Below are 57,671 nucleotides of genomic sequence, written 5' to 3' on the forward strand. Positions count from 1 at the left end.
GGCTAGACGACAAAAAACTTCTCTCGATGGCTTCTTTGAAACCATGACGATTGCAGAAGCAAAAGTATTGAATGTGGTCTTGAAGGCTGATGTACAGGGGTCGGTTGAAGCGATTGCTGATGCTTTGGTGAAATTATCAACTGACGAAGTGAAAGTTGAAATTATTGCCAGTGGTGTAGGTGGTATTACTGAATCTGATGTCCATTTAGCTATCGCCTCTAATGCAATTTTAATTGGGTTCAATGTCCGGGCTGACAGCGGTGCTAAGAAATTGGCTGAACAGGAAGCTGTTGCCTTGCACTACTACAGCGTCATCTATGACATCGTTGATCAAGTCAAAGGTGCTCTAACGGGTATGTTGGCTCCCCAATTTAAAGAAGAGATTATCGGTATTGCAGAAGTCCGCGACGTATTCCGTTCACCCAAACTGGGAGCCATCGCTGGTTGTATGGTGGTTGAGGGCATGATCAAGCGTAATAATCCAATTCGTGTACTCAGAAATAACGTCGTTATTTATGAGGGCACGCTGGAATCATTAAGACGATTTAAAGATGATGTTGTTGAAGTTCGCCAAGGATTTGAGTGCGGTATCGGTGTGAAGAATTACAATGATGTTAAGGCCGGTGACTTAATTGAAGTGTTTGAGACAATTGAAATAAAGCGTGATTTATGAGTAAGGATTTTAAGCGAACCGACCGTGTTGCAGAGATGATGCAGAGGAAGCTTTCGCAAATCATTCAACAAGAAATCAAAGATCCGCGATTGCCAGCTTTTATTACTATCTCAGCAGTAAAGGTTTCTGCCGATTTGGGGCACGCAAAGGTCTACTTTACCGTGTTCAACGATGATGTAGAGCAAACGGCAGGAATTCTTAATGCGGCTGCAAGCTATTTGCGTTCTGCTTTAGCGAGGTCAGTAAAATTGCGTACCGTTCCCCAGCTTCATTTTGTATATGATGAATCAATAGAATATGGCAGGCGATTAACTCGGTTGATTGATGAAGCTAATCCCTCAGACACTGATGATGAACAAGATTGAGAATAAGCAGTCTGTAAACGGTATTTTGCTGCTTAATAAACCACAGGGATTGTCGTCTAATGCTGTGTTGCAGCAGGTTAAAAGATTATTTCAAGCAAAAAAAGCAGGACATACAGGAAGTCTCGATCCATTGGCAACAGGTATGTTGCCGATCTGCTTTGGTGAAGCGACCAAATTCTGCCAATATCTTCTCAATGCGGATAAATGCTATGAAGCGACTGGCTTACTGGGTATCAAAACGAATACTGCCGATGCTTGGGGTGAGATCACACAGGAAATCTCTAATTTTACACTGACCGATGCTCAACTACTGACTGTCCTTGAGCAATTCAAAGGCAAGATTCAACAAGTCCCTTCCATGTTTTCGGCTTTAAAACATAACGGAACTCCCCTCTATAAATATGCACGTGAGGGCGTTGATGTTGCGCGTGCCGCACGAGAAATTATTATTCATCAATTGGATTTAACCAGATTTAACAATAAGGAATTTGATATTAAAGTATCGTGCAGTAAAGGCACGTATATCCGTAATCTGATTGAAGACATTGGTGATAGACTGGGGGTTGGAGCGCATGTGACCAGACTTCATCGTGTGCATACAGCAGGGTTTGCTGATGAGCCAATGTACAATATAGATGATTTGCAGAATAAAACAGCCACAGAACGATTAGCTTGTCTTTTGCCCATGGAGCGGGCGGTATCCTATTTACCGGTTTTAGTTTTAAATAGAGAAGAAGTCGTTGCTCTACGACAGGGAAAAGTCCTTGTTGATAAAAGCGGTTCCAATTTGTATAACAGCTGTGTTCGTCTTCATGATGATGAGGACCGGTTTGTCGGATTGGGAGAAATTCAGTTGTCAGGTACTTTAACAGTAAAACGTTTATTGACTAGCGAGACTGTTGCAGGACTCGAGTAATAAGCTGCCAGCACGTTTTGAAAGCAGTCCCATATGGCCAATAACGAGAATAGGTTGGGTCATGCTTTATCGTTTTTTTATGCAGGGAAAAATCAATAAATATTGCACAAATTCTCAGCTAATACTTGTGTCAAAGAGCTGGCCTTGATAGAATGCTCCCCTTTGAATGAACACTTAGCTTATCCTCAGGAGTGAATAATGTCGCTAACTAGCGCACAAAAAGCAGAAATTGTTAACGAATATAAGCGAGCTGATAAAGATACTGGTTCGCCTGAAGTTCAAGTTTCTCTAATGAGTAGTCGGATTAAATACTTAACCGATCATTTTAAAGACAATAAAAAAGATTTCCACTCACGACGTGGTTTGCAAGAATTAGTAAACAAGCGCCGTAAGTTGCTTAAGTATCTGAAGAGAAAAGATCAGGCTCGTTATCAAACATTGATTCAAAATCTCGGCTTACGGGATTCCTATTGAGCGTTTGGAACCATGCTAATGGGACTAGTCTGCTCGATTCTCAGGTCAAATAAAAGGCGCAGTTTTCTGCGCCTTTTTTTCATTATAACAATTTAAAGAGGTGAGTTACGTGGCTAAAATCACTAAAGAAATACGATTCGGTGAGCACACGCTAGTACTTGAAACTGGTGAAATAGCTAGGCAAGCTGATGGCGCTGTTTTTGCAAGTATGGGCGGAACGCAGGTTCTCGTTACTGTAGTTGCCAAGAAAGATGGGGCTGAAGGGAATGACTTTTTCCCTATGACGGTTAATTATCAGGAAAAATCTTATGCAGCAGGAAAGATTCCTGGTGGATTTAATAAACGTGAAGGACGTCCCAGTGAAAGTGAAACCTTGACTTCCCGTTTAATGGACAGACCTCTTCGTCCCCTATTTCCGGAGAGTTTCCACAATGAAGTACAGATTATTGCAACTGTCATGTCGTTGAATCCCGAAGTACCAGCTGACATCGTTTCAATGATTGCCGCTTCTGCTGCACTTGCGATTTCAGGTGTTCCTTTCCAGGGGCCTATTGGTGCCGCACGTGTGGGTTATAAAGAGGGTGTCTATCTGTTAAATCCGGGGTATAAAGCAATTGCAGAATCAGAGCTTGATTTGGTTGTTGCAGGTACACATGACGCTATTTTGATGGTTGAGTCAGAAGCACGAGAGCTGAGCGAAGAAGTTATGCTTGGTGCGGTATTATTTGGCCATGAAATGATGAAGTCTGTTATTCGGGCAATTGTGGAATTCGCCAAAGAAGCTGGTAAACCCGCTTGGGATTGGGTTGCGTCTCCAACCGATGCAGCCTTGCAATCGAAAGTTGCCGAATTGGCTACTTCCGCAGTTACCCAGGCGTATTTGTTGAAGGATAAGCAACAACGTTATCAGCGTCTTGCTGAAATAAGGCAAGAAATCGTTGAAAAAATCAGCAGCGAACAAGAGGAAGTCAATAAAGACGCTGTGGTCGATATGCTATGGAATTTGGAAAAAGCGATTGTACGTAACCGCATTTTGGATGGAGAGCCACGTATTGATGGGCGCGATCAGAAAACTGTACGTCCCATTGCGATTCGTACAAAATGCCTGGAGAGAGCACATGGGTCAGCGTTGTTTACTCGTGGAGAAACTCAGGCGATCGTTGCGGCAACATTGGGCAATGAGCGGGATGCCCAAATTTTGGATAGCTTGAGTGGTGAATCCAAAGACAGATTTATGCTGCATTACAATTTCCCTCCTTATTCAGTTGGCGAGACCGGTATGGTTGGTAGTCCGAAACGGCGAGAAATAGGTCATGGCCGTTTAGCTAAACGCAGCTTGATAGCGGTGCTCCCAACAGCGACTGAGTTCCCCTATGTATTGCGTGTTGTTTCTGAAATTACCGAGTCCAATGGATCAAGTTCGATGGCAACAGTTTGCGGTACCAGCTTGGCTTTAATGGATGCCGGTGTACCTCTGAAAGCACCTGTTGCTGGTGTTGCCATGGGGTTGATTAAAGAAGGTGAGCGTTTTGCGGTTTTAACCGATATTCTGGGTGACGAAGATCATTTAGGCGATATGGACTTTAAAGTTGCAGGTACTGAAAAAGGGATTACTGCGCTGCAAATGGATATAAAAATTACCGGGATTACCAAAGAGATTATGGAACAGGCTCTGGATCAAGCTTTAGCTGGACGGATTCATATTCTTGGCGTAATGAACAATTCCTTATCTGAGCACCGTGAAGAATTATCCCAACATGCTCCTAGAATTGCCACCATGAAAGTTGCTGAAGATAAAATTCGCACTATTATTGGGAAAGGTGGTGCTACAATTAAAGGCTTGATTGAAAGTACTGGTGTCGCTATTGATATTGATGATAGTGGGACTGTACAACTATTTTCTCCTGACGCTGAGGCTTTGGAAGAAGCACAACGCCAAATCAAGGCGCTGATTGCTGAAGTTGAAGTAGGGCAAACTTATAAAGGAAAAGTCAGCAAGATTGTGGATTTTGGTGCCTTTATCAATTTGTTGCCTGGTAAAGATGGTCTCTTACATATTTCTCAGATTTGTGCCGATCGCTCTCAGAAGGTTGAATCTGTGTTAGGTGAAGGTCAGGAAATAGAAGTCTTTGTGGCAGGTGTTGATAAGCAGGGACGAGTCAAGCTGGAGTGGAAAGATAAACCGCAAGCAGCTGCGACTGGTAATGAAAAAGCAGCACCCGTTGAAGCGATGGACGACGAATCTTTAGACAGCGAAGTTCAGCCTTCCTCCACAGAAGAAGAGTAAAATCATACAGCAGCGCGTTTATTCAAGCGCGCTGCTATTTTTATATTTTTTTAAAAATTTATTCAGTACAAACGAGCGCTTAGGATAAACTGCTGACTCGGCTAATTAGACGCAAAAATTCACTTCGGCTGGCGGGATTATCACGCATTTCACCTAACATAACTGAAGTTGTCATAATGGAGTTTTGCTTCTCTACACCGCGCATCATCATACATAAATGTTTTGCTTCCATCACTACTGCTACACCACGTGCACCAGTAATTGATGCAATACAATAAGCAATTTCACTAGTCAGGCGTTCTTGAATTTGTAAACGGCGAGCAAAATAATCAACGATACGTGCGATCTTAGATAAACCCAATACTTTACCATTAGGCAAATAGCCTACATGACATTTTCCTAAAAAGGGCAATAGGTGGTGTTCACACATGGAGTACATTTCAATTTCTTTTACAATGACCATCTCGCTCATATCTGATTCAAATAAGGCATTATTGATAATGTCCTCAAGATTTTCATTGTACCCTTTAGTAAGGTAGCGTAGGGCATTTGCAGCACGTTCGGGGGTGTCGCGCAGGCCTTCGCGGTTCACGTCCTCACCCAGTCTTTTAATAATTTCTTTATATAATTCCTGCATTGTAATGAGTCCTAGCCTGGGGGCCATGTCATCTGACGACCGCCCAGTAGATGTAAATGAATGTGGTAAACTTCCTGCCCGCCACCGGAATTAACATTGAAAACTAATCGGTATCCATCATCACTTAGTTTTTCAGTTTTAGCCATTTTCTTTCCAGTAAGTATCATGCGACCTAATAATTGCTCGTCCTTACTATCGGCTTCATTAATTGTTGCAATGTGTTGCTTCGGAATTACCAGCATATGTGTTGGCGCTTGTGGCCTAATATCATGAATGACGATAACTTCCGGATCTTCAAATACCATCTTCGATGGTATTTCTCCACTTGCAATTTTGCAAAATAAACAGCTCATGATCATCCTGATGGTAATGGCTTAATCGGGGATTATACTCTGAGTTAGGCTAGATAAAAAAGTATTCCTCTGTTTATCCGGAGAATTCTATCGGATGTGGCGAGAAAATAGTTGTAGCGTATATTTTATGATTAGAAAAAGATTAAAGTCTATGTAAATTGACAGAAATGTACCTCCTAATTAGAATTCGAAAAAAGGTTAAATTGAAGGTTAATATTGAATTATGATGGCAATGGGTTATACCGATAGCCCTAGTGCTATTTCGTACGAATATTTAGACCGCATTCCAGATAAAAAATTAGCTAGAAATAGAGTGAACCTTTCTGCGTTAGTATGTATAGTTTTTATAGAAATGCTATTTATGATTCTTATAAATAAAAGCCTGATTTAGCTCCGGATATTAAAGCAAGGAAAAAGGAATTTATTGAAAAAGAGGACTCTATATTAAGAGAGGGTTTATATAAAGAACCTCTATATCATTACTCTGTTGCGGCTTCATTAGGTGCGATGCAGGAGTGGAATGATCCCTCTGAAAAAATGCATGCTTATGTTGCTTATGAAGAAAGAGACGGTAAAAACATCGAATAGGTTTTGTTCATTTTAATGCGAAAACTGTTAATGGCAAACCGGTTGTCTATATTGCCCTGGCTGGCGTTGAAATGCGAGGGAAGGGAATGGGTAGGCATCTTATGAATTGCGTATTAACCCATGACCCTGCAGGAACCGAATTTTATATACTAACGCGTGTATTCAATTCAGATGCCAGAAGCTTGTATGAAGGAAGATTAGGCTTTACTCCTATTAAAGAAGATGAGGTTAAACGCTTAGGCTATGATGCTGGTACTGTGGTTTTAAGCATACGTTTTCTCCTTCCATAATAAAATATCTCCGACATGATTCTCGGGTTCATTCGCCAAATATATAAATGATTTTTCTGTTTTGGCAAAAAAAGGCAGGCTTCCTTTTTTTAGTGAGTTTGGGTAACGGTATGAGTGATGGTTAAAATTTGATTTTCTATTTTAAACTTCGTAGATTGTATCTTTTGAGTAGAAAACTAATCATGGAAAAAACAGCGTTAGTAACAGGGGCTACCCATGGAATTGGACTGGCGCTTAGTAAGAATTTATTAAGCAATGGGTGGCTTGTGTTTGGGACAGGGCGTGATCTTGCGAGTTTGGAAACTACACAGGCTCTTTTTCCCAATTTCATCCCTATTCAGGCCGATTTTACCAAAAATGATGATATACAAAATGTAGCATCAACGATTAAGAAGACTGGTTTGCCCCTGTCTCTTTCTGTGCAAAATGCGGGAATGAAAAGTCCTCCCCGGCCTTTAGAACAATATACTTGTGGGAGTATTGATGAAGAGCTCATGGTTAATTTGCTGGCGCCAATGAAATTAACGGCGCTGCTTAGTACCCAAATGCCGGCAGAATCCCGCATCTTGTACCTTACATCAAGGGCTGCCACCTTGAAGCTTAAGGAGGGCTCCACTTATTGTGCAAGCAAGGCTGCTTTGGATGAAGTAGCAGCAATCGTGAGGAAAGAGTTAGAGGAAAGAAATATCGGGGTTTCTACGGTAATTCCGGGAGAGGTTGATACCCATATTCAAAAAATCTTAAGAGAAACAACCTCTTTTCACTTGCATCAAAAATTTGAAGAAATTTATCAAAAAGGCCAACTCATTAATCCAACCGTTTGTGCTACTTTCCTGAAATGGCTTTTATGTGATCTATCTTTTGCTGAGTTTAAACAAAGTAAAATGCCGGTCTCAATCTATGACAAGTGGCATCATCAATTTTGGTTGACAGAGGCTAATCAATTACCTGCATTCCCATTTTGAATGAGGTGGATTGTACGAAATCAATACTTCCGATTTTGCCTTAATTTAACCGTAAGTCAGGGAAGTGTGGGAAAAGGGTGAGAAAGAGAATAGTCCGCTAATTTTGTAAGGGAAGGTATGCAAAAATATTATGGATACATCGTGTGGTTCGTTGTCACCCTATTTGTTGTTTATTCGTTTTGTTTAAACACGGCATCTGCAGTTTTTGCTGAATCGATTAAAGCCTCTCTGTATACCAGCAATTTAGGTGTGTCAATTGCCAGTGGCGCATTTATTTTAGGTTTTGCATGCATGCAAATCCCCGCAGGTTATTTACTTGATAAATGGAATGCGCGCCTGGTGGTAAGTAGCGGGGTGTGTTTGTTGGCTATAGGCAATATTATTATTTCATTGGCAGGGACACTCACTGTTTATGCCCTGGCCAATTTCTTACAAGGAATAGGCGCTTCCTTTGCCTTTGTAGCTGCGGCGGTGTTGATCGCTCGATGGTTTGCGGCAGAAAAATTTCCTATTTTGTTTGGTTTTACGCAAACATTGTCTTGTATTTGCGCAGCTATTATTCATTATTATTTCACGTTGGCCTTAATTAGCTATAGCTGGAATGACTTGTATTATGGTTTAGCAGGATTTGGCTTTATTTTATTACTCCTCACTTTACTCCTGCTTAAATCCCCTTCGGGTTATAAGCAGGAAGCAACGCTTTCCCTCAAGCAATCGTTAGCAGTTGTTCTTAACAACCGACAAATTTTACTCAGCGCTATTGCAGCTGCAACTTCGTTTGGGGTGCTTTTAGCCTATGCGGGTCTTTGGTACTTGCGGGTGCAGAGCTATTATGCTGTAGACAATCTTCAAGCAGTTATTATTGGCGGTATGATCTTTTGGGGTACTGGAATCGGGACTCCGCTATGGGGTTATCTCTCTAATAAAATAAAATCCAGAGTTATGATCATCCACGTTACTCTCTGTGTAGGGACGATGCTATTATTACTGGGCCTTTATCTGCCGCATTTCAATATTAATACACTCGTCATCAGTAAAATTATCTCGTTTTTTATAGGGTTTTTTCTATCTGGCTCAATGCTGTTTTTTACAATCGTTAGTGAGATTTCAACAGCGTTAACGCGAGGGGTTGCTGTTAGTGTATTGAATACAGCCGTTTTCTTATTTAATACCTTGTTGCTCTTTATTCCTTTTTTATTTTTAACAGTCTTCTCTACGGATTTTTTTACCTATCTATGGGTACTGCCATTTTTCCTCTTGCTAGCTATTTTGTTGGTTTATTTTGTTAAAGACAGTATTGCTTCACGTTAAGCTTCCTGGCTCTCTAGCCCTTTCCTGTTTTCGTTCAGGAGGAAAAAGAGAGAGCCGGATGAGTCTTCTTTTTAAAAATCGATAATTTCTTTAACTGATAACATGCATTAATTCTAATGCGTATTATTCTTGCATCTGCAAATTGGCGAAGGATAATAGGGATAGGTGATTAAGAAAACCCCAAGTAAAGATGCCAATACCAGTTAGGCGTTGGATTATTCTATTAACCGAGTGATTAACCGAAAAATTTCTTGTTGCTCACTGGATGTGAATGCTCGGGCATTTTTTTCCAGCGTTAATAATTTTTCATAAATAAAGGACAATACAGGAGTATCCAGTCCATGTGTTTTTGCATAATCGATAACATTAGCCACAATATATTGAGACTCAAGCCGCCGGCCTTCTTGAAAGTCAACGTACATGCTGGGATAAAAGCCGTGCAATTTTGCAGTCGCTGCCAGCAATTTCTCAATGTTATTCGCAATTTCGGCATCATCCCGTTTAGCGACTAGACAAACTTCATACATGAGTGCACGTACAATTTTTTGATAATCGCTTTGTGTAGCGAGGGCATCAACAGAGGTATTAAATAGTACCGCTAAACTGCTAAATGGAGTATTCCATAATAATTTTGTCCAACGAAGAATGCGATGGTTTTCAGCGAGTTGAATTTTCGGATACATTGCATGGTGGACTGAAGACTTAAGTAATTGCTTAATCTCCTCTCCACATGATTGCCCAGTGAGAAAAGGGGCTAACTTTAGCTCACCAAGGTATTTTATCTTGATATATCCTGGCTTAATGCGAGTAGCGCCTGTTGTCGTTACGCCGCACAGAATAGAACAGCTTTTTTGGATGAAAGAGACGAGATATTCTTCGTTACCAATCCCATTTTGCAAAACAAGAATTTTGCTTTCAGGTTTAAGAACATAAGGCAGGATTTCTTTTAAGACTTCATTTGCAGTGGTTTTGAGTGCAATAAGAATGATGTCAGATTTAGGGAGTTGTTTATAATCTTTCTCAATTTGTTTCGGTGTAATTTCTATGACAGTGCCATCTGGCAGTTCAAGTTCATAATATTTTTGTTGCTGTAAAATTGAGAAGTCAGAACGCTCAAGATGACAGACATGAAGTTCCGCAAGAGTAAACAGGGCTCCATAAAATTTGCCTATTGCCCCAGAACCAATAACGGTAACGGTTATCATCGCGTCATCTCTCATCGTTTTACTAATGCTAGGGCAACTCCAAAACTCACTAAAAATAGGCCTAAAATCTTGGCAATGTACTTTTCGCTCTTTTCCAGTAATTTTATTACTTTAGGATGGGACAAAATCATCGTTAAGGTAAAAAACCACAACGTGATGATAACAAACATTTCAACAATAAAAATCAAAACCCACACAGTCGGCGTTTCCGCTTTAATGATAGTAGTAAACAACGCAAGGAAAAATAAAGTGGCTTTGGGATTTAGCAGATTACATAAGAAACCTTGGCGAAAAGCGGTGACTTTGGGCAGTGATGTTTTTTTAATTTGCATTCCTTGTTTGTCTACAAAATGAATTGCAGGTTTGGATAGTAGGGAGGTGACTCCAAGATACATTAAATAAGCTGCACCAAGGTATTTAATAAGGCTGAATAGTAAGATGGAATTTGAGATAACAAAAGCAAGCCCTAAAGAACAATAGCTGATGTGAATTAAATTGGACAAGGCTACACCAAGGGCGGTGAAGAATCCGGATTCACGAGAATGTAATACTGTATTTTTAGTAACAAGGGCAAAATCCGGTCCGGGTGACATCACGGCCAGCAACATCAGTAACCCGATAGTGAAAAATTGTGTAAACAAGGGAGCTCCTGAGCGATTTTTATTGCACCTAATGTTTTTAAAAAGATACGTTATCACTATTTTAAAAACAATCCTAAATACGGGTGAAGGGAAATTACTTTGTCATGATGCTAAAATATAGATCAATATGATTTTACTGAATTATCGCTCCTTATACCCCATTTCCCATAACAAAAACCACAAATACGTGACGATATTCGTTGTCCAGAAGAAGTATTGAGGACAGGAGTAGGTTTTGTGCTTATGCTTTTCTAGCCAGTAAAAGAGGACAAGTAGGTAAAGACTTAAAACAAGGCCCTCTTCGACATCAATTCAGTCTGTTTAATAAAGCGGGGTTTTCTGCCACTGATGACTTTAACCTCAATAAAGATCTGCCCACTCAAAAAGATAAAATTTATGAACAGGTTTTCGCTTTACTTAGTCAGGAAAATCCTCTTGTCGCGATCGATAAACAACCTAATAAGGACAGTTATAATGGTTTTATTTATACGATAAGAATTAAAATGAATTCGGAGGAGAAGAAGCATTTACATAGTAAAAATGTAGGCGCAGAAGTGCCTTTTATCGAAGATGAGAATGTACTTACTATCATTTTAAATGATTATGGTACCAATGATGACCGAAGTGCAATTTGAGTTGATTGAACCTACAATAAACGAGACTGTTCAGGTAGGACCTTGCTGAGATTGGTATACTGCTTATTGTCTCTCCCCTCCGCCATTCATCGCCTAAAGTTGTTGAATCCAATTTCCAATTTCATGGCTTAACATCGCTCAATTTTGCAAGTCTTTTAAAGTGGAAGTATGGTAGTATCTTTAAAAACAGGATGTGTGGAGTTGCAGTTAAACGAACCGTTAGTGCCTGTAATTCCTGATGGTCAAAGTGAGTTGAACGAGTGCGCACTAAACTTTTCACGATATTAAAATCAGTATTAAAATTACTCTGCATCGTCATAGTAACGTTGCTAGCCATAAGGAGCTATGATTCGCTACGTGGCCCTCCTCTGGAAATTTGGCATACCTATGTTCCTAAAGACTTAAAGGCGGAAGAACTTGAACAATTGGATTGGTCACAATATATCAAGGCTGAGAATACGCTATTTGAAGCTGTCCGTAGAGAAGTTACTCTCAAATTAAACAAGGAAGAGCGTGTTCCAGTAAATCGATATTTTGATGGTAGTCCAGTTTACCCTGGAAAACTTCCTCATGATTGGAATCATTCTTATCTACTTGAACCGCAGGGGGTGCCGGTTGGGGCTGTTGTATTTTTACATGGACTAACGGACTCCCCTTATAGTCTTCGCCATATTGCTCGGCGTTATCGTGAGCATGGTTATGTGGCTATTGCGATTAGATTACCGGCGCACGGCACCGTTCCTGCTGCTTTGACCGATGTTAAATGGGAGGATTGGTTAGCGGCAACACGATTAGCAATCAGGGAGGCGCGGAAACGTGTGGGTCCGTCTCGGCCTTTACATCTTGTCGGGTTTTCTAATGGGGGAGCACTGGCATTAAAGTACACTCTCGATGCACTTGAAGATGAAAAACTCACACGCCCAGATAAAATTATATTGATTTCACCGATGATTGGTATTACCCGTTTCGCGCGTTTTGCCGGACTTGCTGGTTTGCCTGCTCTATTACCTGCCTTTGCAAAAGCAGCATGGCTTAGCATCCTTCCTGAATTCAATCCGTTTAAATATAATTCTTTTCCTGTCAATGGTGCGCGGCAATCTTACTGTCTAACAACAGAGTTACAGCAACAAATTTTGCGCTTGATTCGCCGTGGTCAACTCAGTCAACTTCCTCCCATACTTACTTTCCAATCAGTCATGGATTTTACGGTTAGCACTCGTGCTATAGTTTCTGCTTTTTATGCCCAACTTCCCGCTAATGGCAGTGAATTGGTATTGTTTGATCTCAATAGAGCTGCAAAATTCGGTATTTTATTGCGCCCTGCTGCAGATGCGGCGTTGACGCGCCTTTTAAATCCACTACCGAGGAAATTTCGGACAACAATTATCACTAATGTTAACGTAGATAGCGAAGCGGTGGTCGAATCTATCACGGAAGCGGGGGCTGTTAATGAACAACGCCGTCCTTTAGGGTTATCTTATCCCAAAGAGGTTTATTCTTTGTCGCATGTTGCTATACCTTTCCCAATCACGGATGGGCTTTATGGCTTACAACCTGATCCAACTGAAAACTATGGAATTCAGTTGGGGGCAACAGCTACTCGCGGGGAGCGCAATGTACTTATTGTTAGCCTGGATTCGATTCTGCGTCTTTCATCGAATCCATTCTTCCCTTATATGATTAAGAGAATAGAAGAAAATATTCCATCAATTCCTTCTAACAATAAGCAAAGTTAGCTACCGAAGTTACTATACCCTATACTAATTTTGAGCGGTGTTGCCATAAAGGGTCTGAGTTTCGCAAGGAGGCCTACCATGAAACAAACACTGGTTCTAATTCCTGGCGTAGGTGGTGATAGCGATTTATGGCAATATCAAATTAATCATTTACAAGAGTTAACCGATATTAAAGTCATTGTTGTTGATCGCGAACAACTTGCCACAGGATAGGGTGGACTACGTTCTTGAGTAAAGTCCGCAGCAATTTTAGAGGCGCAAAAACACGTCTCATTCATGGAAATCAGGATCCTCTGTTTTCTTTTGAGGAGCATAGAAATGTTGTTGACTGAGGTTTTGTAAAAGGGAGAAATCAATGAAGATAGTAGCTTGTTTACTCCTCCTTATTTTTAGCCCCTTAGTCAGCGCTGAAAACTGTCTGATGGAAGGAAAAGAAATCAAGTTGGAAGGTAAGCTCGGGGTGCAAACTTTTCCTGGTCTTCCTAATTATGAAAGTATCCAAAAAGGTGATGAGCCTGAAACCTACTGGATTTTGACGACTGAAAAATCTTACTGTGGAATAGGCCGAAGCCTCGACAACGATAAGTTATATCGCCTTGATCGGCGTACCACTAAATTTCAATTGGTACTCACGGCGGAGCAATATAAAGAGAAAAAAGATCTATTAACCAAGAAAGTGATTGTCAAAGGGAAAATGTTTATTGCTCATACTGGACATCATCATACTGAGATGTTGATTGAGCTGACGAGTATAGAGGCCGCTCCCCAATAAGTTGCTTCTTAATACACCCTCGCATTTGCTATGGCGCATTTAAATCGCATAGAATATGCAAAAACCATTTCGAATAAAAAATATACATGCATTCATTTTATTACTCAAATAAGCGATTTAATTCACTGAGTTTTATGCGTCTTTCTGATGAGAAGCTACAGTCTTTTATCCGTTTAAATCATTTCAATCCTAATGCCGATTGGGCACCGGACAATCCAGTTTTACATTTCCTGCTCGCTAATGAACGATTTATTGATGTAGCACGGTTGTTTAGCTTAATGCCTAAACGTATTGACCCTAATCTTTGTGATGGTTCCCGATACGGTAAAAAATCCCTCCTCATCCTGTTGACGCTATTGCCATCCAGCGGGTTATTAATACATAAATTTATTGATGTCTATAAAGAGGATCTACGCGTTAATTATCAGGATGACAAAGGCAGAACCGCACTTCACTATGCTGTCATCCTTGGCCGTGCAGACGTGGCTAGCCGTCTTATAGAACTTGGTGCCTCTACCCAAATTCGCGATAAGGATGGTTTGTCTCCCATCGATTATTTGTATTGTACAGAAAAAACGATTTGTTCTACTTTAAAAATGGTTGATATAGAGCCTGCACGAGATACAAAGGCTTTAAGAAACTCGCTCACTGATCACTATGGTCGCCCTTTAATGATACAAGGCGCTTATTCTACTCAGTGTAAAAGTACAGTCGAGCGCCTTAAGGGAGGCAAACAAGTTTTAATTCAATATATAAAAGGTAATCCACCAGCTTGGTCGACTTTTATTGGTGATGACTCTTCGGCAACTTATGCTGATCTGCTCTCTTTTGCCAAAGAAATCGCTAAAAGAAAACACTTACCCTTGTCAGATATTTTTATCAATCAAAAGCTAGATAGTAATGAACAGCAAGAGTTTAGAGAAATGTTAGTGGCTTTTAGTCACGAATTTTCTGGGCAATCCGTTCTTGAGCAATGTATTAGCGGTCAGGAAAAAACAGAGCAGGCAATAAAAAATGCAATGGAAGCGGAGTATTCTCCAATCATGGAGGAATGTGGCAGTAGGATTTCGTACTAAGATTTCATCAGCAGGGTAGAAACGATGAATTACAGAAAAAAATTAAGTCATGTCAATGCGTTTAGAGTTTATGCCATGGTTTTTTTAATTCTTTATGACCGGCATTATTTTTTTAGTCTGTGTTATCGTAAAGGCGCTGGGCTATCGACAACCTTTGTGCCTTTTTATTTTAACGCAAGTTGTTTGTATTTAGCCGTCTTTACTATTTTCCTTAGCGGATTGCTTTTATTATTACTCACCGCTTTGCTGTTTGGTATTTATCGCTTCTTTAGCAAGAAAAACACACCACCCTTGTTAGTAAATCTGTTGATAATTGTCTTAATAACCTGGCTCTTACACCTTCTAAGCCCCTTTTCTTTAGTCACTTAGCACTATCTATGTTAATTGGCTATATTAATTGGGTGTTAACATGCCTGCTCCTTCTTCATCGAGCGCTATTAATGCCTCTATGTTCTGTTTATAGAGTTTTTCCTGGGAAAATAGGCTGCGGTAAAGTGGTTTTAGACCACCACTGAAAACATCGGTAGCTTTTTGAAAAAAAACTCTTTCCTGCCAGCTGGGCGAATTGTAATAACAAATTTCCATGGCTTTAACGATAACCTGCTTGTCACCATAGCTAAAAACAGTTTTATCTTTCATTTGCTCCACCAGAACGGCAATAATTTGGTAGCGATTTATTAACTTTTGCTGTTTGGTGGTTGGTTCGATGAGTAATACCATTTCCCCGTCGGTGGAGAAGAGGACTCCTTCTTTTTCAAGTTTGTCTTGTAAATGATCTCTAAAAGCGGCGAGAGCTTCTTTGACCATTTGGGCTTGTTTTCTTCGTTGTATCAAGGGGCAGAAAAAATGAACTTTTTCTTTCGCAAGTTGTTGGCCTAGTTGCCCAAGCTCTTTTTCCAAATTAGCAAAACGCTGGTTACTCATTGTTTCTATCTCTTTAGCCAAGTCTACTTCAGCCAAAGGTTGGCTCATGATGTCTATCCATTTTCTGGAGTGATCAGCCTTTCTTGTTATTAATCTGGAAAAATCAGAGTTATCTTGAAGAAAAAATTTCAGTTGTTCGGCATTATCAATGGTCGTTGCTGCAGTAACTTCTTCCAGTTCCTCATCTTCTTTAACAGCCAAAACAAGACTGGCTAAAGATAGAAAGGTCATTAGGGTATAGCCCTTTTCACCATTTACAAGATAACGGTGGTATTGCAGGTAATTGTATATAAAATTAATGGCTGGAATGTCATTCTTATTAATATCTGTTTGGCTTAATTCATAAATTCCCAATGGTACCAGTTCATCAGCACCTATGAGTTCCTTTTTCATTGACTGATATTTTTGGCTAACAAAGGCAGCCAACTCCAGAGCTTTGAAATAACAACCAGCTCTTAAGGCATCAACATAATCCTGTACATGGCTCATAGTGGTCGTCGTTATAGAAGATAAAGGTTGAATTAGTATATTTGGAAAACAATTTAAATTGCAAAAGAACAAATCGTTTGTTTCGTCCCAATTTACATCAATAAGGGCGAATCATAAAAATTTATTTGGCTTAAGAATTGGGAACCGGTACGATCGATCTAATTCACTATTTCTGATTAACGGAGATTAGTTTAGATGTCTCTAAAAAGAAACTTTCTACGTGTCTCATTCTGTCTACTTGTTTCGTTATTTGTTTTAAAATCAATGGCTTACTCCTATCCACCCACTGAGAGGAAAAAGATGTCGCAGCAATTTGCCGATCTTGCAGACGATTATGAAAAGAGCTTATTCGATTATTCACCGGAATTAGGCCTCTTCTGGGGAAAAACCAATGTAGCACAAGATCGTTTTATGGATGCGTCTATAGAGGCTTACAACCAATGGTTGCAAAAAGAAGACGATTTCTTATTAGCTCTTTACAGAATAGATGAAAAGGCATTGCAGGGGTCATCGCAATACCTAACTTATCTCCTTCTAAAAGAGACACTGGAAGCGAAAAAAGCAAGTCGAATTTGTAGAGAAGAGCTTTGGGATATTAATCCAAGCTTTGGTTGGCATAATAAAATGGCTATTGTAGCTGAGAAACAACCTGTTGGAACTCCGGAATATCGCCAATTTGCTCTTACCCGCTGGCAGACCTTTGATAAAGTGGTCGATAATCAAATCGACAATTTAAAATTGGGATTGAGTCTTGGCTACACTGCGCCAAAGCCTGCTGTAACGAGAGTACTAGCACAACTTAAAATAGTACTGAATAGTCCCATTGACGCATCCCCTTATTTTGATTTTGCTCGGCGGGATGGTGATGAAGCGTTTAAAACGCAAGTTACCCTTTTAATTCAAACAGTTATAAATCCTGCTATTAAAAAATATGTGGATTATCTGGAGAAGGACTATCTGCCTAAAGCCAGACATGAAATAGGTGTTATGGCATTACCAGCAGGCTCGGCATGCTACCTAGCTAAAATCAAACAAGAAACTACCCTGGGGCTGTCGCCTGATGAAATTCATGCATTGGGTTTGCAAGCAATACAAAAATTATCTGGAGAGGTTGGTGAAATTGGTATGAAAAAATATGGTACTGACAATATGACCGTAATTTTTCAGCGTGCAAAAGAAGAGTCGGAGGATTATTTTTCTACGGAACAAGATATCTTGGATTATAACGTTGCCGCGTTGGAACGGGCCAAAGCGAAAGTGTCTAATTGGTTTGACCTTAGGCCAAAAACGGAAGGTATTCTGCGACCTTATCCTGCACATCGAGCAAAAACAGGTGCTTCTGGTGAATACCATCCGCCTAATGAAGAAGGTACAGAGCCCGGTGTTTTTTATATTAATACCTATGAGCCTGAAAAACGTAGTCGTATCGATCAAGAGGCAACTCTGTTTCATGAATTAATACCAGGTCATCATTTTCAAATAGCCCTGCTTTATGAAAACAAAACGATACCTACGCTAAACCGGTATTTGTTTAATGCTGGTTTTGGTGAGGGTTGGGCGTTGTATGTCGAACGCCTGGCTGATGAAATGCAGTTATATCAGGATGATATTTCTCGTTTGGGAATGTTGTCGAATGAAACCCTAAGAGCAGCACGCCTCGTGGTTGATACAGGCATACATGCCTTTCATTGGAGTCGAGAAAAAGCAGTGGCTTATTTAAAACAGCATACAGCACTCAGCGAAAACATTATTGAGGGCGAGGTTGATCGCTATATTATGATGCCAGGGCAGGCTACTGCTTATATGCTGGGGAAATATGAAATAGAAAGTTTGCGTCAATTAGCCAAAGAACAATTGGGAAGTCGTTTTGATATACGCCAATTTCACAATCAAGTGTTAAAAAATGGTGTCGTCAGTTTACCTTTATTGAGAACGCAAATTGAGAGTTGGTTGGAAAAGCAAAAAGGAGTTAACCCCCCAGGCCAATAGTCTGAAGCTTGAGCTATGATTGCACCCGTTGCTACCAAGGTGTCAGCGGGTTGTTATTGTCAGTTTCGATGTTGGGATTATTTCTGGCGTTAGTGGTTTACAGGCAGTGAGCGCTTCTCTCATCATTTCTATTGCTGTTCTGTGAATCTCGTTATTGAGTGTGACAGAGCCTACTGTACAATGTTTTGTTAAGCTAACAAAAAAGCGATCTTCACATACTGAAACTCGCAATGATTTATCTCGCAGCACAGGTTGTTTGTTTTTTCGTTTTTCTTCTTGTTCTGCGACTTTATTATTATAACAAACAACAGTTTTATCTAAGTCAGTCTGATATTTTTTAAGTGTCTTGGAAAACTCACTGAAAATCGCTACTTCCTTGTCTTTTTCGAGGCCATAGCCAATCGCTTTTTCAAGGTATTGTTTCCCTTTATCACAATACCTTTGCTTATCTTTTTTTTCGCTTGCTTCAATCAGGCAGCAGATTGCTTTAAGATAATATCCTTGAGCCCCCAATACATAGTGAATTGCCATGGCATTAGCTTTCAGGATAGGCTCAAGTGTTTTAAGAAAAAGGTTCAATTTAGTAACCCCTTCTTGATAAACAGGGTTATCTTTTTCAGCAAGGAATTGAGCAAATAATAGATTAATTTCAGCCAGCAAAACGAAGATATTTATTTTGCCAGGTGAGCTCTCAGCTTCTGGAGTAAAGAAAGCATCTTTTTGCTTCCTCTTTTCACTATGGGGGGTATTATCCACTGCTTTATCTGTTTTATTTCCACGCATAATAAGAGTCCTTTAATCTAATCTTAGCGAAATAAGTGGTTTTTCCAAAGTAAATGGCTCCTTGAATCATCATTTCAGGCTGCTGGGGTACAACCTGCAGTCGGTGGATCCGAACCATGGTAATCAATGCTCCAATAGAGTGCTAGCTCAATTGCTTGATTTTTAGGGTTGTAATTGGAACACAGCTCCCTCGTCTAAAGTAAGTCAACGCCGAAAATAAAGTAGCCTGATGCAAAGGAATAACTCTTCATGGTTAATATTTGGTTAATGTTTACTAAGTATAATCAGAGTTTTTTTTAACTGGCAATCGTGTAATGGCGTTTTCGATCACAAAACTAGTTTCCTTGGCTGCTGAATTAGAAATAGATTTTGGTGTCGGCCCCTGTCTGGGCTTTGATGCTGTTTTAGCAATGGCTTACCTGAGTGATCAACAGGATGCATGGAGTAGCCTGTTAGACAGGATTGGCCGTTATAAGACGATGACAAGTCTTGCCGCCCATATTAATGAAGCTCGGTTACGAGTCGGTCTGGGCAAAGGTAAAGATGGCGATAAGAAATTGCTTTCAATTTATAGTTTTTTAGTGTCTATTGCGAAAATCAACTCACTGCAGTTTCAGGTTTTCCAATCTTCATTTATGTATCAGGAATATCACCAAGAGAAGTTGGTATTTACGCATCAAACACAAGAAAAAGGCGGTTTAAGAAGTCAGGAGGAAAATCTTGTTATGCAGAAAAGGGAAGCAGAAAGACTATTCTCCAATTTGCAACAGTTCGCTAAAGACTCTCCGCAAATTTGTTTTTGCATAGAATCGCATGATCATGACATTTTTCTTTGTTATAACACGTCTACAGGACTTTGGCAGTTAACAGATATCAATGATTTTGAGGAAGAAACTAACGATTATTATCTAGAGTATACTCGGGAAGAGCTTACTGAAGCAGTGTTTGCTTGCTTTAATGATGAGGAAACCAGTTTAATGAAGATTAAGCTAATCGGCCCATCTGCGATTTTTAATACGACTTTTCTTTCTAGTTTTAAGTGTTGTCTGAGTAATTTAGGCGACATGGATGAAGTGAGGGCCCAAATGATTAATGCAGATGGGGTTGGGTTACTCTATATGGAAGCCTTTTATGGGAATCTCGACAAGGTAAAACACTTACTTTCCTTGGGGGCCAACCCTGGTCAAACCTCCGTATCGAAGGGTTTTGATCCGGCCTATGTTGCCTGTGAAAATGGCCATATTGACATTGTTAAGGCGTTATTGAGCACTGGTCAACGGGATATTAATCAGCAAGCCAACAATGGAACTACCTTATTACTACTTGCTTGTTACAATAAGCATTGGCACATCGTTCGTTATTTACTTTCCTACGAGGGGATTAATGTTAATTTGGTAAATAAGGACGGCCTAACCGCGCTACACCTGTTAATTATTAATGAGCAAACAGAACTTTGTAAGTTGCTTCTTGAATTGGGAGCAGATAAGAATGTACTGGCGCCAGAAATGGGAACACCTCTCGACGTAGCCGAAGTTATCAATAATCAGCAAATAACGGCGCTTCTTACTGGGCAAGAGTCTATTGGCGACAGAAATCTCTTGGATACTCCGGGGACTTCTATTGCTTCCAATATAGGTGGTGAATTACTTGCCACTATTAAGGCTGATAGAAATAGCCAACACTTAATGGGTACGGTTTAGAATAAATATTATTCAAACAGGTTGTTAATAGCGCATTAGATCTTATATAATGCAATTTGATTTTTAAGAGGTTTACAATGGCAAATTTTTGGCAATATCGCGCTACCCAACGATTCTTTTATGGCAATAAGGAACAGGGCGGCGGTTACGCATCATTAGAATCTACTCTGAGTGACTGGAACCGAGAACTTCGAGCTGGCGAAGGTACTCAAATTTTAATCAATGGAAGGACTTTAGCTGATTTAAGACAGGGAAAGGGGGAGTTTCAGACTCTGGAAGAATTGCGTGCTTTTTTTGAGACGGAACTGTTCTCAAAAGCAATGCCAGCAGAAAGAGAGAGGTTGTCTAATCATGCATTGTCCCATTTTCATCAAGGCGGACTTCTTTTTGCTAGTCACCATTGTTTGGTGAATGCGCAATTAAAGAAAAATACACAGATTAAATTCCCTAATGAAGTATCTAAGGTAAACATTGTACCAATTAAGGGTGGTGTTTCTATTATCGCAGATCATACTTATCCAACAGTAGTGGTAGGGAGCAAAAAAAATACGACGTCTACTTCCTATCATGCACACATTCATTGTGAAATGAGCTTTACCACCAAGGGCATTCATGTGCAGGATTTAACGATCGATTGTCCAAATAGTCAGGCTGCCAAAATAATTGACCCCAGGACTATAAGAGAATTGTTACAACACATTATCAACAAAATCTCGCAGGCAATATGGTCTAATGAAGATCTTCCCCAACCTGCAGAACTTAATGTAGATGATTTGGATGAGGCAAAGGCTGTTATGAGTTTTGCATCGAGAGGTGCAAATAGCTAAATTGCCTGGTTGAGTCTGACGGGGCGCAGTTTGTCATTGTTGCTGATCTACCTTTGCTCACCTGCATGCCGTGCTTATGCACAGCATGCAGGTCACGGCTTTCAAATTTAATTGGCAATTCTGCCTTCTAATAAATCCGGAAATCAATCATCCTGCTAATTTTCAAAATTACGTATTAAGAATAATAGGCGGTTTATAGCCACCCAATAATTCTTCAAGTCGCTCGGCAACTGCCAGAGCAGTCGTATCTTTCCACCGATTTGCAGCGATTTGGATTCCAATGGGTAATCCCGCAGCTGATGTGCCGCATCGTAGACTGACCGTTGGGCATCGGCTCAGATTATGGGTCATCGCATAGGAGAAATCGCTGATTTCTTTGATCCCGATACCATGTGGTTTGGCTACTTTCGGAAACACTGGGCTGATTAATACATCATACTTATTCATGAAAGAAAAAAGTTCGCTACGAAATAGGTCAATTTCTCTCATGCGATGGTAGAGCTGAGTCATTGAAAATTGACAGTTTTCTGCCTGGCGGAGAAATTCTCTTAGTTCCCAGGAAAGGGTTTCAATACCCAGTTGATGTAACACTTGCTTAAATCCTGCCCCCTGATCCCCGCCAAGAAAAAGATCCCAATGCAGCGCAAATGATTGACTGACACAGGCCGGGCGTTCTTCAACAACGATAGCAACCTCATCCTGCAAGGCTAAAGCTGCTGCTTTAACAACCTGCTGTATTTCCTGTTCTACGGGAGTAAAACCATTTTCGGTGAAATAGGCAACCCGCAGTTTTTTTAGTGGGGGTGCTGGTTCAATCGGGACGGGTATTGCATAAGGGTCAAACTGATCAGGGCCTGCAAGCACCGACAAACCCAAGCGGAGATCATTGATGGAACGAGCCATTGGGCCATAGGTGAGCATAGGACCAATGAGGCCTGGCGAATCTCCTCCGACAGTACCTGTGGATGGGAGATGTCCATGAGTGGGTTTTAAGGCAACAATCCCACAACAATGCGCAGGTTGGACAAGACTACCTCCACCATCTGAGCCTATTGCAAAAGGTACACCGCCTGCAGCAATTAACGCGGCAGCTCCACCACTACTTCCACCACAAGTTTTATCCAGATCATAAGGATTATTAGTCCGCCCGTAGATTAAATTGTCGGAATCCCCACCGCGACACATTTCTGGAACATTGGTTAATCCAATAACAATGGCGCCTTCTGCCTTTAATCGCGCGACAAGCGTTGCATCCTGCTGAGCCTTTCCTGCTTTATAAAAACCAGGGCTGCCAGAAGAGCAAATTAAGCCGTCCACCTTTAAGGCATCTTTGATTGCAACGGGGAGACCTGTCAATTTTTTTAATGATTTTTTAGCAGCAATTGCCTTGTCGACATAGACTGCCTGCTGCAAACACTCCTCGGGAGTAAAACGCTGGGTTAAGGCATTAACAACAGGGTTAATTTTTTCGATTTGTTCTAAATGCGCTAGCATCACTTCTTTGGCAGAAAGCGCTTTTTTCTGTATATGCCGAATTATTTCTAATGCTGTCAGTTGGTGGATGTTATCCATTTCATATAATCCCTACTAGCACATTGAATAGATTTGCCCTGTTAACGGCTAAAGTAAAAAAAATTAAATTTAATACCATTTTGAATGCACACGAATTACAAATAACATACAAGAGTTAGCATTGAAAAGATTTCATTCTTGTTATTAGCAAAATAAGATAAAATTTTTTACCACTCAATTAACAAGGTGGGATTGATGATGGAACAGTTCGCAATGCATTGTTATGTTTCTGGTAAAGTTCAGGGCGTGTGGTTCCGAGCTTCTACGAAAAATGAGGCTGACCGGTTGGGACTTAAAGGATGGGTACGTAATTTAAGTGATGGGCGAGTAGAGGTTTTTGCTTGTGGTAATGAAAACCAACTAGAACTCTTTTACGCCTGGCTGCAGCAGGGGCCGCGATTTGCTGTCGTCAGTGAGTGCACGCGAGAAGATTTGCCCTGGGAGGATCGCCAGGGATTTGAGATTTTGAGGTGATTGCACAAGGGTAGGCTATTCTGAAATATATCTCGATAATTAAAAAGGAGTGGTCATGTCTGCAAGACAGCAAGAATACAACACACCGTTAAATATTTATTTGCACCTGCTTCGTAATACTTCTATCGGTCTTATGCTTATCGCCGCGGCCCTCTTTACTGGTATGCTGGGCTATCATGTCTTTGAACAAATGTCTTGGATTGATTCCTTCCTCAATGCTTCAATGATTCTGTCAGGAATGGGGCCAGCAGCAACGCTCACCACGTCCGCAGGCAAACTCTTTGCTGGTTTATACGCCTTATTCAGCGGTCTCGCTTTTATTGCTATCGTCGTTATTATGCTTTCACCCGTCATCCACAAATTTTTTCGTAAAATTCATTTGGAGAGTGGCCGGTATAAGGATTGATAGAAATTTCCCCCTTGTAAAAATCCAATTATTATTGAGAGGCTATTAGCCGAGTAAATACCGTATTAATACGGTATTCAGTAAGTCAGCTGTTGATTATAATTAGCACTTTAGTTATTAGCCAAAAATGAAGTAAATAAAGGTATTTTTATGGGGAAAATATTAGCAGAATTACAACGCCATCCTACCTTGCTTTATACAGAAGAATTAAAAAATTTATGCAAGCCTCTTGAGTCCATTGATATTACTACTTTTTCTCATGTCAGAGTTTATAATGATCAGCGCTTAACAGTATTATGTAATCATCCCGATTTCATGATCAATTATGCCAAGAGAAAATATTATGATGCTGATCCCTGCATTAACATTAAACCGGAAACGATTGATTTCGGCCAATATTTAGTATGGGATGCGGTTGAGTGCTATGGTAAAACAGCGGCGATGATGCAAGATGCAGCTGATTTTGATTTCAAACATATATTTACTATTATAAAAAGTCAAACTGAATTCACTGATTTTTATCATTTTGGAACGCATCTTTTAAATCAATCCATTAATCAAATCTATATTAATAATCTTGATTTACTTACGCGTTTCATTTCCTTTTTTGATAAGCAAGTAAATCAAGAAAGAGAGCTGGCAAGGGCTTATAAAATTGTGTTTAATCCCGATAAAGTGAAAGCCTGTGTGTCAGTTGATCCTAGCAATTTCATTATAAATAAGCATAAAAAGAGAAACGCCTTTTTAAAAGCCCTAGCGATATCAGATAATAAAAAATTAACAGCAAAGGATAAAATCTGTGCTGATTTGCTTATTCAGGGAAAAACAGTAAAAGAAATAGCACAATTAACGGAACGCTCCTGTCGTACTATTGAAGATAGAGTTGATTCATTAAAATATAAATTTAATGCTAAAAATAGAACAGACTTGGTTGTTAAACTATTGGCTGAATTTTATTAGGTCTGTTTATATTTTTACTATCTAGGCCGAAAAGCTAGCGAAATGTCAACAGACCTCGTCGTCATGTGTTAACTAGAGAAAACGATGAATTTAACAATTACCCCAATTAAAGAAGACGAGTTATCTGTCTTAATGCTGGAAGAAGCTGCTAAAGAGGGATGGCTATACAGTTCATATGATGTAGATTGTTATTTTAATTATCCACTTAATCGAATTTATGCGATTAACGTCGATGATGAGTTGGCTGGCTGTGTACTCTTACATGAAAGTTTGAGCCGGGTACAAGGAAGGCCGCTGCGTTCAGCAGGCTTTTTTTTGGTAAAAGAAAAGTACCGTGGTCAAAGAGTTGTCGGTCCGCTATTATGGCAGAATGCCATTACAGCTTCTATTTCTAGAGAGATGCTGGTTTGTTTTCATGCGGTACCTCGCGCAGTTAATTTTTATGAGCGCTTAGGTTTTCTAAGAACATCGCTAGTCAATATTTTTTATTCTCTTCAGCTCAAACAAATTAACAATGCTCCATTAGCGACAATTATTCCGCTTATTGAAAATGGAGTACTTAAAAGGATTGTCTCATTTCAAGAGATTGATGGTTATACAGAAACATTATTTAATGGTACAAGTGGGGCGGGTTTTTTTGATTTCATTCACCACTGGGTTTCCCGTCCTGATGCTATCATTCTTGCCTATTATGAACAGGGAGTTGTTAAAGGCTATGGCGTTTTAACAGTCTGTAAACAGAGTCGTAAGAAAGGTGAAACCTCATTATGTTACCGCGTGTCACCTCTTTATGCTGATTCGATTGAAATAGCAGATTCTTTATTAAAAGCCCTGATCTATTATACTTGGCAAAACAAGGTAGACCGTATTGAATTAAACTCATTGGCAAGCTTGGGTACAGCATTTGCACACAAGCTCGCCGACCTTGGATTTATCGCCAGTGGTATGAATTATGTGGTAGCCAACCATGGTCATCTAATTGACAGCAAAGCAGCAATTTTAGACAAAATTTTTACGAGTTTGCCGCTTGAATACCCACATGAAGTAACAGGTGGATTTGACTAGAGTTGTTTTTATGTCGGATTATAGTGAAGAGATTAGCCGAGGCATTTAGGCATTGGAGGCCGGTCAACACGCCTGAACAAGCAATAGGAATATAAGGAAATTTTCATGTCGAATTCATCTGCCAAGATAGTCCGTTTTCACACACTTGGGGGGCCAGAAGTACTAAAGATAGAAGAGGTCCCACTACCAGAACCAGGCGAAGGAGAGGTGCGCTTACGTGTTCACGCGATTGGTTTAAACCGCGCTGAGATCATGTTTCGTACGGGAAACTATTTGATACAACCCGATTTGCCTTCCAAGATCGGTTATGAAGCATCGGGTGTAGTCGAAGCGGTTGGTCCTCATGGGGATAAAAAGAGGATTGGTCAGGTATATAGTACGGTACCGTGTTTTAATCTTGGTAAATATGGGGTATATGGAGAAGTAGCAATAGTACCCACTTTTTCACTTGCAAAGTACCCAAAGAAACTGTCCTATGAGGAAGGAGCTTCTATTTGGATGCAGTACCTGACCGCATATGGGGCTTTAATTCATTATGGGAAACTTGCCCAGAATGATTTCGTTTTGATTACGGCTGCAAGCAGTAGTGTAGGCCTGGCTGCCATACAAATTGCACATGCCCAGAAGGCAATCAGTATTGTAACGACGCGAACAACTATGAAAAAAGAAGAATTATTAGCCTTAGGCGCTGATCATGTTATTGTCACAAACGACGAGAATCTACCTGCCCGTATCAAAGAAATCACCAATGGGAAAGGCGTGAAGATAGTTTTCGATCCTATAGCTGGTAAGGGTGTTGAACTACTGGCAGAGACAATCGCTCCAGGCGGAATCCTTTTTGTTTATGGGAATTTGTCGATGGAGCCAATGACTCCATTTCCACTTTTGACAGCATTAAACAAAGGCATTTCAATGCGGGGTTATACCCTCTTTGAAATTGTTAGCTTACCCGAAGTTCGTGCCAAAGCTGAAAAATATATTTTTGACCATTTAGAAGATGGCTCGTTTGAGCCCCAAATTGCTCGAACCTTTACTCTAGAGCAGATTGCAGAAGCGCATCGTTATATGGAGTCAAATGAACAAATTGGTAAGATTATAGTCAGGCCTTAATTAAAGGCCTGCTTTTATGCATTCAGCTTCTTGAAGAGCTGCTGCAAATTCCTCGTCAATTTCTTCTATCTCTTCTGCGCTTCGATCGGTTAGATCGATGTCCAGATCTTTTTCAAGATCCTGAACAGGAATTCTATTTTGCAGGTTGGCAAAGAAACCTTGTCTATTGATTACGTCATAAACGGTGTTCTTTACAAGTGTTTGATAGTTCTCAAATTGCTCATGCTCTGAATTTTGAGTCGCTACAGTCGCTTCGATAACCTGATCGACTTTTTCACTAAGTTCTATGTCTTCACTAAAAAGTAATTCAGGAAGTGCCTCATACTCTTCTTGCGAAAGTTGTTTTTCAAGCAGTTCGACCAGGATGTCTGCGTGGCTATGCTCCAGATAATCGGAATCTGCTATTGTTCGGTACGCGTTAATTACCCGAGTGCCGCAATCAAAATCATTGAATTGATCTTCAGTAGAGTACACCAATAATTCATTATAATTGTCTTTGCCAATCAATTTATCGAGCAAAGCAGTGCTGTGTTTCAGCATTCCTTTTTGTCTGATTGAAAGTGCTGCTTCATCGTCTATAAAAGGTTGTTCGTCTTGTATCGACCAGACGTCTTCCTCGCCTTCTTTTTCTTTTAGTAAATAAAACCAATGTCCATCATAGTTAACCGGTAAAAATACTTTCTTTCCTTCTCTGGCAGCATGCTCTATCAAGGCTTTTACCTGCTCTTCCTGGTCTGTAGACATTTCCAGGAGTGAAAAGGGGGCTGAGACTAAAACGTCATCAGAAATAAAATCAGGATCTTCCAAGAGGTCAGTCATATCTTTTATGGTGAGTAAGGTTTGCGCAGAAACCTCCCCTCTTTTTTGGTATTGATCAGCGATGCTTAGATAAGCCTGATCATGTAGGGTAACTAAAGCCAAGGTTGCTTTTTTTACCTCTATGTCAAAGGTCTGTTTCCAGGTTAAGAATTCCTGATCCCATACGACATTGGCTTCTTCTAACTTTTCGTATTGTGCCATAAGCTTTAGTAAGCGGCTTAAAAGTCCACTGGCTTTCATAACATTTAATGCAGCCATATTGTATAACGGTATATCATTTTCGGTGCAAAGGGCGATGATAGCTTCTTTTTTTGCTACCCACTGGTCTTCTTCTTGCTCAATAACCAGCTGGCTTAAACTGTCATATTCGTCGCGCAATTTACCTTGTTCTGCAAGTGATAAAGCCATAATCGTTGCCTTAATAAAAGTTGGTTTACACCATTTGTGTGACATAATATCACAATGAAATTAAGTAAAGATTAATTCTAAATTTAAAGGATTAAAAAGATGATTACAGTGTTTGCTACAGTGACGGCCAAAGATGGCAGTGAATCAAAGGTAAAAGAAGCATTATTAGCGTTGGTGAACCCCTCGCGCCAAGAGTCAGGCTGCATTGAATATCATTTCTACCAGGGGCAAGATAATCCTTGCGAATTTGTCTGCTTTGAAGAATGGGAAAGTAGAAGTCATCTTGATCAGCATATGCAAACTAACCATCTTCGAGCCTGTCTAGCCAAAATAGAAGTCTGGCTGGGAAAACCTGTCAGCATGATTATTAGCGATAAAATCTCAGCGTAATTACTTTATTTTTAGAGTAGTTTGAATAAAAAAGAGCGTGCATGCGTTGGTACGCTACCTGCAGACTAACCTGGGCAATGATCTGAAAAGGAGGCTAATGCCGGATTACACGGCCGCTCCATAATTAAGAAGATGCGATTCATCTTTTTAACATCATGACTATCTATTTATTAATCCAGCATGTTTATTGACAGCCTGATCTTGGCTCGTTAGACTCGTGATGAATGATTCACCAGGGGTGCTTTGGTTCCTGCCAAAGCTGAGAAAGACCCTTATAACCTGCACTGGGTAATGCCTGCGGAGGGAGAGTGAGATTGATGAAACTGAGTTTTTGGGCTCTGTATACTCATTGGCTACTTCCTCCGATTTATTTTGAGGAGGTAAGCGATGGTATTTTCAAGAATAATGCATAGATGCTCTACTGTTTTTCCAAAAATACACCACCATCCATTTAATCAAAAACTCTATGAGGGCTCCCTATCCAGGACAACCTTCAAGCTTTACTTAGAACAGGATGAACTTTATTTACGTGACCTTTCTTATGCCCTGGGATTAACATCACTGCGATGTTCTAATCAAGTGTATGCAAAGCAATTGCGAGGGGTGTCAGCCTATATTAAGGAAACAGAGCGTAAATTTCATCTTAAGTATCTTGCAGAGTCACCAGCAGTAACTTTTTTTAACCATAAAGCAATTCGTAAAAAAATTCCTGTTATTGCGAGTTATACCGATTATCTTCTTGATAACGCGAAACATGCTCCTATAGAAGTAGCAGTGGCGAGCTTTCTCCCCTGCTTTATGATCTATAGGGAGCTAGGAAAGCGAATAGATCTTACAACCCGTGCTTTAGATCATCCTTATCGAAGGTGGATGGCCTCTTATTCCAGCGAGAATTTTATATCAGCTACCAAAACCATCACCCAAATTACGCAAGAATTAACGGAGCCTATAATGTGTCCCTTACAACAAGAACGAGTTATTTCATCTTTCATGCAATCGGCAGAGTTTGAATGGCAATTTTTTGAAGCAGTCTTTACAGGTGAAAAAGGCTATACAGTTGTTCACGATAACAATTCTATAGGTCGTTTTTAATTGGGTTGAATTGTACTTTACACAATCGATTATTCGGTTTGGCTATACTTAGACTAGCTCTTGAGTTTAATTTATGAAAACAATCACTGCTGTTATGTGGGACCCAGGTGATAATTTAATTAATAAGAGCCTGGATGAAAAGATGACATTGATTGAAGCCAAATTTAAGCAGGCTTACCAATTAGCTATGGCTGGAGATCCTGATAAAGACAATACGCTTGTTTTTTTATGTCCTGAATTTGCCTTGCTTAATATGGATGCTTCGGAGAAAAATTTTTCTTATTCAAAACAGGCATTTCAAAAGGCTGGGGAGCGGTTACAAAAGTTAGTTGATGATTTTCCTAACGCCATTATTATTCCAGGTACCACTTATATGGAGAAAAACCTGGATCTGGCCGATGCGAAGAAAAAGATAAAATATGCTGACACAATAAAAAAGTGGCAACTTAGAAATTTCAAACCAGCGCAGGATTTTCAGCAAGAAATTGCAGGGATGACCTTGGTAAAAAATACCAGTACTGCTTTCTTCCATTCAGGAGATGGAACGCATAAACCCAAACGTTATAGCAAGCGAATAGAAGCAAATGAGCTTTTGGAGCCATTTGTAGGTATGTTTTACCCTGGGCATGGAGAGCCGTTTTTTACCCAAAACGACATTCGCTTTGGCCTTGAAATTTGCGCTGATCACAAGGAGGGGGTTTTAGTGTCGGAGCAAAGAAGAACAGGTCAAACGGTGGATGTACATCTTATTGTGGCAAACACGATTTATACTATCCCTAATAAAGTAGCTAAGGACACCGCCATTGTAATAAATTGCGCAGGGAGTTTTCAAAGCGATATCCATGCGGCTAAAGCAACCGGTGTCTGGATTCGAGATGCCGATGGTACGTTAAAAGCCGTAGAAATGAGTCCTTGCTCGGTTGATGATTTACGAATTTATGCTGATATTCCTCTACCTACCCTCAAAGGCGAGTATTCTTTTTCGCCCAACGTGCTTATTTGATAAGCAAAATGCTATTATATTATTAATTCACTGAGTAAGGGTTAAAAATGTATAGTAGTAAAACATCAGAGCGCCCACCAAGAACAATGCTGATTGCTGGTCAAAATGAAACGGTCAGAAAAACGGTGGCACAAAGCGGTTTTCCAGCAACAGTGGGTCTACAAGGTTGTGTTGCTGTCATCATCGCTGATAAAAAAGGAAATGTAAGCTTAACCCACGCTGACGCCGATACCGATTTATCCTTCATTAGTAGGGAAGTAGAATTTATGGATGGCGAATTTACCATCGATTTGGTCAAGCAACGAGGAGTGGGGGGGGAGCTTGATTTAAAGATCCTGGGCTTGCTTGATGAGGAAGGGCTTTCCAAGACTAAATTCTCGGGCAAAAGCAGGGTTCTTGAAACGGATGAAGGAACCGTCATGTACAATTATGTAAAGGGGGTTCCGCAGTTTTTTTTGTTTAACGAGTTTAAAGAAATTGCAACACCTGAAGTTCACCCTAGTCAAACGAATGCATTGCATAAACTACGTTATAATGTACAAACTTGTGAAGCGGATCCAATGAAATTTCAATTACGAGTATATACTCGTCAGCTAAATCAAGCGTTGTCATCTCAGCCTACTGCTTTTCCTTTACTGGTACACGATGCATCTGGCTGGTTGAAAACGGAAGTTAGTTTGGAAGAAGAGGTAAGTTTAGTGTTAAAAAAAGGACAGCCAACTCGTACCTCCTTTTTTGCTCCTGGCAAGATGGCTTCTTTCAGTCACGTTTATCCGCGTTATCAAGCACTAGTCGAGGCTTTAGATTTACCTCAAAAAACTAAAGAATTTTAAGTTATGTTGTATAAAATTACGGTGTGACTGCTGGTAAGAGTAGTATCCATTTAATTCCATTCATTAATGACTAATTCCTGCTTTTGTTTTTCAAAGTGGGATTTAATTGTATCTAATAGTTCTGTTGCATCCCCGGGCCATAGTACTGGGGTGCCAATGACCACATCAATCACAAAGGGAACAAGCAATGATTCATCTTTAGGGAGCGCTTTGCCCAAGCCATACATGAAGATGGGGTAAATAGGAACAGTAGGATTATTTTTAGCCAGATGGGCGATGCCTCTTTTGATTTCGCTCATTTTTTCCGGCTCGCCTCGTGAGCCTTCGGGATAAAAAATAATAATTTTATCATGGTCCAGCGCAGTTTGAATCAAGGCAAAGGGATTTTTACCAGCTTTAGTTTTCCTTTGAATAGGAATAATACCGATGATATGTTGTGAAAACCAGGCGAGGAGCTTATTTTTCAAAAAATAATCAGCAGCAGCCACAGGGTAGATATTTTTTTGTAATCTCCATGAAAATAAGGTCATCAAGACCATGGTATCTAAATGACTGTTGTGGTTGGCTACCAGAATGGCAGGGCCTTTAATGGGCAAACGCTCACGATGGCGAACATTTAAGCCAAGCAAAATACCAATGATTGGTCTGACAAAAAATTGAAAGAAAAGGAAACGTAGTAAATTATTCATCAGTAATAAAAATACCTCGAAAAATGAAAAAAGAGGGGGGCAGTAAAAATAATACTGTCTAAGCGATCTAAAATGCCCCCATGCCCGGGTAATAATTGTCCAGTATCTTTGATACCTAAATCTCGTTTTACTGCAGACATGGTAAGATCCCCAATAAAACCGCTAATAGCAATTAATAAGCCGGAAAATAAGCCGCTTACCCAGGTAAACGGTGTTAAAAGGGGGCTTAACAGAATTGCTAGCAAAGAAGTCGTTATTACTCCGCCCAAAAAACCTGCTGTCGTTTTATTGGGGCTTATTTCAGGAATAATTTTCTTGTGGCCGAATAACTTACCCCAAACATATTGGCTGACATCATTAAACTGCGTTAAAAAAATTAAAAAAATAATTAGGCTGATCCCCTCATTATGCCAATCATTACCGGCAGGAAGTACTCCAAGATAAGCAATATGACTAATACAATAGACGGTAAGCATGAGCCCCCAATGTAAGGTACCCGAGGCTTTTAAAAAGCCCTCTGTCTTTTGCAGCATCACCATGCGCATAGGGATTATTAGAAACATATAAATAGGAACAAAAATGACAAACATGCCATACCATTGAATAGCGACCCATAAATATTGGCAAGGGATAGATAAATAGGCGATAAAGATCACTCGCCTATCCACACGACGAGTGGGAATGATTGTAAAATACTCTTTCAACGCGAGATAGCTGACTAACATAAAAAATACAATCATTGACATGGCATTGATACTAAGTGCGGCAATTAGTAGTAAGACCATGACCCACCAGGATTGCATACGGCTGGTTAGTTCAACATAATTTTTTTCATCAATACGGGTTTTAACACAATAAATAATGGTATTGGCTATGCACAAGATGAAAATCAGCGCGGCGAATGCAATGAGGTTTGTCCAATTAAGTGCCATGTCTGGCCTCCACTTGCTGCAAGATTTGGCGTACACGATTCACAATGGTTAATAGGATTAGGAAACAGATTATCAATAGGAACCAATTAAGCCATGTCGAGAAATCAAATAAGGCCAGCCAAATTGCCAGTAAACTAAAAATAAAAGCGCGATCGCTTTTGCCCATTGGACCATCATAGCGTCTTGAACCACCAACCAGTAAACCACTTAAACCAGCCGCTTCGCTAAGCAGAGCCAATATGACAATAGCAATAATTAGAAAATGGTTTATCCCGGGATAAAGTGCGAAGGGAAGATAGAGTGCTGCATCAGCAGCCATATCGGTCAACTCATTTAAAATTGCTCCCAAAGGGGTTTTTTGATGATGTTCTTTGGCAAGTAAGCCATCAATGGCATTAAGTGCCATACGCAAAAATAAAACGATAGGGAAAAGGATTAACAGCCAGGAAGATTCAATAAAAATTGCTAAAAGTAAGGCATAAAGAATTGAAAAAATAAAAGTAAAAACAGTAACTTGATTCGCAGTAAATCCCTTGATATGAATTTGATTAACTAAGGGCCGCAGCAGAGCTTGAAACGTTGGTTTTATATCATAAATACTGAACATGCTATCTCCCTGTCAGCCATGGAATTACAATTATCCCCCTAGTATTGCTAGCGAGATAATAGCATTAAAAGGAATTTGATAAGGAATTTTGTGAAGCAATTTTATTTAGGCTTTTAGAGCGGGTGTGTAATCCCTTGATGTAGCCACAAAATTATTTAAGGCGTCCATTTCCTGTGATTCTCTGATTTGTTTAAATTCTTTAAATAAACCATGGGCAGTTAGACCACCTCGAATTAAACCGAGAGAGCTGCTTGTTGCAAGAACAGCCCCTGCTGCTGTTTCACTTGCCATAACTCCCGTAATAAAAGCACTGGGTCCTGTCCATAGGCCAGCCGCAAAACCAACGCCGAAACCAACTGTAATAGCCAGGATAGTGACTATAGCGGCTGCGCCAACACTAAAAACAGCATTCATAATGTAGGGATGATTACCTTCCAATATTGTGCAGCAATTCTGGGTGAATCTTGTAATTGCTTCTGCGTGATGTTCAGCAGTTTGATTATGGATAGTGTCAGTAAGGCTATCTAATTCATCTCGTATGGCCTCGCGCTGATAGTCAGGTAACCCATAGATAGATAGCAATAAATTATGGGTTGCTTCTTGCCACATTGAGCCGACCTTATAAATATGGGTGAAAGCCAGGAGTGAGTTTAAAGAGAGGAAGAGAAGCAGCTTTTCAAGTGTATTTAAGCCTAGACCTGTAGCGGCAGAGGTTTTAAGGCGAGCTTTCACACCAGCTATCTCAAGGCGATCAAATTGGGCTTGAGATTCTGCTTGGGCTTGCTCAACTTTAGTCCCCACGAGAATGATAGTTGCAAGGGGATTCGCTTCCCGAAATCGTTCAATATCTTGTCTGATTTGTGCTTCGCTAATCGCACTTGATAAGTCGATACAATAGAGAGCAATCTGGGTTTGAGGGTAGTATATAGCGGCAATTGCATCGGTATATCTAGGGTTTCCAGAACAATCCCAGAACTGTAGTTTTGTTTGTCCTCGATTACCAACATGGTAGCGAATATCCTCTGTCGGCTTGTGATTTGCCTGGAAGCCTTCGGCATTCAACATCTGAGTAAGCAATTGTGTCTTTCCAGAACCGCTATGACCAAAAACAAGAATTGTTGATAAAAACATATGGAATTCTTAAAAAAACAAAGTGGCTGATTGTAGTGCAGGTTTATTAAGGAAAACTTAACTAAAAATAGCCGGCAGGGTGGGGTATCAACGCCCCCCACCGCCATAACCTTCTTCTGTTGTGGTATCAGGACTACTATTAGATATTGTTGGGTTACATGCGCTGAGAGTTGCGGTTATCATGAACAAAAAAGCTAAGATCAATGGACTTATTTTGAAAGTTCGCATAGAGACCCCTTTGCTTGGTTAGTTAACCAATAGGGTAATGGTAAGAGGAATTAATTGTATAGACTTATAAACCTACGTTTCGCACCAAGATAAACGATTTTTATAATTATTCTGTTCAATAGCCAGGCAGGAGAAGCCTGTGCCACGCGCAGATTCTGCGGCAAGTCCATAGATTTCAAGAGCATACTGACCAAAATAAGAAATGATTTGTTGATGTACTGGTTTTAGATTAGTTACCACACGATGTTTTTGATCGTTTGTCAGGATGGTTACAACAGCTATCACGTTCATCAGCTCAGCAATCCATTTCATTGTGGGATTTTGTACTGGCTTACCCAGCTGATTGGGAAGTGCTTCATCATGCTCCTTTAAGCATTGCCTGATGTGAGCTTGAGCAAAATTGTACACCATGAGACAAAGCGTCATTACCATCATCAAGGCTGTAATTCGCTCAGGTGTTTTAAGGAAGAAAGAGTCCAGTTCGAAGGCATTGTTTTTCATGAATTTAAAGCTTGATTCGACACAGGATTGCTCTTTATATTGTTGAAGCATGGCATGATTATTCAATAGCGAGCTATCACATTGATTACTGGCCAAAATAAAGCGTCCCAGTGTTTCTTTTTTAGCACCCACCCTCTCCAGACAGGTAGAAAGACAGGCTTGTATTTGATATCCAATCACCATTTTTTGAGCTCCAGGTTTTGGGCGACCTTTCCCTGTATGGCGTTCAACAGGTAGAATCTCATAATGAATTTGGTGGTATTTGAGTGATTTGATGAGCGGTTTTAATGCCTGCTTTGCATCGTCAGGACATTGAAAGACCTGGTGACCAAGATGCCATAAGGATTTAATGAGCTCTTGAGATTTTTTATCCAAATGCCTCTGAAAAGTCTTTAGCTCTCGCAACCTCGCCTGTTGCGACTCAATCAAAACCCAGCGTTGTGGAATACCATAAAGAACCGTTTCATGAACACTTCCACGATAGTTTGCATCAAACGGCTCCCAGGTCAGAGCATCACAAGGCTTGTTCAACAATACTTTGGCTTCATTAAGCTGTGCAGGTACTCGGGTTATCCAAAACACGTTATTGAGGCTTGCCAACTGCTCTGGAACATAAAAGGCGGCATCAACCACAAAACAAAGGCCATCAGGCATCCCATGAATACTTTGTGTAAACGCTTGCACCCTCCTAACCGTCTCTTGGAAACTTGTTTTATCACTACTATTCCCATCTAAGGCCTCCATCCATAAGGGGATATTCGCAGCTCCTCCTTGTACTAGTGACAGCATCACTTGCTTTAGATCAGAGCGATTCGCTTTGGAATATCCGTAGTCTGGTTGCGCAATCCCGGGCGCGGCCTCTTCTGTGTCATAGCGGCCGTAAAGAACAAAGCTTGTACTGTCTAAATGCAGTCTCTGGCTTAGTAAATTTTTTTCTCGGGCAATCTCAAAAGCCAATTCCGAATAAAGCCTGGTCACACCGTATTCTGCGATTTTATCCAGGCAGCGACCAAGACTGTCATCATTCAGGTGTGCCGCGTCTAGTTCTGAACCAAGCAGTTGAGCCACAGGCTTATCTTGGAAAAAATGCGGCGTCATATACAACCGGCTATTCATAAAACCCAACCCATTGATAACCATCGCCGCTACTCGACGACCATAGCTTACCACGCCTCCTTTTTTTTCATTTAACTCAAGGCGTGCATCAATTCTCTCTATTATCCCTAATTCTCTAATCGTTGCTGCAACAAGTCCTAAATGCCCCAATTGCTCTGAACTTACTGTATCTCGATTCAGCATCCTTCTCTCCAATAGGTCTTTGGGAGACAAGGGTACCTGATTCTTCTCTTGTGGGCTGTGATCTTTTTCTTATATCGGCTTGATCTTTTTCTCAATTTAACTAATGCGATAATTCCTTGGGGATAATTCTAATTTTAGCTTTTTCATGCTGCGGAATGTCCGATAAAAATAATAATTCGATAATTGCGATGAAAATGAGATAGGTTAATTAAAAATATTACCCGGATTTTAGGATTTTAGTAAAAAGTAAAGGAATACCGATATGACTATAAAAAAAGTGCTGGGTATCTTACTGCTAGTTTCTTTACCCTCGTTGCTTTTTGCCCTGCAAGCCAAGCCAAATTTAAATGAATATTCTATGCTTATGAGTGGTGGTGATACTCGTACAGAATTAGTCTACGTTTTCCGCCTTGTTATCGCTACTGTATTAGGTGCTATGATTGGTTTATTTCATCATCGCGAACAAGGGGTTGGCCCTTTAATGTATGCTGCCATTGCGAGCAGTTCAGCTGTCTTTGGTGCAGCCATGCTTCACGGTTCTCTTTCCTTGAATAATCCCTATTTTATGTCCGGTATAACAGGTTTAGTAACGGGAATTGGTTTTATTGGTGGCAGCATTATTTTTCGCAATGAGCAGCGTCTTATGGGGATGATTACTGCGATTACAATGTGGGGGACTGTCGCTGTTGGTTTATCTTGTGCACTTGGAATGCATATTATTGCTGCTTTTTCTGCGCTAATTATCAGTATATTTAATTTGATTCCACAGCAATTACAGAAAAAACAATTGCAGGAATGAGCGTTGCGTGATGATGGGTTGAATTTGGAGACGTTTCTCATCGAGCTTTTAGGAGGATAATTCTCTTGTTTTTTTGAATGTGAAAGATAAGAAATCTTGTGTTCTCTAAGCTAAAAATAAGCACAACTAATTTTTTTAGAATGCTTTTTTTTCAGATAAAGTGAGTCAATTATACGCTTGCTTATTGGTTTAAATGTTTAATTTTTTCTTTATAAAGGTGTATTTTTATTCAAGATCTCGGTAAAATCGCGCTGTTTCAATGCAACAGACAAGCGAAACTACGTCTTCGTTACAATTGATATCATGGGGATTTATATGAATCAGAATCTAGAGGGAATTATAGAAAACGATGCTCAAAATCTCGTTTCCCCACCGCAAGGCAAGGCTAATTTTACTAGCAATGCGAGTAAAAAAATACCTGATAGAATAAATTATGAAACTCATTTGGCCTATGCTGATTTCATTAAGACAGCTGATTTTCGCGGTAAACTTCATTCGTTGCTTATTTTTGGGAAGTATTTTTTAATTGTTGCAATAAAACGAGTGATCTCCTACGAATTGATCCCTGCTGACCTACGTAATCCAAAAACGCTCTCTGATTTAGTTGTGACGTTAAAAAAGATCGCCTTGAATATTGGGTATAAATTTTTGCCTAGACAGACTAAACCGGTTAGCAAGGCAGGTGAGCAGATTGCCGCTAGTCTCGATAAACAAGGTATCTGTGTCGTTGATATTAATTCCTACCAGTTCGACAAAATTGATGTTTTAGCCTTGCCTTTACTGGAAAAATTACGCCAGATTCGTGGCCAAAGGAAAGAGGGGAGCCGTGAATTCATTGAGTCACGTAGTACGGCGCTGCGTTCGGTCAATAAAGATTTATTTCACGCAGTTGACGCTGCATTGACTGCAAGCGGTATTCTGCCGGGTATTGCAAAATACCTCGGACGCCCAGTGAGTGTAGTGGATATCAATCCACAAATTAATGATAGCAGCGATGATTTTTGGCAGCGTTTCTTTCCTGATCTAGCGATTGACAAACCCTCAACAGCTTATTGCCATCGCGATGCCTCAGGAGGAGATGTGAAAGTAATACTCTATCTAAGTGATGTGGATTCGGAGAATGGACCATTCTCTTTTACATTGGGATCCCATCGCAATCGGCCTGGCAGATTCGCCAATATGATACAGGAAATCAACGATACCTCTGGTTTTTCTTCCACGGATCCTAAATCGCGTCAGTTGTTTTCTGCCCTACCTACTTTCCTGCGAAAAAAATGTGCTTTTGGAAATGATCTGCAAACAGAGTCTGAAGCGGCACAACAAATTTTGGCTGCGGAGTGGAAGATAATGGCAAGTAAAGGTCATGCTGTAATTTTTGACTCTAAGGGAATTCATCGTGGCGGTATGGTATTGGAGAAAGAAAGGATAGTGCTGACTTGTGTGGTAGGTTAAATCGCTGATGAATTTTATAGTCAGAATATATAAGGGGAGAATTATCATGGATGCCAATGTGAGAGCCGAGTCAGTATGAGACGATTTATTCATCCAGCTGTATTGATGATTTCCTTTTGGTTGTTAATTTTTCTTACTTATTTTTTAGCGCCTGTCATTCTAACGCCAGCCCCCACTATGGGGGGGGTTATGTTTTTGACCGCTCATATTTTACTGTTTGTTCTTGGCTCCCTGTTTTACACACATCTTTTGCCGGGTAAAAGCAACTCTCCTCACCATTCTACAGTGGATAGCTCGATTTCCAGGCGGTTACAATGGCGAATAAATACCGTTTTACTAATTGGTATGCTAGGTGGTTTAGTTAGTATTTATAGTAAATTTGCCGAGTTGACCGAGTTTAGTCTTGCTTCTATATACAGTTTGCGACTTTTGCGTGCTCAAAGCTTACTTGGTGTAGAAGAGGTTCATAGCAGTCTTGCTTCAGCTGGAGCGTTTTTATGTTATCCAGCAGGTTTCGTAGGTTTAGTGAGCGGCATACTTTATTATGAAAATATGTCGCGCATCACTAAATTGCTAATGATTGGCTTTGTTTTTACCATCTTGGGTGTTGCCATTTTAGCCGGTGGTAGAAGCCCTATTCTTGTTTTACTTCTATTTACAGGGATTGCATTTTATACAAGAAAGTATTTAGGTAAAAGTTTCTTGCCTAAATCCTTATCGATTCGTTATGGTATTGCTGTGTTGTTCGTAGCGTTTGTCGCCTATAGCAGCATTCTATGGACAGTACGCTCACAAAAAACAGGTTTGGACACAGCCGCTTTTATGTCCCACGCAGCAAGGGTTTGGGGTGTAGAGCCAACAGAGGGGCTTATAGAAATAAGCAAATCTTTAAATAAACCAGAGCTTCCACAAGCCGTTGTGAGTTCTGTTTTTTATTTCATTCAGAATCTCTCTATGATAGAGCGGCTATTAGATTCAATGCATGATATCAAGTTTTTATATGGGGGGTACCATATTGACATTCTTGCTGCTGCATTACGTGCTGCACCAGGGGGGGATGATTTTTTAAAGCCTGGTTACCAAATTCTCCTGAATGCCAATATTTATGGCTTTTTTGTTGGCGCCTGGGGGGCATTGTTCATTGATCTTGGCTATTTTAGCTTTTTAGCTGCCTTGATATGGGGCGTTGTAGCCGGAAGGTCATGGCGAAATTTTTACCGCAATCCTAATTTGTTAACAGCGCTGAGTTACGTGTTTTGGAGTTATTCGATATTTATCAGCTTCGTTTCTCCGCCATTTGGTTTTTCTAATTCTTTTGCTATTTATCTTTGGTTTGTTTTATTTTTAATATGGAGCAAAATTCGTCTTCCTATCAATTATGGGCAGTCTATTAATCGCCCTGATATGAGCAACCAGTGTGTTGCCTGATCAGCATCTGGGACAGAAAAATTTTAATTTTCAGATCTCTATCCTTTTTACCGCTCTACGGTATAATCAAGCCCGTTTCATAATGGCAATACTATTATGAGAGATCAGCAATGATTGGAATGAGTTCTATTTTCCCCTGTAGGGATTTTTTTAGACGCAAGGCTGGCTGAGTCTGCGACATAAATTAATGCTAATGAAATCAAAGTGTTATAAAAAGGGATTATCATTATGAGCAAAGATACAATACTAGTTACTGGGGCTAATGGTTTTGTTGGTCGAGCCTTGGTTTGCTCATTTTTAAAAAACAATCAGCCAATTCGTATTCTAACTCATTCAACAAAGTCTGCAGCAACTTTAAAAACGGAAGTGTCTGCTGAGCTGGATGTTTATTGTATACAGACAGTCATAGATAATGATCTGTGGGGTAAATTATTTGATGGGATTGATGCAGTTATCCATTGTGGCGCGCAAACCCACCCTCAAAAAAACATTGAGAACTCACAGCAGCAGTTCATGAAAGCCAATTATGATACAACCATGAATTTGGCTAATAAGGCGGCTATATACGGAGTTCGTCGTTTTATATTTCTAAGCAGCATGAGTGTTTTCGGTAATATGAAACAATATATTCCCTTTACTGAAAAAACAGCATTATTGCCAATCACACCTTATGGGCTTTCGAAATTAAGGGCTGAAGAAGCATTAAAGGAACTTTCCGATAAGATAGAGTTAGTCATAATAAGACCACCTTTGGTGTATGGTCCGGGAGTGAAAGGTAATTTTAAAAAGCTATTTTCATTAGTGTATAAGAAATTACCCTTACCGTTAGGGGCTATAAAAAATAAACGTCATTTTATAGGTATCAATAACCTCGTTGATTTTATTATTTTGTGTGTTTGGGCAGAAAAGGCAAAAAATGAGATTTTTCTTGTCGCAGATAGTGAAGCTATATCAACAACGGCCTTAATTAATCAAATTGGTCGGGCCATGGATAAAAAAAATTATTTAATTCCGATTCCACACAAATTTTTAGAACTAATGCTTAAAATAATAGGGTTATCTCGATTGGCAGACCAACTGCTATATAACATTGAAATAGATTTTACTAAGGCAAAAACCTTACTCAATTGGGTTCCCCCTTACTCATTACAAGAAGAACTGCAATTATCAATTAATCATTTTCTACAAGAAAAAAGATCACTCAACAAAGAAGTCTGTGCTTAATATAAATGAGCTCATTTAGATTACTCGCTAGAACCGGGAAGTCGCTTATTTGGGCTATAGTATAACTAAGCGCAAAAATATGGCTAAACGCACAACGGATGGTGATGAAAATGCGGCTCCTAAGAGTGATATTATTTCTTTGCCTTACAGTGGTACCCATTACTGTTTATGCCAATGTTAAAGTCGGTACAGTTTATTTCTACCCGCCCTACGTAATATCCACCGAGGAAGGGTTTGATATTGATTTGATACACATACTATGCAGAGACTTGCAGGAGGATTGTCAATTAGTGACTATGAGTTTTGATGAGCTTTATCCTGCGTTAGACAGGGGAGACATTGATATTGCTATTGCTGGGGTACCTATTCCTAAAAACCAGCAGGGGCCGTATGTTTACAGTTTGCCTTACATGATTAGTAAAGCTCAATTTTTAATTCTAAAAGGAAGTGGTATTCAATCGATAAATGATCTAAATGGTAAATCGGTTGGTGTTATATTGGTTGATAAGGCTCAAAATAATGTTTTTTATGATTATTTATGCACCGGGACAGAGCAGTTTGATATTAAAGAATATCGCGATATGGACTACCTCATCAATGCATTGACAGATGGTTCTATTGCAGCAGCTTTCCTTCACCGATCCGCCGCAAATTACTGGGTGGTGAATGGTGATAATCAATTTCAAACTCTCGGAGAAACTTTCCTTTTAGGTGCGGGTGTTGCGATGGTTGCTCTTCCAAAAAATATGATTCTGATTCAAAGAATCAATCAACAATTACAGAAAATGGAACAGGATGGTACTTTTCTAAGTTTATATAATATGTATTTTTATAATGAATGATAGTTAAGAAAAGCGCTGTGCTGACTGATAGCACTCCAACGTTTCCTGATTAAGTGATTCTACAGAATATCCTTCTGATAAGTGCTTTAGCAAATTATCCAAAGAGTTTATACGCCCAATAAGAATTTTTTCCAAGATATAGCCAGATCGCCTGCCGCCGCGATAATAACTATGGTTTAAAAGGGTCGACTCTCTATTAGTTAAACGCTCTTTGGTCGTCTTATCAGAATCTTCGCTAATCTGCTCATAAGCCAGATTCACGGCTTCCTGGATGCAAGAAGAATTAGCTTCCAGTGAGGCTTTTGCTTCCCTGAGCATGTCGGTTACGCCTAGCATGAAAAATTCATTATCAAGAGCAAACAGATCACCAATAAGTTGCCTGGGTAAGGTTAAAAAAACTTCGATGTCAAAGGGAAGGGTAAAATTAAAGCCTCTGTGCGCAGGAATAGTTTTAGCACCGTAATTAAATTGGGGGTTTTCGCTAGCTGATTCAGCACAGGTAAGCCCACCAAAACCAAAGTGAAATTTATTACCTCCATCGACTACCACAACTTTTTTTGCTGTTAAAGAATCACCCAGGCAACCCGAATTGGATAACATGATATTATTTACGATATCCCAATCATGAGTTATCAGTGCAGTGCAATAAAGTTTGCCTAGTAAGTAAAGTTCGTTATTGCTGAAATTTAAATTAGCTCGACTTGGTTTTGCTCGCTCATCCCATTCCGCAGCAGATTTCATAGAGCCACCCAGAAATAAGGTTAATTTTTTCTCAATAAACTCGTTGAAATCAGGAATCAAACGGGAAATTATCCACGGTTCACCGGTTACCGGGTCGATGTGCAAATAATTATCGGGGACTTCCATACTGTTTGGGAACAAGGCTCGGATAATTTTCATATAAACAACCTCACCGAAAGCTGCTTCAACAGCTAAGTCCTTGAGGTGACGGACATAGGGTTCAAGTTTTGTTTTGTCCAAGATTGTCAGATTTGGCTGCTGACTATCAAAATCGAGATAAGTCCATTCTTTATAGCGGGTTAGCTCGCTTGGAAAAGAATCTTTAAAAATACCGATGAGAGTACGATACCGAGGTTTTTTCACTATATAACTGGCGGCACCAGCTCCCCTCAGAAAAAATTTTTGAGCAGTCCCAAAGCTTATGGCTGGAGATTTAGACAGTGGTTCAAGCACTTCCTTATGTCCCTTAACTAATAATACCGGCATGATGTATCCTGCTATTGATATAAATCGCGTTAATTGCCTTTGGCCATTTCTTTCTCATCAAGACGAAAAGGGCTAAAATTTAATAGCCACTGAATCCAGTAAAAAATGGTGGAACGCATTAAAGTAATATCTTCGCCATGCAAGATAATGAGTCGCGCTTCAGGATAGAAAGGAATTCCGCGATGCTCTTTTTTTCCCTGGCAGTCGAGTGAAAGCAATGACTAAGTTTAATCACACCCTGTTCACAAAAAGGCATATCTTACTCCCTGATTTAATTAAAAAAATCCTTCTTCAAGTGTTGTATAGTTTCTTCTCTATAGTAGCGGATATTCTTTATTCACGGAAAGATAACGGGGTATACCTTAACCAGTTTTTTTAGTTACAATAACTTTTTTATAAACCGATGCAGCATGCTAAAAAATTAGTAGGGTGCGTCTTGTATTTAAATAGGTCAATTATGCCATCTTTTGATATTGTTTCAGAAATCAATGAAGTTGAATTAAGGCATGCAGTAGAAAATGCGCTGCGGGAAATGGGCACACGTTTTGATTTCCGTGGTGTAGAATCCAGTATAGAACTGAAGGACTTAACAGTGACACTTAAATCGGAGTCTGATTTTCAGGTTAGACAACTAGAAGATTTATTTCGTAACCATTGTACTAAACGGGGTGTAAGTGCTGCCGGTGTTGATATGGAAGATAAACCCGTTCATAGTGGTAAAACTTACTCTCTGTCAATGACCTTTAAACAGGGTATTGATCAACCAACAGCAAAAGATATTGTAAAATTAATCAAAGACAGTAAGGCAAAGGTACAAACTTCTATTCAAGGGGATAAAGTCCGGGTAACTGGCAAGAAACGTGATGATTTGCAAGAAGCCATTGCTTTGCTAAAGAAATCAGATATTGAGTTACCTTTACAGTTTGAAAATTTTCGCGATTAGCTGGACAGTTTTGTTTTTAATGATGACTGCGAAGGAATATTTATTTACAAGCGTAACAATGATTGCAAATAAATTTTTCGGCGAAAAAATGCCTAAAAAAAGCAATTTTATTTCAATAAATTAGAAATCCTTCGCCTTTAGAACAGGCAGAGCCTCCGATTTTAACGAGGAGTTAGTCTTAAAACTGGGACTGGAATAGGGCTGGAGCGCTTCAAAAAACGCGCTGAATGGTCTATTATAAACCATATGGGTAATGACTATCCCTGGCTGAACCAAAATGTAATTTCAGTATAGGGAGATTGGTTTGGGGTGCGGTGTGTATACCTGCTTGTGGTGCAGGAAACCTAAAGTACTTCATAGATCGCCACCATGAGCGTCATTGAAGGCTCAGATACTCAGGAAGTCGTTGCCTGTATTAAATATCGATTAGTCATATTGCAAGATTCTTTCTTCTTTCTGCAACCTCAAATGCTGAACGAGGTTTAGCCCCATCAACCAGATAATCACTAGACAAGTGGTGTAGGTACGGGAGCTTCATTGGCGAATAGTCGTTTTAACTAATCACCTTGATGCACTTATTGCAATGTTATTGCCGTTTAAGCGCAAGAAGGCAGTGGTTGTTATTTTTGTTCAAAAATAATTCTTGTGGTATAATTAAAGTGCACTTATCGGCAAGGAAGCACACGATGAAAAAATTAATGATTGCCTTAGGTCTATTTTTTCCAACCCTGTTTTTAACGGGGTGCGCGCCAACAACGGTTTATTCTCCTGGTTATAATAACGATTACGTTTACTCCGTTGGTTATTATGGCTACAGGCCTTCTTATTGGAATAGGCCTCTCTATTGGGGAAGACCCTATTACTGGGGCTCTTCTTATGGTTGGCGTAACATTGGTTGGCCTGGCTACCGTGGCGTTTATGGTTATCGAGGCTGGTATAATCGTGGTTGGTAAGCCCCTATTGTGAGCAGCTTCGCGCTTCTAAGTTGCTCACTAACTTCCTTTTCCTATAAATTCATACTCGTTCTCACAAGCATCGACTAGATCATCACGTATAGGTTCACAAGGTTGGGCAAGTACGGTATAAACCTGCTTAATTTTTTTCGTACCAGTTTCTCTTTATTATTTATATGCATTATTTATATGCTGGCACGATTGCTGCAGCTCTAGCAAAAGACTTATGAGTTTGTTGCCGAGTGGTATTGATGTTGAAAATAGAATGTCATGATCTGCTCACAAAAAAAATGGACGAAGTCTATCCTGTGTTTTTTTTCCAATTGGGAAGATAGATTTTGTTGTATATAATTTGATATACCAAGTGCGCGAGGTGACATGAAAGGCTGGATCTTATACAAACGTAATAAGCAAGAGTTGCTGCCAACCGATCATGGTGTTAATCGGCTATTAGCGGCTGCTACTAGTTTACAGATAGAGCTTGATGTTTATAGACCTGAACAATTTGAATTGGTTATTACTCAGCATGATAAGAAAAGTATTTTGCTAGATGGTGCACGGGTGGCATTGCCTGATTTTCTCTTGCCTCGTTTAGGTGCCGAAACGTCTTATTTTGCTTTAGCAATTATTCGTCAATTGGAAAAATCAGGGGTATATACCTGTAATAATTCTGCTGCTATTGAAATAGTTAAAGATAAAATGCTCCTTAGCCAACTATTTGCGCAAAGTGACTTACCCTTTCCGAAAACGATGCTGGTTAAATTTCCAGTTCCTATCGCTCTTGTTGAACGTGAAATTGGTTTTCCTTTAGTGATTAAGAATATTTCTGGTGCGCGCGGTATTGGGATACATTTATGCGAAACGGCAGAGAGTTTTAGGGATTTGATGGAACTGATTGGTACTCATAGTGGCGATCATCAGATGATTTTACAAGAGTTTGTTGCCAGCAGTTATGGACGTGATTTACGTGTTTTTGTATTGGGTACTAAGGTAATTGGTTGTATGAAACGTACGGCTAAGAATAGCTTTAAAGCGAATTATTCGCTAGGTGGTGAAGTGGCTCCCTTTGCCATTACCCCCGAAATAGAGAAATTGGCGATAGACTGTGCTGGTTTGTTTAATTTACAAATCGCTGGAATCGATTTGTTGTTTGATACCCAGGGTTTTAAAATTTGTGAAGCCAATTCTTCGCCAGGGTTTAAAGGAATGGAGCTGGCAACAGGCGAAGATATTGCTCAGCAAATATTAAAGTATGTTGTTAAAGAAACAAAGATGGCTGCGAAAAGTTGACAGCACTCTATCAAACAAGATCCCTGCCTTTGCCATGGAAGTAAGCTGCAAGATTTGGATTGTATTCATCTCCTGCAGCCAGAAATTCACTATTCTTTTGCGCGAGATACGTATTCACCTTTTCGGGTATCAACTTTAATCAACTCACCCGTTTGTACGAACAAAGGAACCCTCACCACAGCGCCTGTTTCCAGTTTTGCCGGTTTGCCGCCACCGCCAGAAGTATCGCCTTTAAGGCCAGGATCGGTTTCTGTGATTGCAAGAATAACAAAATTAGGGGGAGTGACCTGGATAGGTTCATTGTTCCACAAGGTAACCACACAAAGGTCCTGTTCTTTTAACCACTGTACCGCATCAGCTAAGGCTTCAGACGTTACCGCATATTGTTCAAAGCTGTCAGGAACCATAAAGTGCCATAGTTCACCATCCGTATATAAATATTGCATTTCGACATCAGCAACATCTGCTGAAGGTAGGGTTTCACCGGTTTTGTAAGTACGTTCAACGACACGCCCTGTTTTCAGATTCCGGATTTTCACACGTGTAAATGCCTGTCCTTTACCCGGTTTAACAAACTCACAATCGACAATGCTGCAAGGTGCATTATCAACCATAACTTTTAAACCATTCTTAAATTCATTGGTACTGTAGATTGCCATCAGTGCTCCACTGTTGAGATTTTGTTGCAATTTCGTTAGAGTTCGCAGTTTATCAATTTTGTACAATTAATGCGAGATTACTCTATAAGTTGGCAGAAGATTCTGGCGCAAGGCTTTGCCACCGTCAATGAATTGCTGGAATTTTTAGCACTACCTTCTGGTTTAGGTAGTACTGCTGCTGATAAACAGTTTAAAACCAGGGTTCCACGTAGTTTTGCTGCACGTATGCAACGCGGCAATCCCCGTGATCCGCTTCTTTTGCAAGTGCTTGCTGTTGAAGAGGAATTATCTGTTGCTGATGGTTACGTTGCGGATCCACTCCGTGAAAGCAAAGGTAATCCACTTCCTGGCTTATTACACAAGTATCAGGGGCGAGTATTGCTGACCTTAACGGGAGCTTGTGCTGTAAATTGCCGCTACTGTTTCCGACGGCATTTTCCTTATCAGAATAATAATCCGGGGCGTGATGGTTGGCAGCAGGTGCTTGATTATGTCCGTGCTGATACTAGCATCCGGGAAGTTATTTTGAGTGGTGGCGATCCGCTATTGGCAGCTGATGCAGTATTGGCTGAATTGATACAGCAATTAGAGGCTATCCGCCATCTACAAACGCTGCGTTTTCATACGCGCATTCCGATTGTTTTGCCGGAACGGATTAATAAGGATTTATTAAAATTACTCGGGACAACCAGATTACAAAAAGTTGTTGTTTTACATAGCAATCATAAGCAAGAGCTTGATGAACAGGTTGCAGAGGCATGCTCGGCTTTGCGCCAGGTTGGATGTCACTTGCTTAATCAATCTGTTCTTCTAAAAGGCATTAATGATGAAGCAACTATTTTGGCCGAATTAAGTGAACGTCTTTTTGCCTGCGGAGTGCTACCTTATTATTTACATTTGTTAGATACAGTAGCGGGAGCTGCGCATTTTGATCTACCGCAAACAGCTGCCTTAGCAATTTATAGACAATTACAAAAACAATTACCGGGCTATCTGGTTCCTCGTCTAGCGCGAGAAGAACCAGGAAAAGCCAGTAAAACACTTTTAATCTAATTCGAACCGAGGCTATTGCGTTGAGCTCGCATAGAGCTGTAGTAACTTATCCTGAGCACAGTAATTACCATTAGTCATTGGTTTATAAGTACCATCTGCCTGCATCTCCCAGGCATTACAATTATCGCGCAAATAATTTTTAAAAATTTCTTGCTTGATGCGTTTCTGGCAGTTTTCATCAAGGATAGGGAACATAATTTCAATGCGATTATACAAATTCCGTTCCATCAAGTCTGCACTGGAGCAATAGTAATGTTCTGCATGGTGGGTACGGAAATGATAAACGCGGTGATGTTCCAGGAACCGACCTACAATTGAAATGACGCGGATATTATCAGAGACCCCCGGAATACCGGGTTTAAGGCAACAAACACTCCGTACTAAAAGATTAATTTTCACCCCTGCCTGAGAGGCGCGATAAAGTGCCTGAATCATGGTTTTGTCAGTTAACCCATTGACCTTAATGTTGATCTCGGTCTCCTGGCCTTCGCGAGCACTTTGACTACATTCCTCTATTAACTGTAAAAGATTTTTTTGTAAGGTAAAAGGAGAATGACATAAGGCTTTAAGTTTTACTGTTTTTCCAAGGCCAGTTAGTTGCTGAAAGATAATTTGCGTGTCAGCTGTAATGGTTGGTTCGCTGGTTAATAAGCCAAGATCAGTATAACGTTTCGCCGTTTGCTCATGATAGTTACCAGTACCCAAATGGACATAGCGCTTTAATTTTCCATGCGTTCTGCGCACGACAAGGGTCATTTTTGCGTGAGTTTTATAACCCATGACACCATAAAGAACGAGGACACCTGCTTCATGCAAATGATTAGCAAGTTTTAAGTTTGATTCCTCATCAAAGCGTGCGCGAAGTTCAACGACTGCCGTGACTTCTTTACCGGAGCGAGCGGCTTCTATCAACGCTTTAACCATTACTGATTCAGAGTGGGTTCGGTAAAGAGTTTGCTTGATCGCCAAAACATTGGGATCGGCGGCTGCCTGGTGAATAAAATCAATCACGACACCATAGCTCTGATAAGGATGATGAAGTAAAATATCCTGTTCATCTAATACATTGAATAAATTGCGTTTTTCGTGAATAAATTCGGGATATTGCACTGTCAGTGGCGGGTAGTTTAAATCGGGTCGATCCACTCTGTTAATGGCGCTGTAATAACGTTGCAGGTTTACAGGTCCATCACAGTGATAAGTGTCTTCATGATGTAAATGGTGCTTCTGTAATAGAAAATCAACAATGTTTGCTGGGCATTGCTTATCAACTTCCAGTCTAACCACATGTCCATAGTGCCGGGAAAAAAGTTCGCGTTGTACCGCGACAGCTAAATCTTCTATTTCTTCTTCCCGCAAAAACAGATCGCTATTACGGGTCAGACGGAAGGGATAACAACCGTTTATTTCCATTCCAGGGAACAAGCTGTGAATATGAGTTTGTATAATTGATGCTAAATAGACAAAATAATTGCCGCCCGTTGTACAAAGTTCTGAGGGCAGCGGAATCATTCTAGGTAAAGAACGTGGAGCATGCACTACAGCGTAATCAATGTTACGGTCAAAGGCGTCTTTCCCACGTAATGAGATAATAAAATTCAAACTTTTATTGAACAAACGCGGAAATGGATGTGCTAAATCGAGCGCTATAGGACTGACTATAGGTAAAATTTCATTTTTGAAATAATGTTTTGCCCAGAGATGGATATCTTCCGTCCAATCGTCAGTATTAAGAAAATGAATATTTTCCTTTTTCATCCCTGGAAGTAACTCTTTATTGAAGATGTCATAAAGTTCATCCGTGAGTAAATGAACTTTTTTACTTAATTGAGTAAAAATTTCATCGGGACGCAAACCATCTATGTTGAGTTTCCTTGATGACAAGGCAATTTTTTCTTTTAAACCGGCGACCCGGATTTCAAAAAATTCGTCAAGATTACCGCTACAAATGCAAAGAAAACGCATGCGCTCAAGTAATGGCACGCGTTCATCTTTTGCAAGTTGCAGTACACGCTCATTAAATGCAAGCGCGGTAAATTCTCGGTTGATATAGTATTCCGGGTTCTCTAAATCAATACTCAAACCAGGCTCCCCAAAAACATACATGGTAATAACGCTAGGGTAGTTGATCAGCCTTGTCGAAGGCAAGCGTTCTTATAGGCAGCTTGTTGCGTTTCTAGAGCGGCTTTATAGCGTTAATTTTAACGGACGATAAAGAAACAAATGCCAATAAAAGCAAGGAATCCCCAAAAGGGTGATAAAGGGAAATAGACTAGTGCTGCAAAAAACAACATGGAGATAACTACTATAGGCCAGGAGAAATAGATGCCGACAACCCCTTGGGCAACGGAAAAAGAAGCGGCAGCGAGTAAGGCCAATGCACCATATTGCACCGCAATCATAATTTTACGCGTTATGGGGCTATTATGACTACTTAGGACTTGGTAGCCAACGATAGCCATAATTAGGCCAGGTAAATTTAAACAGGCAACAGCCAGGATTAAACCAGTCATTCCTGCTGCTTTATAACCGATTAAAGCCGATAATTTAACTGCAGTTAAACCAGGAAAAAGAAAACTTGAGCCAACCATGGCAACAAATTCTTCCGGGCTAATCCATTGACGGTAATTGACCGCTTCGTACTCCAGTAATTTCAGCATGGAGTTGCCGCCACCCAGGGAAATAAAGCCAATCTTGCCAAAACTGTAAATGATAGACAGCAGATCTTTTATCATGACGCTAAAATTTGTTGTAGGAAATTGACATAGTCGCAAGAAATCTGACCTTTCAGCAAGTGGTTTGCTATCGTTGTGACCAATAATTGTGAATGCCCTTCAATACAGGCACTGAAAAAAATTCTTTCATTTAATTCCAGACGCGCTAATTCGAGCTTGATGGTCGGAACAGTGCTAAATTTGTACACTAAAGCTTCTTTTATTACCTCAATTTCCTGACTCTGAGTTTGCAGTTTGTTTAGTAAGTCAGCAGCAAGAAGATTATCGCTGCCTGGTATTAGTGCATCAGTAGGGTATTCGTTGAGATTAATTTTCTTGCTATATCCGCAGAAGGTTGTTTTCTCTAAGAGGGGTTTGTAAAGTGGTTCAGAGCGCCGTCTCTTAATGTTGTAATTGCAATTGGGTAAGAGTAAATAACAATCTTCTCGATGCTTGACCTGATAATTGGATAAAAGAAGAAAGCGCTCATCCAAGCCATTTAAAGTAATAATCGTATCATCTGGCCAGAAAAAACGTGCTTCCCAACGAAGTTCATCTCTTCCTGCCAGAGGAAGCTTGTCTAAAGCGAGTAAGTTATCGTTACTAATTTCAAAATTCCAAACCAAACGTTTGCTCATAGCTCTCAATAAAAAATAATGATCTAGCGCAAGACGATACGGCAGCAAAACAAGATAAGCAAGTTATGTGTGTGCAATAGAAGAGGGCAATTAAACCAGGCAGAGCTTCGTCAAACCAGTTGAAAATTAAAAAATAAATTGCTTTTACCCTGGCTTTTTCTCTTGTGTGGGATGACTCGCAAAATGATTCAAGACAGGTATATACTAGGATTTACTCAATTAGTCCGTGGGATTACTCACCATTAAGGTAAAGGAAGGGATTGATATGGCTACACTTCTGTTTGTTATTTATTTGATATTCACCTTGGTGGTGCTCTATCACGGCATGAAGGCTTTAACCTGGGAAATAGGTAGTGCAGTTTATTTGATACTTACCACCTTTGTATTTTCTATGCCTTGGTTCGCTGGTTTGTTAGTCTGGTTGGCAATAATCGTTGCTGTCACAATCATCCATGTCGAACATGTCCGTTTTGCTATCAGTGATTTTCTTTTTGATCGGGTAGGCAAATCAATTCCCAAGCTTACTAAAACAGAAGAGGAAGCTTTAAATGCTGGTGATACCTGGTTGGAGCAAGATATTTTTACGGGTTCACCTAATTGGGACAGGTTAGCCAATATTTCTTCAACACTGAGTGAAGAAGAACAATCTTTTCTTGATAATGAAACACAAACTCTATGCGGCATGATTGATGAATGGAAGGTAAGTCAGGCCGGTGATTTACCGGAGAATGTTTGGAAGTATATTAAAGAAAAAGGTTTTTTAGGGTTAGTAATTCCCAAGGAGTATGGAGGCAAGGGTTTTTCTGCACGGGCTCATTCTGATATCGTTATGAAAATTGCCAGTCGTTCAGGGGTTGCTGCAGTGACGGTCATGGTACCTAACTCCTTGGGACCAGGCGAATTACTTAATTATTACGGTACTACAGAGCAAAAAGAGCAATATTTGCCTAATCTTGCCAAAGGAGTGGATATACCCTGTTTTGCACTTACCGAGCCTGGAGCAGGTAGTGATGCGACCTCCATTCAGTCCGAAGCGGTGGTGGTTAAAAAGAAAATTGATGGCAAAATGATTTTGGGCCTGAAGATTAATTTGAATAAACGCTGGATTACGCTTGCACCTATTGCGACGTTAATAGGTTTGGCAGTGAATTTAAAGGATCCGGATGGTTTGTTGAAAGGTGAGGGGGCAGAAGGGATTACCTGCTTACTGATCCCCAGGAATACCGAAAATCTTGAAATAGGAAATCGCCATTTGCCTGCTGATCAACCCTTTATGAATGGTACTATCCGTGGAGAAAATATTTTTGTACCGATAACAACGATTATTGGCGGCCAAAAAAATGCTGGTCATGGGTGGCAAATGCTCGTTGAGTGTCTATCCATTGGTCGTTCAATTTCTCTGCCTGCATTAGGGGCGGCATCTTCGTCAATCGCTTATTTAACCACGGGTGCTTTTGCCAGAATCCGACGTCAGTTTAATGTCGAAATTGGTCAATTTGAAGGGATAGAGGAAAAGCTGGCTGAAATTGCTGGTTTAAATTACTTAATCAATGCCAATCGCTTAATGACAGTTGCCGCTGTTAATGAACATAAAAAACCTTCTGTTGCTTCGGCCATCACGAAATATTTTAATACAGAACTTGCTCGCATAACGGTAAATAATGCCATGGATGTTCATGCAGGCCGTGCTGTTGTAGTTGGCCCGCGTAATTATTTGACTGGTTATTATCTAGGGGTGCCGGTTTCTATTACTGTAGAGGGTGCGAATATTATGTCGCGTAATTTGTTGATTTTCGGACAAGGGTCAATGGCCTGCCATCCCTTTGTACGCGATGAATTTTATGCTATTTCGAAAGAAGACAAAGCCACTTTCCGTTCTTTAATTTGGCAGCATATTCAGTATTTTATGGGTAATCTTGCCAAAACAATCTGTTCAGCATGGACAGGAGGACTTTTTATTTCTGCCCCGGCAAATAGTTTAAAGCGAGAATACCAGCGACTTGCTCGCTTAAGTCACGCTTATGCCTGGTTGGCCGATTTATCGTTAATTTATTTGGGTGGTGAGTTAAAGCGAAAGGAACGTTTATCGGCAAGATTAGCAGATGGCATGTCTTATCTTTATCTTGCTATGGCAGCATTGCTTTATTTTCAAAAAAATGAAGCGCATGCTGATGAAAAAGTGCATGCTGAGTGGGCTGTTTCCTATTGTTTCTATCATGCGCAAAAAGCCATGATTGGCTTTTGCCAAAACTTCCCTTCCCGGCCACTAGGATTGTTAGTCCGTTTGTTGGCCTTTCCTTTTGGACAAACAATGCGTTATCCAAGTGATAAGCTGGATCATCAATTGGCAAAATTAATGATGCAAAATAACCATTATCGTGAGCAGATGACTAAATCACTCTACCTCAGTGGGGATTCGAAACAGCCCGTCGATAGGATGGAGAATGCTTTACAGCTTATCATCAAACACGAGGAGCTGTTCAAAAAAATTAGTGGTCTCAAACGGTTTAAATTTGACGCTTTGAAAGAAAAACTGATCGACAAAGTCAATAAAGGTGAACTATCTCAGGAAGACATGGATGCAATTGTTGCTGTAGAGCGGGCGCGCTGGGATGCTATTCAAGTCGATGAGTTTTCTTTTGAGTCGATGAAGAATAAACAATTTTCTTCTGTTATTGATGGTTTTCCGAATCCGTTGGATTAATAGACGGTTTTACGGTCTCTTAACGGTTGCAAACGTTGGTTACTGCTCTTTAAAGGCTGTGAATTTGCTATAATCATTAGAATTCCAAGAGGTAAGTCTTCGAATTCATGAGGATAAATTGCAAGATGGCCTGGGATGACGATTTCGCATCCATTAAGGATTAGATTTTTATTGGTAATGAATTATATGAGAGTGAATTATGGCTAGATCGAAAGTAACGCGTAAAGGTAAACACGAGTTATTGCCACCTGCTAAGGCTTTTGGGCAAATCATCGAAGTGGCTACTACTACTGAGGCAATTGATTATGCTTGTGAACAGGCAAAAGCTAAATTTACGCAAACTGGGGTAATTAACAAAGGACCCGCTCAGACAATGTTGAAAAAGATGGATAATGCTCGCCAGAATGTCCATTATCTGCGCGGACCGAATGGTCAGCCTTGGAACGGTGAGATTAGTGCTAGCAATCCTTATGAAAATATGCAGCAGAATCTGGCGAAACAAGAAGCAGACCTTATGAATGACAAAATTCAGGATAAGGGTGTTGTAATGGATTATGCGTTCAGTCAAAAAGGCGACTATAGACGAGGCATTACTATAGATGGGGTTGAAATGGATGCCGAGAACGATGAAGATCGTGAAAAAATTGAAGTCGTTGATAATTTATTTAATACCTGGCTTGCGAGCAATCACTATCGTAGTGATGATAGTGTCATCTATAAAAGCAATGAGAGTGGTGATTTTATTGTAGACAAGAAAGGCAATAAGGTTAGAGCTAGTGGTGATGAGCTTAGCGATCTTATGAAAGGGGATAACGGATTTGAAAGCTATATGCAGGATCAAGGGATTGACGTGACTACACGGCAACAGTCCTTCCCGGGAGAAGAGCCTGCCGCTGCGGTGAGCAAAAAGCAACAGCAAGCCACTCAGCCCACCTCTGTACAAGAAGTGGACATCGAAGAGGTTCCCGATTATGAGGGGGTTCGAACTCCAAAGAGTTAAGTACGAGAAATGGTATTGGCGAATTTGAGTCGTTCAGAGGAGCCAATATCAATCCATAAACCCTGGTAGAGCTCTCCGCTGGCCAGGTTCTTGCCAGCCAAATCGCGAAGTAAAGGAACAACGGAGTATCTGCCTGTTTTGCATTGTTCAAAAACTTCTGGACGATAACAAGTTATTCCCGCAAAAGTATATAATCTTTCGTTAGTTAGCTGTTGTTGATTATCCAAACCAAAATCACCCTGATTATGCTGTGGATTAGGAACCAGAACCAGATGAACCATAGTTTCTTCCGTCAGGTGTAATTGCGTGAAGTCATAATCAGTAAAAACATCGGCGTTAACAGTTATAAAAGGTTTTTTGCCTAACAAAGGCAAAGCGGCGTGAATGCCGCCGCCTGTTTCAAGTCCGCCCGGCGGCTCAGGAGAATAGCAGATTTCAACTCCCCATTGGGCACCATTACCAAAATGTTGGCGTATTTGCCCGCCCAGGTAAGCATGATTAATAACGATACGTTCAAACCCCAATTGGGCAAGTCTTTCCACGTGATATTCAATTAATGGTTTGTTGTGTATCTGGCACATGGCTTTGGGTATTGTGTCAGTAAGGGGTTTAAGGCGTACTCCCCTGCCGGCAGCTAAAATCATGGCAGTTTTCATGGTAAACGAATCCTATTTTGCATGAATTGATAAAAAGGATGTAATTCTTCGTAGGTTTCGAGACACGCCATTACATAATGATGGGTTAGCGGTAAGTCCTGCAAATAATTGGCTTTATTATCACGCAAATACAAGCGGGAGAAAACACCGAGCACTTTTAAATGGCGTTGTAGACCACACCAGTCGAAGGCACGTGTAAATGCTGATAAAGACCAACCTGTTGCACTGGGTGCTTGACTATGGAAAGTAGTTAGCCATTTCATGACCTGTTCGCGAGGCCATTGGATGTAGCAATCTTTCAGGAGAGAGACCAGGTCATAAGTAAAGGGGCCACGCATTGCATCCTGAAAATCGATAATTCCCAAAGCATGATCTTCATGTTCAGCAAGCAACATAATATTGCGTGAATGGTAATCGCGGTGAATAAAGCACTGTGGCTGTTCCAAGATTGTGTCGCACAGTTGAGCAAATGTTTCATCTAATAGTTTTTCTTCTGCTGCAGTTAGTTTTATTTTTAAATAAGCATCTAAAAACCATTCCCGAAAGACATTTAACTCATACATGATGAAGGGCCTATCAAAGATAGGCAGTTGTGCCGTTGCTTGAGTTGAACATTGCTGCATTTTGATGAGTGTATTCATAGCCATAGGGTATAATTTGTTAGCCGTTTCTACGTTGAGATGATTGAGTAGCAACGCGTCACCAAAATCATCCAGCAGAGCAAAGCCTTGTTCTTTATCGACGACATGGATCTGTGGGGTACGTACACCAGCAGTGGTTAACAAGCCAGCTACAGTGAGAAAAGGTTGTAACGCTTCTTTATCAGGGGGGGCATCCATAACTACTTGGGTCATCGAATTATGGTGAAGACGGAAATAACGCCTGAAACTGGCATCACCTGCTAGAGGATGTAGGGTAAATTTAGACGGGGCAA

Annotated in this window: 56 protein-coding genes, 1 pseudogene and 1 riboswitch (2 of these 58 cut by a window edge); of the genes and pseudogenes, 37 read left to right on the forward strand and 20 right to left on the reverse strand. The window is 40.3% G+C overall.

What is annotated here, in order from left to right:
• The 5 genes and pseudogenes from infB to pnp form a co-directional block, all read left to right on the forward strand.
• Positions 1–673 (forward strand): annotated as a pseudogene (gene infB, locus DYC89_RS01315) (translation initiation factor IF-2); its annotated part reaches 1,343 nt to the left of the window's first position; the annotation flags it as partial.
• A complete protein-coding gene (gene rbfA, locus DYC89_RS01320) occupies positions 670–1,038 on the forward strand; it encodes a 30S ribosome-binding factor RbfA (protein ID WP_115220167.1) in 369 nt (122 codons plus the stop codon). The pseudogene infB and the gene rbfA, both read left to right, overlap by 4 nt.
• The gene (truB, locus tag DYC89_RS01325) at positions 1,025–1,954 is read left to right on the forward strand and encodes a tRNA pseudouridine(55) synthase TruB (protein ID WP_115220168.1); all 930 of its coding nucleotides are present in this window, start codon (positions 1,025–1,027) and stop codon (positions 1,952–1,954) included. The genes rbfA and truB overlap by 14 nt, the downstream gene beginning before the upstream one ends.
• A 198-nt stretch (positions 1,955–2,152) precedes the next feature.
• Positions 2,153–2,428, forward strand: coding sequence for a 30S ribosomal protein S15 (rpsO, locus tag DYC89_RS01330; protein ID WP_115220169.1), 276 nt, complete (start codon positions 2,153–2,155; stop codon positions 2,426–2,428).
• A gap of 109 nt (positions 2,429–2,537) precedes the next feature.
• Positions 2,538–4,715 carry a polyribonucleotide nucleotidyltransferase gene (gene pnp, locus DYC89_RS01335; RefSeq protein WP_115220170.1) on the forward strand — a complete coding sequence of 726 codons (2,178 nt, stop codon included), beginning with the start codon at positions 2,538–2,540 and terminating at the stop codon, positions 4,713–4,715.
• Between the two features lie 79 nt (positions 4,716–4,794).
• Here the strand turns inward: pnp and folE are convergent, their stop codons facing one another.
• Positions 4,795–5,352, reverse strand: a complete 558-nt coding sequence (gene folE / locus DYC89_RS01340) for a GTP cyclohydrolase I FolE (RefSeq protein WP_181879294.1) — start codon at positions 5,350–5,352, stop codon at positions 4,795–4,797.
• 11 nt (positions 5,353–5,363) lie between these two features.
• A complete protein-coding gene (locus DYC89_RS01345; RefSeq protein ID WP_115220172.1) occupies positions 5,364–5,705 on the reverse strand; it encodes a histidine triad nucleotide-binding protein in 342 nt (113 codons plus the stop codon).
• A gap of 674 nt (positions 5,706–6,379) precedes the next feature.
• Here DYC89_RS01345 and DYC89_RS01350 point away from each other — a divergent pair.
• The 3 genes from DYC89_RS01350 (at position 6,380) to DYC89_RS01360 (ending at position 8,859) form a co-directional block, all read left to right on the forward strand.
• Complete coding sequence (locus DYC89_RS01350; RefSeq protein WP_115220173.1) at positions 6,380–6,583, forward strand: hypothetical protein; 204 nt, start codon at positions 6,380–6,382, stop codon at positions 6,581–6,583.
• A 182-nt stretch (positions 6,584–6,765) separates the two neighbouring features.
• Complete coding sequence (locus DYC89_RS01355) at positions 6,766–7,548, forward strand: SDR family oxidoreductase (protein ID WP_115220174.1); 783 nt, start codon at positions 6,766–6,768, stop codon at positions 7,546–7,548.
• Positions 7,549–7,665: 117 nt separating this feature from the next.
• Positions 7,666–8,859, forward strand: a complete 1,194-nt coding sequence (locus DYC89_RS01360) for an MFS transporter (protein ID WP_115220175.1) — start codon at positions 7,666–7,668, stop codon at positions 8,857–8,859.
• 215 nt (positions 8,860–9,074) lie between these two features.
• On the opposite strand, the gene DYC89_RS01365 is transcribed toward DYC89_RS01360, so the two are convergent.
• Together DYC89_RS01365 and DYC89_RS01370 are read right to left on the reverse strand one after the other, a co-directional pair.
• Complete coding sequence (locus tag DYC89_RS01365) at positions 9,075–10,064, reverse strand: ketopantoate reductase family protein (protein ID WP_181879295.1); 990 nt, start codon at positions 10,062–10,064, stop codon at positions 9,075–9,077.
• 11 nt (positions 10,065–10,075) lie between these two features.
• Positions 10,076–10,705, reverse strand: coding sequence for a LysE family translocator (locus DYC89_RS01370; RefSeq protein ID WP_245953922.1), 630 nt, complete (start codon positions 10,703–10,705; stop codon positions 10,076–10,078).
• A gap of 200 nt (positions 10,706–10,905) precedes the next feature.
• On the opposite strand from DYC89_RS01370, the gene DYC89_RS01375 reads away from it, so the two are divergent.
• The 6 genes from DYC89_RS01375 to DYC89_RS01395 all read left to right on the forward strand — a co-directional run bounded on the left by DYC89_RS01375 (position 10,906) and on the right by DYC89_RS01395 (position 15,293).
• Entirely contained in the window at positions 10,906–11,340 is a 435-nt protein-coding gene (locus DYC89_RS01375) for a hypothetical protein (RefSeq protein WP_115220177.1), read from the forward strand.
• Positions 11,341–11,600: 260 nt separating this feature from the next.
• The gene (locus DYC89_RS01380) at positions 11,601–13,076 is read left to right on the forward strand and encodes an alpha/beta hydrolase (protein WP_115220178.1); all 1,476 of its coding nucleotides are present in this window, start codon (positions 11,601–11,603) and stop codon (positions 13,074–13,076) included.
• Between the two features lie 78 nt (positions 13,077–13,154).
• Positions 13,155–13,289, forward strand: a complete 135-nt coding sequence (locus DYC89_RS16820) for an alpha/beta fold hydrolase (RefSeq protein ID WP_255673136.1) — start codon at positions 13,155–13,157, stop codon at positions 13,287–13,289.
• A 142-nt stretch (positions 13,290–13,431) separates the two neighbouring features.
• Positions 13,432–13,848: a DUF4431 domain-containing protein gene (locus DYC89_RS01385; RefSeq protein ID WP_115220179.1), complete on the forward strand. Its 417-nt coding sequence runs from the start codon at positions 13,432–13,434 to the stop codon at positions 13,846–13,848.
• A gap of 134 nt (positions 13,849–13,982) precedes the next feature.
• Positions 13,983–14,924 carry an ankyrin repeat domain-containing protein gene (locus tag DYC89_RS01390; protein WP_181879296.1) on the forward strand — a complete coding sequence of 314 codons (942 nt, stop codon included), beginning with the start codon at positions 13,983–13,985 and terminating at the stop codon, positions 14,922–14,924.
• 24 nt (positions 14,925–14,948) lie between these two features.
• Complete coding sequence (locus tag DYC89_RS01395; protein ID WP_115220181.1) at positions 14,949–15,293, forward strand: hypothetical protein; 345 nt, start codon at positions 14,949–14,951, stop codon at positions 15,291–15,293.
• A 24-nt stretch (positions 15,294–15,317) separates the two neighbouring features.
• On the opposite strand, the gene DYC89_RS01400 is transcribed toward DYC89_RS01395, so the two are convergent.
• Positions 15,318–16,337 carry a hypothetical protein gene (locus tag DYC89_RS01400; RefSeq protein ID WP_115220182.1) on the reverse strand — a complete coding sequence of 340 codons (1,020 nt, stop codon included), beginning with the start codon at positions 16,335–16,337 and terminating at the stop codon, positions 15,318–15,320.
• Positions 16,338–16,637: 300 nt separating this feature from the next.
• Here DYC89_RS01400 and DYC89_RS01405 point away from each other — a divergent pair, with 300 nt between their 5' ends.
• Positions 16,638–18,326: a DUF885 domain-containing protein gene (locus DYC89_RS01405; protein ID WP_115220183.1), complete on the forward strand. Its 1,689-nt coding sequence runs from the start codon at positions 16,638–16,640 to the stop codon at positions 18,324–18,326.
• Positions 18,327–18,368: 42 nt separating this feature from the next.
• Here the strand turns inward: DYC89_RS01405 and DYC89_RS01410 are convergent, their stop codons facing one another.
• A complete protein-coding gene (locus DYC89_RS01410) occupies positions 18,369–19,109 on the reverse strand; it encodes a hypothetical protein (RefSeq protein WP_115220184.1) in 741 nt (246 codons plus the stop codon).
• Between the two features lie 314 nt (positions 19,110–19,423).
• Between DYC89_RS01410 and DYC89_RS01415 the strand changes: the two genes are divergently transcribed.
• Complete coding sequence (locus tag DYC89_RS01415; protein WP_115220185.1) at positions 19,424–20,809, forward strand: ankyrin repeat domain-containing protein; 1,386 nt, start codon at positions 19,424–19,426, stop codon at positions 20,807–20,809.
• Positions 20,810–20,886: 77 nt separating this feature from the next.
• The gene (locus DYC89_RS01420) at positions 20,887–21,636 is read left to right on the forward strand and encodes a hypothetical protein (protein WP_115220186.1); all 750 of its coding nucleotides are present in this window, start codon (positions 20,887–20,889) and stop codon (positions 21,634–21,636) included.
• A gap of 168 nt (positions 21,637–21,804) precedes the next feature.
• Here the strand turns inward: DYC89_RS01420 and DYC89_RS01425 are convergent, their stop codons facing one another.
• Complete coding sequence (locus tag DYC89_RS01425; RefSeq protein WP_115220187.1) at positions 21,805–23,208, reverse strand: amidase; 1,404 nt, start codon at positions 23,206–23,208, stop codon at positions 21,805–21,807.
• Between the two features lie 195 nt (positions 23,209–23,403).
• On the opposite strand from DYC89_RS01425, the gene DYC89_RS01430 reads away from it, so the two are divergent.
• The 5 genes from DYC89_RS01430 to DYC89_RS01450 all read left to right on the forward strand — a co-directional run bounded on the left by DYC89_RS01430 (position 23,404) and on the right by DYC89_RS01450 (position 27,223).
• Positions 23,404–23,682, forward strand: a complete 279-nt coding sequence (locus DYC89_RS01430; RefSeq protein WP_181879297.1) for an acylphosphatase — start codon at positions 23,404–23,406, stop codon at positions 23,680–23,682.
• Between the two features lie 55 nt (positions 23,683–23,737).
• On the forward strand, positions 23,738–24,088 hold the full coding sequence (locus DYC89_RS01435; RefSeq protein ID WP_115220188.1) for a hypothetical protein: 351 nt from the start codon (positions 23,738–23,740) through the stop codon (positions 24,086–24,088).
• 150 nt (positions 24,089–24,238) lie between these two features.
• On the forward strand, positions 24,239–25,048 hold the full coding sequence (locus DYC89_RS01440; RefSeq protein WP_115220189.1) for a helix-turn-helix transcriptional regulator: 810 nt from the start codon (positions 24,239–24,241) through the stop codon (positions 25,046–25,048).
• An 84-nt stretch (positions 25,049–25,132) separates the two neighbouring features.
• A complete protein-coding gene (locus DYC89_RS01445) occupies positions 25,133–26,113 on the forward strand; it encodes a GNAT family N-acetyltransferase (protein ID WP_115220190.1) in 981 nt (326 codons plus the stop codon).
• A 105-nt stretch (positions 26,114–26,218) separates the two neighbouring features.
• Positions 26,219–27,223 carry a zinc-dependent alcohol dehydrogenase family protein gene (locus DYC89_RS01450; protein WP_115220191.1) on the forward strand — a complete coding sequence of 335 codons (1,005 nt, stop codon included), beginning with the start codon at positions 26,219–26,221 and terminating at the stop codon, positions 27,221–27,223.
• Here the strand turns inward: DYC89_RS01450 and DYC89_RS01455 are convergent, their stop codons facing one another.
• Positions 27,224–28,495 carry a hypothetical protein gene (locus tag DYC89_RS01455; RefSeq protein WP_147285462.1) on the reverse strand — a complete coding sequence of 424 codons (1,272 nt, stop codon included), beginning with the start codon at positions 28,493–28,495 and terminating at the stop codon, positions 27,224–27,226.
• 54 nt (positions 28,496–28,549) lie between these two features.
• Between DYC89_RS01455 and DYC89_RS01460 the strand changes: the two genes are divergently transcribed.
• The 4 genes from DYC89_RS01460 (at position 28,550) to DYC89_RS01475 (ending at position 31,768) form a co-directional block, all read left to right on the forward strand.
• Positions 28,550–28,840, forward strand: a complete 291-nt coding sequence (locus DYC89_RS01460; RefSeq protein WP_115220193.1) for a putative quinol monooxygenase — start codon at positions 28,550–28,552, stop codon at positions 28,838–28,840.
• 224 nt (positions 28,841–29,064) lie between these two features.
• Positions 29,065–29,164, forward strand: a riboswitch (TPP riboswitch).
• A gap of 63 nt (positions 29,165–29,227) precedes the next feature.
• Entirely contained in the window at positions 29,228–29,932 is a 705-nt protein-coding gene (locus DYC89_RS01465) for a TenA family protein (protein WP_115220194.1), read from the forward strand.
• A gap of 73 nt (positions 29,933–30,005) precedes the next feature.
• Positions 30,006–30,935: a hypothetical protein gene (locus tag DYC89_RS01470; protein ID WP_115220195.1), complete on the forward strand. Its 930-nt coding sequence runs from the start codon at positions 30,006–30,008 to the stop codon at positions 30,933–30,935.
• A 47-nt stretch (positions 30,936–30,982) separates the two neighbouring features.
• Entirely contained in the window at positions 30,983–31,768 is a 786-nt protein-coding gene (locus DYC89_RS01475; RefSeq protein WP_115220196.1) for a hypothetical protein, read from the forward strand.
• 50 nt (positions 31,769–31,818) lie between these two features.
• On the opposite strand, the gene DYC89_RS01480 is transcribed toward DYC89_RS01475, so the two are convergent.
• The 5 genes from DYC89_RS01480 to DYC89_RS01500 all read right to left on the reverse strand — a co-directional run bounded on the left by DYC89_RS01480 (position 31,819) and on the right by DYC89_RS01500 (position 37,155).
• Entirely contained in the window at positions 31,819–32,457 is a 639-nt protein-coding gene (locus tag DYC89_RS01480) for a lysophospholipid acyltransferase family protein (RefSeq protein WP_115220197.1), read from the reverse strand.
• Positions 32,457–33,389, reverse strand: coding sequence for a phosphatidate cytidylyltransferase (locus DYC89_RS01485; protein ID WP_115220198.1), 933 nt, complete (start codon positions 33,387–33,389; stop codon positions 32,457–32,459). Before DYC89_RS01485 ends, DYC89_RS01480 begins: the two co-directional genes overlap by 1 nt.
• A complete protein-coding gene (locus DYC89_RS01490; protein WP_115220199.1) occupies positions 33,379–33,996 on the reverse strand; it encodes a CDP-alcohol phosphatidyltransferase family protein in 618 nt (205 codons plus the stop codon). The genes DYC89_RS01485 and DYC89_RS01490 overlap by 11 nt, the downstream gene beginning before the upstream one ends.
• Positions 33,997–34,101: 105 nt before the next feature.
• Complete coding sequence (locus tag DYC89_RS01495; protein ID WP_115220200.1) at positions 34,102–35,127, reverse strand: GTPase domain-containing protein; 1,026 nt, start codon at positions 35,125–35,127, stop codon at positions 34,102–34,104.
• 300 nt (positions 35,128–35,427) lie between these two features.
• A complete protein-coding gene (locus DYC89_RS01500) occupies positions 35,428–37,155 on the reverse strand; it encodes an IS1634 family transposase (protein ID WP_115220201.1) in 1,728 nt (575 codons plus the stop codon).
• 262 nt (positions 37,156–37,417) lie between these two features.
• Here DYC89_RS01500 and DYC89_RS01505 point away from each other — a divergent pair, with 262 nt between their 5' ends.
• The 5 genes from DYC89_RS01505 to DYC89_RS01525 all read left to right on the forward strand — a co-directional run bounded on the left by DYC89_RS01505 (position 37,418) and on the right by DYC89_RS01525 (position 42,900).
• Positions 37,418–37,954: an MgtC/SapB family protein gene (locus DYC89_RS01505; protein ID WP_115220202.1), complete on the forward strand. Its 537-nt coding sequence runs from the start codon at positions 37,418–37,420 to the stop codon at positions 37,952–37,954.
• A 315-nt stretch (positions 37,955–38,269) separates the two neighbouring features.
• Entirely contained in the window at positions 38,270–39,406 is a 1,137-nt protein-coding gene (locus DYC89_RS01510; RefSeq protein ID WP_115220203.1) for a hypothetical protein, read from the forward strand.
• 75 nt (positions 39,407–39,481) lie between these two features.
• Complete coding sequence (locus DYC89_RS01515) at positions 39,482–40,834, forward strand: oligosaccharide repeat unit polymerase (RefSeq protein WP_115220204.1); 1,353 nt, start codon at positions 39,482–39,484, stop codon at positions 40,832–40,834.
• A 228-nt stretch (positions 40,835–41,062) separates the two neighbouring features.
• On the forward strand, positions 41,063–42,058 hold the full coding sequence (locus DYC89_RS01520; RefSeq protein WP_115220205.1) for an NAD-dependent epimerase/dehydratase family protein: 996 nt from the start codon (positions 41,063–41,065) through the stop codon (positions 42,056–42,058).
• 110 nt (positions 42,059–42,168) lie between these two features.
• Positions 42,169–42,900: a transporter substrate-binding domain-containing protein gene (locus DYC89_RS01525; protein ID WP_181879298.1), complete on the forward strand. Its 732-nt coding sequence runs from the start codon at positions 42,169–42,171 to the stop codon at positions 42,898–42,900.
• Between the two features lie 3 nt (positions 42,901–42,903).
• Here DYC89_RS01525 and DYC89_RS01530 read toward each other — a convergent pair whose 3' ends face one another.
• Positions 42,904–44,127 (reverse strand): hypothetical protein, encoded by a 1,224-nt coding sequence (locus DYC89_RS01530; protein WP_115220207.1) that lies wholly within the window; start codon positions 44,125–44,127, stop codon positions 42,904–42,906.
• A gap of 457 nt (positions 44,128–44,584) precedes the next feature.
• Here DYC89_RS01530 and DYC89_RS01540 point away from each other — a divergent pair, with 457 nt between their 5' ends.
• The 3 genes from DYC89_RS01540 (at position 44,585) to DYC89_RS01550 (ending at position 47,313) form a co-directional block, all read left to right on the forward strand.
• Entirely contained in the window at positions 44,585–45,070 is a 486-nt protein-coding gene (locus tag DYC89_RS01540; RefSeq protein ID WP_115220209.1) for a YajQ family cyclic di-GMP-binding protein, read from the forward strand.
• A gap of 686 nt (positions 45,071–45,756) precedes the next feature.
• Positions 45,757–46,023, forward strand: a complete 267-nt coding sequence (locus tag DYC89_RS01545) for a hypothetical protein (RefSeq protein WP_115220210.1) — start codon at positions 45,757–45,759, stop codon at positions 46,021–46,023.
• Positions 46,024–46,401: 378 nt separating this feature from the next.
• A complete protein-coding gene (locus DYC89_RS01550) occupies positions 46,402–47,313 on the forward strand; it encodes an ATP-grasp domain-containing protein (RefSeq protein WP_115220211.1) in 912 nt (303 codons plus the stop codon).
• 89 nt (positions 47,314–47,402) lie between these two features.
• Here DYC89_RS01550 and efp read toward each other — a convergent pair whose 3' ends face one another.
• On the reverse strand, positions 47,403–47,972 hold the full coding sequence (gene efp, locus DYC89_RS01555; RefSeq protein ID WP_058446250.1) for an elongation factor P: 570 nt from the start codon (positions 47,970–47,972) through the stop codon (positions 47,403–47,405).
• A 69-nt stretch (positions 47,973–48,041) separates the two neighbouring features.
• On the opposite strand from efp, the gene epmB reads away from it, so the two are divergent.
• Entirely contained in the window at positions 48,042–49,025 is a 984-nt protein-coding gene (gene epmB, locus DYC89_RS01560) for an EF-P beta-lysylation protein EpmB (RefSeq protein ID WP_115220212.1), read from the forward strand.
• A 12-nt stretch (positions 49,026–49,037) separates the two neighbouring features.
• Here the strand turns inward: epmB and ppk1 are convergent, their stop codons facing one another.
• The 3 genes from ppk1 to DYC89_RS01575 form a co-directional block, all read right to left on the reverse strand.
• A complete protein-coding gene (gene ppk1 / locus DYC89_RS01565) occupies positions 49,038–51,107 on the reverse strand; it encodes a polyphosphate kinase 1 (RefSeq protein WP_181879299.1) in 2,070 nt (689 codons plus the stop codon).
• Between the two features lie 119 nt (positions 51,108–51,226).
• On the reverse strand, positions 51,227–51,760 hold the full coding sequence (locus DYC89_RS01570) for a chromate transporter (RefSeq protein ID WP_115220214.1): 534 nt from the start codon (positions 51,758–51,760) through the stop codon (positions 51,227–51,229).
• Positions 51,757–52,377 carry a hypothetical protein gene (locus tag DYC89_RS01575; RefSeq protein WP_115220215.1) on the reverse strand — a complete coding sequence of 207 codons (621 nt, stop codon included), beginning with the start codon at positions 52,375–52,377 and terminating at the stop codon, positions 51,757–51,759. The genes DYC89_RS01570 and DYC89_RS01575 overlap by 4 nt, the downstream gene beginning before the upstream one ends.
• 265 nt (positions 52,378–52,642) lie before the next feature.
• Between DYC89_RS01575 and DYC89_RS01580 the strand changes: the two genes are divergently transcribed.
• Both DYC89_RS01580 and DYC89_RS01585 read left to right on the forward strand, forming a co-directional pair.
• Positions 52,643–55,081: an acyl-CoA dehydrogenase gene (locus DYC89_RS01580; protein WP_115220216.1), complete on the forward strand. Its 2,439-nt coding sequence runs from the start codon at positions 52,643–52,645 to the stop codon at positions 55,079–55,081.
• 199 nt (positions 55,082–55,280) lie between these two features.
• Positions 55,281–56,081, forward strand: coding sequence for a hypothetical protein (locus tag DYC89_RS01585; RefSeq protein WP_115220217.1), 801 nt, complete (start codon positions 55,281–55,283; stop codon positions 56,079–56,081).
• Here the strand turns inward: DYC89_RS01585 and murU are convergent.
• Positions 56,078–56,737, reverse strand: a complete 660-nt coding sequence (murU, locus tag DYC89_RS01590; RefSeq protein ID WP_115220218.1) for an N-acetylmuramate alpha-1-phosphate uridylyltransferase MurU — start codon at positions 56,735–56,737, stop codon at positions 56,078–56,080. The genes DYC89_RS01585 and murU overlap by 4 nt on opposite strands.
• Positions 56,734–57,671, reverse strand: the 3' portion of a protein-coding gene (locus DYC89_RS01595) for an aminoglycoside phosphotransferase family protein (protein ID WP_115220219.1). The gene runs 46 nt beyond the window's last position; only the last 938 of its 984 coding nucleotides appear in the window; its start codon lies beyond the right edge, outside the window; its stop codon occupies positions 56,734–56,736. The genes murU and DYC89_RS01595 overlap by 4 nt, the downstream gene beginning before the upstream one ends.

The sequence above is a fragment of the Legionella donaldsonii genome (genome assembly GCF_900452385.1).
GTDB classification, from domain to species: Bacteria; Pseudomonadota; Gammaproteobacteria; order Legionellales; family Legionellaceae; genus Tatlockia; species Tatlockia donaldsonii.

Excerpts from the sequence above, each read along its gene's own strand:
- rbfA (WP_115220167.1), top strand. The coding sequence starts at position 670 with ATGAGTAAGGATTTTAAGCGAACCGACCGTGTTGCAGAGATGATGCAG.
- truB (WP_115220168.1), top strand. The coding sequence starts at position 1,025 with ATGAACAAGATTGAGAATAAGCAGTCTGTAAACGGTATTTTGCTGCTT.
- rpsO (WP_115220169.1), top strand. The coding sequence starts at position 2,153 with ATGTCGCTAACTAGCGCACAAAAAGCAGAAATTGTTAACGAATATAAG.
- folE (WP_181879294.1), bottom strand. The coding sequence starts at position 5,352 with ATGCAGGAATTATATAAAGAAATTATTAAAAGACTGGGTGAGGACGTG.
- DYC89_RS01345 (WP_115220172.1), bottom strand. The coding sequence starts at position 5,705 with ATGAGCTGTTTATTTTGCAAAATTGCAAGTGGAGAAATACCATCGAAG.
- DYC89_RS01350 (WP_115220173.1), top strand. The coding sequence starts at position 6,380 with ATGGGTAGGCATCTTATGAATTGCGTATTAACCCATGACCCTGCAGGA.
- DYC89_RS01355 (WP_115220174.1), top strand. The coding sequence starts at position 6,766 with ATGGAAAAAACAGCGTTAGTAACAGGGGCTACCCATGGAATTGGACTG.
- DYC89_RS01360 (WP_115220175.1), top strand. The coding sequence starts at position 7,666 with ATGCAAAAATATTATGGATACATCGTGTGGTTCGTTGTCACCCTATTT.
- DYC89_RS01365 (WP_181879295.1), bottom strand. The coding sequence starts at position 10,064 with ATGATAACCGTTACCGTTATTGGTTCTGGGGCAATAGGCAAATTTTAT.
- DYC89_RS16820 (WP_255673136.1), top strand. The coding sequence starts at position 13,155 with ATGAAACAAACACTGGTTCTAATTCCTGGCGTAGGTGGTGATAGCGAT.
- DYC89_RS01385 (WP_115220179.1), top strand. The coding sequence starts at position 13,432 with ATGAAGATAGTAGCTTGTTTACTCCTCCTTATTTTTAGCCCCTTAGTC.
- DYC89_RS01390 (WP_181879296.1), top strand. The coding sequence starts at position 13,983 with ATGCGTCTTTCTGATGAGAAGCTACAGTCTTTTATCCGTTTAAATCAT.
- DYC89_RS01395 (WP_115220181.1), top strand. The coding sequence starts at position 14,949 with ATGAATTACAGAAAAAAATTAAGTCATGTCAATGCGTTTAGAGTTTAT.
- DYC89_RS01400 (WP_115220182.1), bottom strand. The coding sequence starts at position 16,337 with ATGAGCCATGTACAGGATTATGTTGATGCCTTAAGAGCTGGTTGTTAT.
- DYC89_RS01405 (WP_115220183.1), top strand. The coding sequence starts at position 16,638 with ATGTCGCAGCAATTTGCCGATCTTGCAGACGATTATGAAAAGAGCTTA.
- DYC89_RS01410 (WP_115220184.1), bottom strand. The coding sequence starts at position 19,109 with ATGCGTGGAAATAAAACAGATAAAGCAGTGGATAATACCCCCCATAGT.
- DYC89_RS01415 (WP_115220185.1), top strand. The coding sequence starts at position 19,424 with ATGGCGTTTTCGATCACAAAACTAGTTTCCTTGGCTGCTGAATTAGAA.
- DYC89_RS01420 (WP_115220186.1), top strand. The coding sequence starts at position 20,887 with ATGGCAAATTTTTGGCAATATCGCGCTACCCAACGATTCTTTTATGGC.
- DYC89_RS01425 (WP_115220187.1), bottom strand. The coding sequence starts at position 23,208 with ATGGATAACATCCACCAACTGACAGCATTAGAAATAATTCGGCATATA.
- DYC89_RS01430 (WP_181879297.1), top strand. The coding sequence starts at position 23,404 with ATGATGGAACAGTTCGCAATGCATTGTTATGTTTCTGGTAAAGTTCAG.
- DYC89_RS01435 (WP_115220188.1), top strand. The coding sequence starts at position 23,738 with ATGTCTGCAAGACAGCAAGAATACAACACACCGTTAAATATTTATTTG.
- DYC89_RS01440 (WP_115220189.1), top strand. The coding sequence starts at position 24,239 with ATGGGGAAAATATTAGCAGAATTACAACGCCATCCTACCTTGCTTTAT.
- DYC89_RS01445 (WP_115220190.1), top strand. The coding sequence starts at position 25,133 with ATGAATTTAACAATTACCCCAATTAAAGAAGACGAGTTATCTGTCTTA.
- DYC89_RS01450 (WP_115220191.1), top strand. The coding sequence starts at position 26,219 with ATGTCGAATTCATCTGCCAAGATAGTCCGTTTTCACACACTTGGGGGG.
- DYC89_RS01455 (WP_147285462.1), bottom strand. The coding sequence starts at position 28,495 with ATGTCACACAAATGGTGTAAACCAACTTTTATTAAGGCAACGATTATG.
- DYC89_RS01460 (WP_115220193.1), top strand. The coding sequence starts at position 28,550 with ATGATTACAGTGTTTGCTACAGTGACGGCCAAAGATGGCAGTGAATCA.
- DYC89_RS01465 (WP_115220194.1), top strand. The coding sequence starts at position 29,228 with ATGGTATTTTCAAGAATAATGCATAGATGCTCTACTGTTTTTCCAAAA.
- DYC89_RS01470 (WP_115220195.1), top strand. The coding sequence starts at position 30,006 with ATGAAAACAATCACTGCTGTTATGTGGGACCCAGGTGATAATTTAATT.
- DYC89_RS01475 (WP_115220196.1), top strand. The coding sequence starts at position 30,983 with ATGTATAGTAGTAAAACATCAGAGCGCCCACCAAGAACAATGCTGATT.
- DYC89_RS01480 (WP_115220197.1), bottom strand. The coding sequence starts at position 32,457 with ATGAATAATTTACTACGTTTCCTTTTCTTTCAATTTTTTGTCAGACCA.
- DYC89_RS01485 (WP_115220198.1), bottom strand. The coding sequence starts at position 33,389 with ATGGCACTTAATTGGACAAACCTCATTGCATTCGCCGCGCTGATTTTC.
- DYC89_RS01490 (WP_115220199.1), bottom strand. The coding sequence starts at position 33,996 with ATGTTCAGTATTTATGATATAAAACCAACGTTTCAAGCTCTGCTGCGG.
- DYC89_RS01495 (WP_115220200.1), bottom strand. The coding sequence starts at position 35,127 with ATGTTTTTATCAACAATTCTTGTTTTTGGTCATAGCGGTTCTGGAAAG.
- DYC89_RS01500 (WP_115220201.1), bottom strand. The coding sequence starts at position 37,155 with ATGCTGAATCGAGATACAGTAAGTTCAGAGCAATTGGGGCATTTAGGA.
- DYC89_RS01505 (WP_115220202.1), top strand. The coding sequence starts at position 37,418 with ATGACTATAAAAAAAGTGCTGGGTATCTTACTGCTAGTTTCTTTACCC.
- DYC89_RS01510 (WP_115220203.1), top strand. The coding sequence starts at position 38,270 with ATGAATCAGAATCTAGAGGGAATTATAGAAAACGATGCTCAAAATCTC.
- DYC89_RS01515 (WP_115220204.1), top strand. The coding sequence starts at position 39,482 with ATGAGACGATTTATTCATCCAGCTGTATTGATGATTTCCTTTTGGTTG.
- DYC89_RS01520 (WP_115220205.1), top strand. The coding sequence starts at position 41,063 with ATGAGCAAAGATACAATACTAGTTACTGGGGCTAATGGTTTTGTTGGT.
- DYC89_RS01525 (WP_181879298.1), top strand. The coding sequence starts at position 42,169 with ATGCGGCTCCTAAGAGTGATATTATTTCTTTGCCTTACAGTGGTACCC.
- DYC89_RS01530 (WP_115220207.1), bottom strand. The coding sequence starts at position 44,127 with ATGCCGGTATTATTAGTTAAGGGACATAAGGAAGTGCTTGAACCACTG.
- DYC89_RS01540 (WP_115220209.1), top strand. The coding sequence starts at position 44,585 with ATGCCATCTTTTGATATTGTTTCAGAAATCAATGAAGTTGAATTAAGG.
- DYC89_RS01545 (WP_115220210.1), top strand. The coding sequence starts at position 45,757 with ATGAAAAAATTAATGATTGCCTTAGGTCTATTTTTTCCAACCCTGTTT.
- DYC89_RS01550 (WP_115220211.1), top strand. The coding sequence starts at position 46,402 with ATGAAAGGCTGGATCTTATACAAACGTAATAAGCAAGAGTTGCTGCCA.
- efp (WP_058446250.1), bottom strand. The coding sequence starts at position 47,972 with ATGGCAATCTACAGTACCAATGAATTTAAGAATGGTTTAAAAGTTATG.
- epmB (WP_115220212.1), top strand. The coding sequence starts at position 48,042 with ATGCGAGATTACTCTATAAGTTGGCAGAAGATTCTGGCGCAAGGCTTT.
- DYC89_RS01570 (WP_115220214.1), bottom strand. The coding sequence starts at position 51,760 with ATGATAAAAGATCTGCTGTCTATCATTTACAGTTTTGGCAAGATTGGC.
- DYC89_RS01575 (WP_115220215.1), bottom strand. The coding sequence starts at position 52,377 with ATGAGCAAACGTTTGGTTTGGAATTTTGAAATTAGTAACGATAACTTA.
- DYC89_RS01580 (WP_115220216.1), top strand. The coding sequence starts at position 52,643 with ATGGCTACACTTCTGTTTGTTATTTATTTGATATTCACCTTGGTGGTG.
- DYC89_RS01585 (WP_115220217.1), top strand. The coding sequence starts at position 55,281 with ATGGCTAGATCGAAAGTAACGCGTAAAGGTAAACACGAGTTATTGCCA.
- murU (WP_115220218.1), bottom strand. The coding sequence starts at position 56,737 with ATGAAAACTGCCATGATTTTAGCTGCCGGCAGGGGAGTACGCCTTAAA.